51 protein-coding genes and 1 pseudogene (2 of these 52 running past the window's edge) are annotated in these 57671 nt (G+C 47.5%); 31 read left to right on the forward strand and 21 right to left on the reverse strand.

Features of this window, described 5'->3' with window-relative positions:
* Positions 1-980 carry the final stretch of a beta-galactosidase gene (locus MKZ04_RS19325; protein WP_341046749.1) on the forward strand. Its footprint begins 1093 nt before the window's first position, so only the last 980 of its 2073 coding nucleotides appear in the window; the start codon falls outside the window, past its left edge; the stop codon is at positions 978-980.
* Between the two features lie 6 nt (positions 981-986).
* On the opposite strand, the gene MKZ04_RS19330 is transcribed toward MKZ04_RS19325, so the two are convergent.
* From MKZ04_RS19330 to MKZ04_RS19345, 4 genes are all read right to left on the reverse strand, one after another.
* A complete protein-coding gene (locus MKZ04_RS19330) occupies positions 987-1145 on the reverse strand; it encodes a hypothetical protein (protein WP_165389270.1) in 159 nt (52 codons plus the stop codon).
* Between the two features lie 76 nt (positions 1146-1221).
* Positions 1222-2367 carry a phytase gene (locus tag MKZ04_RS19335; RefSeq protein WP_341046753.1) on the reverse strand — a complete coding sequence of 382 codons (1146 nt, stop codon included), beginning with the start codon at positions 2365-2367 and terminating at the stop codon, positions 1222-1224.
* Between the two features lie 171 nt (positions 2368-2538).
* On the reverse strand, positions 2539-2997 hold the full coding sequence (locus MKZ04_RS19340; protein WP_341046755.1) for a GyrI-like domain-containing protein: 459 nt from the start codon (positions 2995-2997) through the stop codon (positions 2539-2541).
* Between the two features lie 92 nt (positions 2998-3089).
* Positions 3090-4580 (reverse strand): peptide MFS transporter, encoded by a 1491-nt coding sequence (locus tag MKZ04_RS19345; protein WP_020450157.1) that lies wholly within the window; start codon positions 4578-4580, stop codon positions 3090-3092.
* A gap of 290 nt (positions 4581-4870) precedes the next feature.
* Here MKZ04_RS19345 and MKZ04_RS19350 point away from each other — a divergent pair, with 290 nt between their 5' ends.
* Positions 4871-6607 (forward strand): right-handed parallel beta-helix repeat-containing protein, encoded by a 1737-nt coding sequence (locus MKZ04_RS19350; RefSeq protein WP_341047189.1) that lies wholly within the window; start codon positions 4871-4873, stop codon positions 6605-6607.
* 23 nt (positions 6608-6630) lie between these two features.
* On the opposite strand, the gene MKZ04_RS19355 is transcribed toward MKZ04_RS19350, so the two are convergent.
* The gene (locus MKZ04_RS19355; RefSeq protein ID WP_026580535.1) at positions 6631-6849 is read right to left on the reverse strand and encodes a hypothetical protein; all 219 of its coding nucleotides are present in this window, start codon (positions 6847-6849) and stop codon (positions 6631-6633) included.
* 124 nt (positions 6850-6973) lie between these two features.
* Between MKZ04_RS19355 and MKZ04_RS19360 the strand changes: the two genes are divergently transcribed.
* The 4 genes from MKZ04_RS19360 to MKZ04_RS19375 are packed head-to-tail and all read left to right on the forward strand — an operon-like array spanning position 6974 to position 11742.
* Positions 6974-8617 (forward strand): spore germination protein, encoded by a 1644-nt coding sequence (locus MKZ04_RS19360; RefSeq protein WP_186438603.1) that lies wholly within the window; start codon positions 6974-6976, stop codon positions 8615-8617.
* Complete coding sequence (locus MKZ04_RS19365; RefSeq protein ID WP_341046757.1) at positions 8601-9824, forward strand: Ger(x)C family spore germination protein; 1224 nt, start codon at positions 8601-8603, stop codon at positions 9822-9824. The genes MKZ04_RS19360 and MKZ04_RS19365 overlap by 17 nt, the downstream gene beginning before the upstream one ends.
* A gap of 24 nt (positions 9825-9848) precedes the next feature.
* Positions 9849-10955 carry a GerAB/ArcD/ProY family transporter gene (locus MKZ04_RS19370; RefSeq protein ID WP_075213080.1) on the forward strand — a complete coding sequence of 369 codons (1107 nt, stop codon included), beginning with the start codon at positions 9849-9851 and terminating at the stop codon, positions 10953-10955.
* Positions 10956-11010: 55 nt separating this feature from the next.
* Positions 11011-11742 carry a MerR family transcriptional regulator gene (locus MKZ04_RS19375; protein WP_341046759.1) on the forward strand — a complete coding sequence of 244 codons (732 nt, stop codon included), beginning with the start codon at positions 11011-11013 and terminating at the stop codon, positions 11740-11742.
* A 29-nt stretch (positions 11743-11771) separates the two neighbouring features.
* Here MKZ04_RS19375 and MKZ04_RS19380 read toward each other — a convergent pair whose 3' ends face one another.
* Together MKZ04_RS19380 and MKZ04_RS19385 are read right to left on the reverse strand one after the other, a co-directional pair.
* On the reverse strand, positions 11772-12455 hold the full coding sequence (locus MKZ04_RS19380) for an ABC transporter ATP-binding protein (protein ID WP_026580540.1): 684 nt from the start codon (positions 12453-12455) through the stop codon (positions 11772-11774).
* Between the two features lie 15 nt (positions 12456-12470).
* Positions 12471-13910, reverse strand: coding sequence for an ABC transporter permease (locus MKZ04_RS19385; RefSeq protein ID WP_023855632.1), 1440 nt, complete (start codon positions 13908-13910; stop codon positions 12471-12473).
* Positions 13911-14127: 217 nt separating this feature from the next.
* On the opposite strand from MKZ04_RS19385, the gene MKZ04_RS19390 reads away from it, so the two are divergent.
* Positions 14128-14814 carry a response regulator transcription factor gene (locus MKZ04_RS19390; RefSeq protein WP_026580542.1) on the forward strand — a complete coding sequence of 229 codons (687 nt, stop codon included), beginning with the start codon at positions 14128-14130 and terminating at the stop codon, positions 14812-14814.
* Positions 14804-16231, forward strand: coding sequence for a sensor histidine kinase (locus tag MKZ04_RS19395; RefSeq protein WP_105980708.1), 1428 nt, complete (start codon positions 14804-14806; stop codon positions 16229-16231). The genes MKZ04_RS19390 and MKZ04_RS19395 overlap by 11 nt, the downstream gene beginning before the upstream one ends.
* Positions 16232-16262: 31 nt before the next feature.
* On the opposite strand, the gene MKZ04_RS21835 is transcribed toward MKZ04_RS19395, so the two are convergent.
* The 3 genes and pseudogenes from MKZ04_RS21835 to MKZ04_RS19405 form a co-directional block, all read right to left on the reverse strand.
* Entirely contained in the window at positions 16263-17216 is a 954-nt protein-coding gene (locus MKZ04_RS21835) for a methyl-accepting chemotaxis protein (RefSeq protein WP_376711839.1), read from the reverse strand.
* Positions 17214-17996, reverse strand: a pseudogene (locus MKZ04_RS21840) (MCP four helix bundle domain-containing protein); the annotation flags it as partial. The gene MKZ04_RS21835 and the pseudogene MKZ04_RS21840, both read right to left, overlap by 3 nt.
* Positions 17997-18116: 120 nt before the next feature.
* Entirely contained in the window at positions 18117-19478 is a 1362-nt protein-coding gene (locus tag MKZ04_RS19405; protein ID WP_026580545.1) for an aspartate kinase, read from the reverse strand.
* A gap of 277 nt (positions 19479-19755) precedes the next feature.
* Between MKZ04_RS19405 and MKZ04_RS19410 the strand changes: the two genes are divergently transcribed.
* From MKZ04_RS19410 to MKZ04_RS19425, 4 genes are read left to right on the forward strand one after another with little or no spacing between them, the layout of a single operon-like run.
* The gene (locus tag MKZ04_RS19410) at positions 19756-20709 is read left to right on the forward strand and encodes an ABC transporter permease (protein ID WP_026580546.1); all 954 of its coding nucleotides are present in this window, start codon (positions 19756-19758) and stop codon (positions 20707-20709) included.
* Positions 20699-21643 (forward strand): iron chelate uptake ABC transporter family permease subunit, encoded by a 945-nt coding sequence (locus MKZ04_RS19415; RefSeq protein ID WP_020450171.1) that lies wholly within the window; start codon positions 20699-20701, stop codon positions 21641-21643. The genes MKZ04_RS19410 and MKZ04_RS19415 overlap by 11 nt, the downstream gene beginning before the upstream one ends.
* The gene (locus tag MKZ04_RS19420) at positions 21643-22401 is read left to right on the forward strand and encodes an iron ABC transporter ATP-binding protein (protein WP_103750272.1); all 759 of its coding nucleotides are present in this window, start codon (positions 21643-21645) and stop codon (positions 22399-22401) included. Before MKZ04_RS19415 ends, MKZ04_RS19420 begins: the two co-directional genes overlap by 1 nt.
* Positions 22402-22415: 14 nt before the next feature.
* Positions 22416-23363, forward strand: coding sequence for a siderophore ABC transporter substrate-binding protein (locus MKZ04_RS19425; protein ID WP_145624602.1), 948 nt, complete (start codon positions 22416-22418; stop codon positions 23361-23363).
* A 181-nt stretch (positions 23364-23544) separates the two neighbouring features.
* Here the strand turns inward: MKZ04_RS19425 and MKZ04_RS19430 are convergent, their stop codons facing one another.
* From MKZ04_RS19430 to MKZ04_RS19450, 5 genes are all read right to left on the reverse strand, one after another.
* A complete protein-coding gene (locus tag MKZ04_RS19430; protein ID WP_026580547.1) occupies positions 23545-24966 on the reverse strand; it encodes an MDR family MFS transporter in 1422 nt (473 codons plus the stop codon).
* Between the two features lie 11 nt (positions 24967-24977).
* A complete protein-coding gene (locus tag MKZ04_RS19435) occupies positions 24978-25865 on the reverse strand; it encodes a TetR/AcrR family transcriptional regulator (protein WP_020450175.1) in 888 nt (295 codons plus the stop codon).
* Between the two features lie 94 nt (positions 25866-25959).
* The gene (locus MKZ04_RS19440) at positions 25960-26802 is read right to left on the reverse strand and encodes an isocitrate lyase/PEP mutase family protein (RefSeq protein ID WP_341046771.1); all 843 of its coding nucleotides are present in this window, start codon (positions 26800-26802) and stop codon (positions 25960-25962) included.
* Between the two features lie 110 nt (positions 26803-26912).
* A complete protein-coding gene (locus tag MKZ04_RS19445; RefSeq protein ID WP_039073207.1) occupies positions 26913-27650 on the reverse strand; it encodes an NADPH-dependent oxidoreductase in 738 nt (245 codons plus the stop codon).
* Between the two features lie 18 nt (positions 27651-27668).
* Positions 27669-27956: a putative quinol monooxygenase gene (locus tag MKZ04_RS19450; protein WP_020450178.1), complete on the reverse strand. Its 288-nt coding sequence runs from the start codon at positions 27954-27956 to the stop codon at positions 27669-27671.
* Positions 27957-28133: 177 nt separating this feature from the next.
* Between MKZ04_RS19450 and MKZ04_RS19455 the strand changes: the two genes are divergently transcribed.
* Positions 28134-28430, forward strand: coding sequence for an ArsR/SmtB family transcription factor (locus tag MKZ04_RS19455; protein WP_020450179.1), 297 nt, complete (start codon positions 28134-28136; stop codon positions 28428-28430).
* A gap of 64 nt (positions 28431-28494) precedes the next feature.
* On the opposite strand, the gene gabR is transcribed toward MKZ04_RS19455, so the two are convergent.
* Complete coding sequence (gene gabR, locus MKZ04_RS19460; RefSeq protein ID WP_283931563.1) at positions 28495-29925, reverse strand: MocR-like transcriptional regulator GabR; 1431 nt, start codon at positions 29923-29925, stop codon at positions 28495-28497.
* 103 nt (positions 29926-30028) lie between these two features.
* Here gabR and gabT point away from each other — a divergent pair, with 103 nt between their 5' ends.
* From gabT to gabD, 3 genes are read left to right on the forward strand one after another with little or no spacing between them, the layout of a single operon-like run.
* Positions 30029-31342 (forward strand): 4-aminobutyrate--2-oxoglutarate transaminase, encoded by a 1314-nt coding sequence (gabT, locus tag MKZ04_RS19465; protein ID WP_283931564.1) that lies wholly within the window; start codon positions 30029-30031, stop codon positions 31340-31342.
* A gap of 33 nt (positions 31343-31375) precedes the next feature.
* Positions 31376-32767 carry an APC family permease gene (locus MKZ04_RS19470; protein ID WP_283931565.1) on the forward strand — a complete coding sequence of 464 codons (1392 nt, stop codon included), beginning with the start codon at positions 31376-31378 and terminating at the stop codon, positions 32765-32767.
* Positions 32742-34136: a succinate-semialdehyde dehydrogenase gene (gabD, locus tag MKZ04_RS19475; RefSeq protein WP_249727090.1), complete on the forward strand. Its 1395-nt coding sequence runs from the start codon at positions 32742-32744 to the stop codon at positions 34134-34136. Before MKZ04_RS19470 ends, gabD begins: the two co-directional genes overlap by 26 nt.
* A gap of 44 nt (positions 34137-34180) precedes the next feature.
* Here the strand turns inward: gabD and MKZ04_RS19480 are convergent, their stop codons facing one another.
* Positions 34181-35065: a DMT family transporter gene (locus MKZ04_RS19480; protein WP_026580556.1), complete on the reverse strand. Its 885-nt coding sequence runs from the start codon at positions 35063-35065 to the stop codon at positions 34181-34183.
* Between the two features lie 162 nt (positions 35066-35227).
* On the opposite strand from MKZ04_RS19480, the gene MKZ04_RS19485 reads away from it, so the two are divergent.
* Positions 35228-35512: a hypothetical protein gene (locus MKZ04_RS19485; RefSeq protein ID WP_341046781.1), complete on the forward strand. Its 285-nt coding sequence runs from the start codon at positions 35228-35230 to the stop codon at positions 35510-35512.
* Positions 35513-35766: 254 nt separating this feature from the next.
* On the opposite strand, the gene MKZ04_RS19490 is transcribed toward MKZ04_RS19485, so the two are convergent.
* The 3 genes from MKZ04_RS19490 to MKZ04_RS19500 are packed head-to-tail and all read right to left on the reverse strand — an operon-like array spanning position 35767 to position 38652.
* Positions 35767-36411 (reverse strand): YcnI family copper-binding membrane protein, encoded by a 645-nt coding sequence (locus MKZ04_RS19490; RefSeq protein WP_341046784.1) that lies wholly within the window; start codon positions 36409-36411, stop codon positions 35767-35769.
* A 2-nt stretch (positions 36412-36413) separates the two neighbouring features.
* The gene (locus MKZ04_RS19495; RefSeq protein ID WP_035400577.1) at positions 36414-38060 is read right to left on the reverse strand and encodes a copper resistance protein CopC; all 1647 of its coding nucleotides are present in this window, start codon (positions 38058-38060) and stop codon (positions 36414-36416) included.
* A gap of 19 nt (positions 38061-38079) precedes the next feature.
* A complete protein-coding gene (locus MKZ04_RS19500) occupies positions 38080-38652 on the reverse strand; it encodes a DeoR family transcriptional regulator (RefSeq protein WP_023857925.1) in 573 nt (190 codons plus the stop codon).
* A 260-nt stretch (positions 38653-38912) separates the two neighbouring features.
* Between MKZ04_RS19500 and nirB (MKZ04_RS19505) the strand changes: the two genes are divergently transcribed.
* The 5 genes from nirB (MKZ04_RS19505) (at position 38913) to cobA (ending at position 47834) form a co-directional block, all read left to right on the forward strand.
* Positions 38913-41216, forward strand: a complete 2304-nt coding sequence (gene nirB / locus MKZ04_RS19505) for a nitrite reductase large subunit NirB (RefSeq protein WP_341046787.1) — start codon at positions 38913-38915, stop codon at positions 41214-41216.
* A gap of 1 nt (position 41217) precedes the next feature.
* Entirely contained in the window at positions 41218-43377 is a 2160-nt protein-coding gene (nasC, locus tag MKZ04_RS19510; RefSeq protein ID WP_144497705.1) for an assimilatory nitrate reductase catalytic subunit NasC, read from the forward strand.
* 113 nt (positions 43378-43490) lie between these two features.
* A complete protein-coding gene (nirB, locus tag MKZ04_RS19515) occupies positions 43491-45911 on the forward strand; it encodes a nitrite reductase large subunit NirB (protein ID WP_023857922.1) in 2421 nt (806 codons plus the stop codon).
* A 30-nt stretch (positions 45912-45941) separates the two neighbouring features.
* Positions 45942-46262 (forward strand): nitrite reductase small subunit NirD, encoded by a 321-nt coding sequence (nirD, locus tag MKZ04_RS19520; RefSeq protein ID WP_020450192.1) that lies wholly within the window; start codon positions 45942-45944, stop codon positions 46260-46262.
* 111 nt (positions 46263-46373) lie between these two features.
* Positions 46374-47834: a uroporphyrinogen-III C-methyltransferase gene (cobA, locus tag MKZ04_RS19525; protein WP_205802193.1), complete on the forward strand. Its 1461-nt coding sequence runs from the start codon at positions 46374-46376 to the stop codon at positions 47832-47834.
* Between the two features lie 25 nt (positions 47835-47859).
* Here cobA and MKZ04_RS19530 read toward each other — a convergent pair whose 3' ends face one another.
* A complete protein-coding gene (locus MKZ04_RS19530; protein ID WP_341046794.1) occupies positions 47860-48540 on the reverse strand; it encodes a GntR family transcriptional regulator in 681 nt (226 codons plus the stop codon).
* 227 nt (positions 48541-48767) lie between these two features.
* Between MKZ04_RS19530 and MKZ04_RS19535 the strand changes: the two genes are divergently transcribed.
* From MKZ04_RS19535 to MKZ04_RS19575, 9 genes are all read left to right on the forward strand, one after another.
* Positions 48768-50408, forward strand: coding sequence for an SLC13 family permease (locus MKZ04_RS19535; RefSeq protein WP_154059281.1), 1641 nt, complete (start codon positions 48768-48770; stop codon positions 50406-50408).
* Positions 50409-50551: 143 nt separating this feature from the next.
* Entirely contained in the window at positions 50552-50947 is a 396-nt protein-coding gene (locus tag MKZ04_RS19540) for a 3-hydroxyacyl-ACP dehydratase FabZ family protein (RefSeq protein ID WP_149169509.1), read from the forward strand.
* A 15-nt stretch (positions 50948-50962) separates the two neighbouring features.
* On the forward strand, positions 50963-51427 hold the full coding sequence (gene tsaA, locus MKZ04_RS19545; RefSeq protein ID WP_023857917.1) for a tRNA (N6-threonylcarbamoyladenosine(37)-N6)-methyltransferase TrmO: 465 nt from the start codon (positions 50963-50965) through the stop codon (positions 51425-51427).
* 170 nt (positions 51428-51597) lie between these two features.
* On the forward strand, positions 51598-53649 hold the full coding sequence (locus MKZ04_RS19550) for a BglG family transcription antiterminator (RefSeq protein ID WP_035339231.1): 2052 nt from the start codon (positions 51598-51600) through the stop codon (positions 53647-53649).
* A 16-nt stretch (positions 53650-53665) separates the two neighbouring features.
* A complete protein-coding gene (locus tag MKZ04_RS19555) occupies positions 53666-53947 on the forward strand; it encodes a PTS sugar transporter subunit IIB (RefSeq protein ID WP_043054063.1) in 282 nt (93 codons plus the stop codon).
* A gap of 23 nt (positions 53948-53970) precedes the next feature.
* Positions 53971-55344 carry a PTS ascorbate transporter subunit IIC gene (locus tag MKZ04_RS19560; RefSeq protein ID WP_146873725.1) on the forward strand — a complete coding sequence of 458 codons (1374 nt, stop codon included), beginning with the start codon at positions 53971-53973 and terminating at the stop codon, positions 55342-55344.
* A 14-nt stretch (positions 55345-55358) separates the two neighbouring features.
* Entirely contained in the window at positions 55359-56201 is an 843-nt protein-coding gene (locus MKZ04_RS19565; RefSeq protein ID WP_144498806.1) for a transketolase, read from the forward strand.
* A complete protein-coding gene (locus tag MKZ04_RS19570) occupies positions 56198-57151 on the forward strand; it encodes a transketolase family protein (RefSeq protein ID WP_146873727.1) in 954 nt (317 codons plus the stop codon). Before MKZ04_RS19565 ends, MKZ04_RS19570 begins: the two co-directional genes overlap by 4 nt.
* Before the next feature lie 73 nt (positions 57152-57224).
* On the forward strand, positions 57225-57671 hold the 5' portion of the coding sequence (locus MKZ04_RS19575; RefSeq protein ID WP_020450202.1) for a Cof-type HAD-IIB family hydrolase. The gene runs 309 nt beyond the window's last position; the window shows 447 of its 756 coding nt (coding positions 1-447); its start codon is at positions 57225-57227; its stop codon lies off the right edge, out of view.

Consider the following 57671-nt stretch of genomic DNA (forward strand, 5'->3'; position numbering starts at 1 on the left):
AGTTTCACGGGGCAGTCGTTGATCATGCGGGATCAGAGCATACGCGCGTTTTCCAGGAAGTGAAAAAACTTGGGGAAAAGCTCGAAAAACTTGAGGATGTCGCAGGAACGACAGTCGAACCCGAGGCCGCGATTATATTTGACTGGGAGAATCGCTGGGCCTTGGAAGACGCCCAAGGTCCGCGCAATATCGGCATGCATTATGAACGGACAGCCAAATCGTTTTATGAACCGTTTTGGCGTGAAGGTGTACCGGTTGATGTGATTCATATGGAGGCCGATTTCTCCCGCTATAAGCTTTTGGTCGCCCCGATACTCTACATGCTGAAAGAAGGCACCGCCGAAAGGATTGAACAGTTCGTTCAAAACGGGGGTACATTTGTCGCCACTTATTGGTCGGGCATTGTCAATGAGAATGATCTTGTGTTCTTGGGAGGGTTTCCTGGAGGCTTAAGAAAAACGCTCGGCATTTGGTCTGAGGAGATCGATGCGCTTCATGACGGACAGAAAAATACGATTGTGATGGATGCAGATAACCGGCTCGGGTTAAGCGGGAGCTATGAAACCAGCGAGCTTTGCGACCTGATTCATTTAGAAGGAGCCGAAGCGCTCGCTCTGTACGGGGAAGATTTTTACGCGGGCCGGCCCGCGCTGACGGTCAATTTGTTCGGAGACGGGAAGGCCTACTATATCGCTTCAAGGAATGAGGCGGCGTTCCAAGAGGCGTTTATATCGAGGCTCATTGAAGAGTGCGGGATTGCCAAAGTGCTCGATACAGAGCTTCCGAAAGGCGTCACCGCCCAGCTCCGCACAGACGGCCGCCACGATTATATTTTCGTGATGAATTTTACAGCGGAAAACCGCACGGTCTCGCTTCCGGAAGAAACATATACGGACGTCTTAAAAGGAACCCGGAAAAAAGGCGCTCTCAAACTGGTTCCATACGGAACGAGCATTTTGCGGAGAAGCCGCAAAGCCTAGGAAGCCTCATTCTTCAGGCCGACGCTTCGTGCAAAATGCAGCAGCGAGCAGGAAGATGACAGCTGAAGTATACGCCAACACACCTTGATCGAAAACGCAGAGAAGCACCACATTTGATAAAACCGCCAACATGATAAACACTACAGCATAAAGATTTAGACGCAATACCATCCCTCCATTAATTGTTATCTTAACATGAAGGGATGTGAAAAATCCGCGGGAAATACCCGCGGATCCGTCCTTATTTGGCTCGGTTTTTCAGTTTTCGGGGATTGACCTGATCATCGATATCAGGTTTGTCGTCCAGCGCGTCGGCGATTTTTTCCCAGGAGACAATTTTGAAGTTCTGATTGGCCGGTTGTCCATTTTCCGTATTTTCGCCGTCTTGGGCGACAAAGATGCCGTATGGATATGTTTTGCCGAGGCCGAAGCCGATGACGTCGATTCCATCGGTATCGCTTGTCCCGTCGGTTTCTTTGCCGTCCTCAATTGAAAAAGCGGTGACGTAGTCGTTTTTTCCGCGCCGGTCATAGATGGCATAGCGGTTATCGCCCTGACTGGACGCGATCAAATACCCTTCTCCGTCTTCTCCGTAGTAAATCGTCAGCCCTTCAATATCAGCGGTTAGATGCGGTCCGTCGGCACGATCGACGATTTTTCCTTTATCTCCGCCGTCCGGCTCGGCGCTGAAAGACCAAATCGCAACGTCTTCTTCGGCGATGTACATTTTGCCGTATTCATCATCTGCCGCAAGCCCTTCTGTTTGAGAGCTCATTTTGAATGAGCGGACCTTTTTGCCTTCGACTTGTCCTTTTCCGTTGTCAAACAGTTCATATTGCTCGAATTCTCCATTCTTTCCGGTCACCAAGGCGTAGAACTTGCCGGTTTTCTGGCTGTGATACAGGCTGAAGCCATATACCTCCTGGATATCGGTTTGAATAGGTTTTTGAGGATTGACGATATTCTTCAGCTTGCTTTTTTCGCCGTCAAAGGCGTAAATTTCAACCGTGTTTTTGCCGTCTGACCGGTTTGAGGCCCCGGCAATATCAATTTTTTTGCCATCGAGCGGAAAATTGTAGCGCAGGTCGACATTGTTTAATTTGCCAAACGGATAGGCCGCAAGCTGTTTTCCCTTCAAATCATAGACGATTAAGCCCGACTTTTTGTTTGTGGTGATGAGCCTGCTTTTTTCAGGCTGCTTCGGATGAACCCAAATCGCCGGGTCATCTGCCGCGTCGTCAGGGGTATCCACCGGCTCTGTCTCTGCATCGGCAGTCACCGTGAATTCTTTGTGAGCCGCAGCTTCGTTATGGGGGAGACTGCTCCATGAGGGAGACCATAAGGATGCTGCGAGTGTTGATAAAGCGAGCGTTTTATAAAAGTTCATATATTAACCTCCTTTTGATAACATTTACCCTAGCAAACCAATGAAAATTATCATTTGAGGGTATGTAAACTTTTGTTAAAAGTGATGGCTAAAAAAGACCGCCGATACTCTAGAGTACGAAACCCAAAGAAAACCCCCGGAATTTTTTCCGGGGGTTAACATCGCTATCTCTCAATGAATCGGAATGTATATCTCAAACGCAAGTTCGTTTAAATCCCCATCCATCGGGTAAAATTCCAATTGTGTAAAAGCGTCACAATTTAAACGAAGACCTTGATCTTTGATCCATTGATATACTTTTTGATAAGTCACTTCAGGCCGCTCATGCTGCGGATGCCTTGTCTGAGCATATGTTAGAGCGGGCGCCTGATAGCTGATCATTCCTTCCGGAAGGGTTTCAGAGAGGTTCTCCGTCTCCATTAATATATAAAAAGTGAATTCCCCTTCGCCGTGATGATCCGATATGGCCCACATGCCGCTGTCTTCTTGAACACCGACTATTTCTCCGCGCCGGTCTTTCAGCTGCTGAATGACGCCGTGGAGCTTTTTCGCCCGGGCTTCTTCGAATGAAACGGTTTGTGAAAAACCAACACCGGCAAATCCGGGCTTTGCTGTCTTTTTGATCTCCAAATTTTATCCTCCCATCCTGCACCGATTGGTTATTCAGTTATTCACCGGACAAGAAGCAAATCCTTCAGAAAAGGAGTATCGCCTGTTGCTTTTTAATTGACACCCTTCATAAATTTCTGAATTTTCGGTGACAGCAACATCAAAATGATTCCGAGCAGGATGGATACACCGCCGATGACTCCGAAGTAGGCGATCTCTGTATCAGCGCTGTAAAATCTGACGATCTGTGCATTGATAGCCTGTGCAGAAGCGTTTGACAAGAACCACAGGCTCATCGTCTGTGCTGAGAATGCCGCAGGAGCCAGCTTTGACGTTGCGGATAGCCCGACTGGAGACAAGCACAATTCCCCTAGAACGACGATCAGGAAGCTGAGCACAAGCCACATTGGATTGGCAAGTGATTCAGTGCCGTTGATATAAGCAGGGAAAATCATGACGACAAATGAAAGTCCGGCTAAAATCAAGCCGAGTGAAAATTTCGTCGGCGTTGACGGCTGACGGTTGCCGAGCCTCATCCAAATCCATGCGAAAACCGGTGCAAGCACAACGATGAACAACGGATTCAGCGACTGGAACCAAGATGAGTGCAATTGGACACCTAAAAATTCTAAATGAGTGCGTTTATCTGCATAGGTGGCTAAAATATTGGCGCCTTGTTCCTGAATCGCCCAAAACATCATCGATGCGACAAACAGCGGAATGTAAGCTGTGAGACGGGAACGTTCATCACTCGTCGTTTTGGAGCTTTTAAACATAACGATGAAATAAATCAGCGGGATCAAAATACCGAGACAGCTGACAATCATCGTAAACAGCTCAATTGTCATCCAGCCCATAAAGACGGAATAGCCAAAGATGGCAGCGATCACCAAAACACCGATTCCAATCCGTCCGAACACCATTTTTCTTTCAGCGGGTGTCAGCGGATTCGGTACCGTTCTTCCGGCAGGTCCGAGGTTTTTCTTCCGTGTCGCCAAATAGGTCAGCAGCCCGAACAGCATGCCGATGGCAGCAAGGCTGAAGCCGAGATGGTAGTTGTATGTCTGGCCGACTGTGCCGACGATAATCGGCGCAAGAAATCCGCCAAGGTTGATCCCCATATAAAAGATGCTGAAACCTGAATCGCGGCGGGTGTCTTCAGGGCTGTATAACTCGCCGACAACGCTTGATACGTTTGGTTTTAAAAGGCCTGTCCCAATGATGATCAAGAACATGCTGATGAAAAACGCGGGGACGCTTCCCGGGAATGACAAAAGAATGTGTCCGAACATAATGAGCACGCCGCCGTAAAACACGGTGTTTGCAGTTCCGAGGAGCCTGTCCGCTATCCAGCCTCCGATGATGCCGGACATATAGACGAGGGAACCGTATACGGCCATAATCGAGTTTGCTGTGGTTTGATCAAACCCGAGGCCGCCTTTTGTCACCTCTGTATACAAATAGTAGATAAGGATGGCTCTCATACCGTAGTATGAAAAACGCTCCCAAAATTCAGTGAAGAATAAAGTGAAGAGTCCGCGGGGATGTCCAAAAAACCCCTTTTGCGGAATGTTTTGAAAAGTTTCTTTTTGATGGTTTGACATTCGCAATACTCCTTCTCTTTCTATGTCTATTATAAAAATCATATTCTTATATAATGTTCGTGTCAATACACCTTCAATCGATTTGAATTTTTGATCGCTAATGCAACAAGTTGTGAAGCGCTTTACAAGCGGATAGTAAAAACTTTTGGAAAAAAAATTAGATGAAAAGATTTTTTAATAAAATTTTACCTATCTTATGTACAAGCGGATTTTACTAGATTGGCATATATATATCGGAAACAGTTTTACAAAAGGAGGCTGAAAACAGCGTGCAGCAGCAACCTGAGGAAATGAGAATGACAGTGGTTGACGCGACAAAGTTCGGTGCTGTCGGCGACGGCAAAACAGACTCCACAAATGCGATCAACGAATGTTTGGTATGGACAAAGTCGATGGGATACAACACGGTATGGATACCGAACGGCACGTACCTGATTGACGGGACGAAAAACAGCGACCCGCGTGCTCCGTTTCGCGGAGCCGGCATCAATGTTCCGGGCAATATTGAAATTTTGATGGACGCAGAGACCGTCATCAAGGTAAAACCGAACAGCTCATGGGGATACGCTGCTTTTTATATAGGCGGAACATCCAATGTGAAAATATCCGGAGGCAGCATCATTGGGGAAAGGGATGAACACACATATACACCGGCGCCGAGACCGACCCATGAATGGGGATTCGGAATTTGTATCGAAGGGGCGTCAAATGTGGTTATTGAACATGTGAGAATAGCCGATTTTACAGGAGACGGAATCATTATCAGCAACGGAGGAGACGGCTATAAGCCGTCAAAGCGTATTAAGGTAACCAATTGTGAAATCAGGCGCTCCAGAAGAAATAATTTGTCGATCACAGGGTGCGACAATGTTCTTGTTGAAGGATGCGAAATTGCAGATGCGGGGACAGGCAACGGCACGGCTCCCCGTTTTGGGATTGATATAGAAGGCTACAGTGAAGGAAACATCGTCTATGAAGAACCCGTTAATGTCATCATCCGAAACAACGTGTTAAAGGGCAATGTCAACAATGCCATTTCCAATTTCAACGGCACTTCTGTCATCATCGAAGGCAATATCGCAGACGGTACCATTTCATACGGATACGGGACGAGTACGACGATTGCAAACAATATCATCAAGAAAAACCCCGAATCCACCGGACAGAGCATCGGAATTAACGGCCTCGGTGTAGGGGCTTTGGAAGCAAGAAGCGATGCCGTTATAAAGGGGAATTTGATTTCGGGTTTTAAGACAGGCATCGATATCCGCGGAAAAAGCGTTTTTGCCACGGGAAATCAAATCCGTGATTTTGTAAATGCCGGAATTCTTGCTTATCAAGCGTCGCAAATCTTCATTGAAGGGAATAATATCGAAAACGACGTGCCTGAGCAAAGGTCCGGCACCGCTCTCAGCATCACGCAATCAGACAATGTAACGTTTTCCGGCAATCAGATCGCAAATGTCGTACTTGCGGTCAGGAGCACAGGCAATGACGTCCAAATAAAGGATAACGTCATCAAGCAATTCTCCAGAGGCATCTGGATATCGCAAGGAAATGCTGTGATAGAAGGAAACTTTATTTCGCCGGCCGGCTTTCAAACGGTGCCGGAGTCATATGCCGTATCCGTCACAAATACGGCTTCTGCAGTCATTCGGAAAAACACCTTCACCCGCTTCAGAAACTTTCCAATATACTGCTCGACAAATGAGCATACAAAAATTATCGGAAACGACATCGAAGATTCACCGCTGATTGTCACGCTGTATCTCACCCGCGGAACCCACGAGATTATTGGCAATACGATCACGCTCGGCAGGCCGACCTTGCCGGCTATCCTCATTTATCTCGACCAATCGTCGAACTCGGCGATCCTCGACAACACGCTCCGCAGCAATACCGCTGCAAGAGTGACGGCAATTCAAACCAATACGTCCAGGCAAACGCTGATCATCGGCAATACGGTTGTAAAAGGTATGATCCATTCCCACGAGACAGATACGGTTCATGGAAATATTGAAGTTTAAGCTCCCTTTTGATAGGGAGCTTTTTATGTCCTTTTTTTCTTCTTGCGGAAGTTCGCCGAGGCTTCGAGAAAAATGATAAACAAAAATAAAAGGATCATGATCCACTCGCCTACCTCTAAGATGGCAAACGTCAGGGAGTTTATTACGGCTCTTTGCAAGGTCATGCCTTGAAATACATCAAGCATGACAGCAAAAGTCTCTAAGGAAACAAATAATAAAAGCCCGATTCCGATCAGTTTCAACTTTTCACCACTCTCCGTTCCCCGTTATTTTTTCTCTTTTCATAAAGCACTATTCCCCCGGGAATAGTATAAATGTGCTTTTGCAAGGAAAAATATGAAAAACGAAAAGGGGATTCTGACAGCCATGCCATTCTTTTTTAAAGGTCGTCATCAAAAGGATAACAAACAAGAATCTCTTATGAGCGGAGATAAAAACCCGGAAACCATAAAAGTATCCGGGTTTGTGCGTCCCTTGCTTGCCGAAAACCTGAGCGTGATTAAAGAAATAACCGGAAACAGCGCAGATGTCGTCATCCGCAAATTAAAAACGGGCGCTGACGAGAAAATCGAATTGGCCGTCGTTTATGTCGGCGGCATTACAGATGAGAAAGCCATCCATGACTTTTTGCTGGAATCGATCATGAGCTCTGAAGAATTAGCGAAAAAGGAGTACGGACAGGATGTTCTTGAGACGATTGCAGGTGATGCCGTTGCGCTGGGCGGTGTCGAAAAAGAAAAGCGATTGGACAAGATGCTTGAATCGTTGATGGCAGGGGATACGATCATTTTGGCCGAGGGGACGGAAACAGCGGTTATTACGACCACGAAAGGCGGGGAAAAGCGTTCGATCAAGGAGCCTGAAAATCAGCAGGCATTCCGCGGTTCACGTGAGGGATTTATCGAATCTCTCGACACGAATATTTCTTTGGTGCGCCGAATCATTAAAAACCCAAATCTTTGGGTTGAAAAAATGACGATGGGAAGCGTCACAAAAACCGATGTGGCGATCATGTATATCAACGGGGTGTGCGACCCGAAAACGGTGAAAGAAGTCAAAAAAAGGATGGCTGGCATTGAGATCGACAGCATCCTTGAATCGGGGTATATTGAACAGTTTATTGAAGACGCTGTGTTTACGACCTTTCCAACGATATATCATACCGAAAGGCCGGACATGGTCGCAGGGAATCTGCTTGAAGGAAGAATCGCCATCTTTGTTGACGGTACACCGTTTGTCCTGCTTGTCCCTGCCGTTTTTATTCAATTTTTTCAATCTGTTGAGGATTACTATTCACGCTTTGACATTGCGACGTTCATCCGCTTTTTACGCGTGTTGATCTTTTTTATTTCGCTTATTGCACCTGCCGTCTACGTCGGTGCGACGACGTTTCACCAGGAAATGATCCCGACAGAGCTTTTGATCGTAATTGCCGCGCAGCGTGAAATCGTGCCATTCCCGGCTGTGGTGGAAGCGCTGATCATGGAAATATCGTTTGAAATTTTGCGAGAGGCGGGCATCCGGCTTCCGAAAGCGATAGGTTCTGCCGTTTCGATTGTGGGAGCCATCGTCATTGGACAGGCGGCTGTTCAGGCGGGGATTGTGTCGCCGGCGATGGTCATCGTCGTAGCGATCACAGCGATTTCAAGTTTTGCCACACCTTCCTTCGCTATGGCGATATCCGCCCGGCTGGTTCGGTTTTTCTTCATATTAGCCGCGGCGACGACGGGTTTTTACGGCATTATTCTTGGACTGATCATCATGTTTGTCCATTTATGCAGCCTCCGTTCGTTCGGTGTTCCATATATGACTCCTTTTGCGCCGTTTATTCTGAAAAACTGGGGCGACTCCATCGTTCGTTTGCCTTGGTGGACACATGAGAAGCGGCCTGAACTGATCGGCAATGACAATAAGGTGCGTCAAGGAGAATACCAGAAACCCAATCCGCCGGAATCAGGCGATATGAAGACAAAACAAGAAGATGGTGATCCAAATGAAACGAAGCCTTAAGATTGTGCTCCTGCTGGCCGCCATTGTTCTTCTTCAAGGATGCTGGGATAAAAGAGAACTGACAGATTTGCTGCTGATCACTGCCATTGGTATTGATAAAGGTAAAAATACAGATTACGAATTGAGCTATCAGATCGTCAATCCGATCAATGTGACAGGAGGCCTTCAAGGCGGACAGGGAGGAGACAGGCCGCCGGTTTCAAGCTATTCTGTGACGGGCAATAATCTGACGGAAATGAGCAGGCACGCGTCGGCGAAAATGTCGAGGGAAATTTATTACTCCCACACGAACCTCGTGGTTGTTGATGAAAAACTCGCCAAGGAAGAAGGCTTGATTAAAATTCTTGATGTTCTTTACCGGGACACCGATTTTCGTTCAACGGCGACGATTATTATTTCCCGCGGCCAAAAAGCGAAAACATTCATCCGGACGCTGACGCCGATCGATAAGATCCCGTCAAATAAAGTAAACAAAACACTGCAATTTACTGAAGAGCATTTGGGAGAACATATGAAGACGAGTGTGCAGGATGTCATCAAGTGCTTGACATCGAAGGCAAAGCACCCGATTATTACTTCTTTTAAAGTATCCGGAAACAAGGAGAAGGGTGAAAAGATGGAAAACGTGCAGTCTACATCTCCTGAGGCAATAGTCGAAGCGGACGGGCTGGCAGTCATTAAAGAGGGCAAGCTCGTCAACTGGCTTGAAGGCAAAACCGCGCGGGGCGTTTTATGGCTGCGCAATAAAATCAGCAGAACGTATTTGACAACTACATTGAATCACGAAAAAGACGCCGTCACATTTGATGTCATCCGCCAAAAAACAAAAATCAGATCACATCTTAAAAACGGCAAACCGGCGATTTCGGTTGAAGTCGACATGGAAGGGGACATCGGCGAAACCACTGTGCCGATTCACCTGGATGATCCAAAAGTGCTAAGCGACATCGAAAGGAAGGTGGCAAAGGGGCTGAAAAATGAATTGCAGAATACCATTGACGTTGTTAAGCGAAACAAGACGGATGTTCTGCAATTCGGTGACGTTGTGTATCGCAACCACCCAAAAGTGTGGAAAAAGATGGAGGGCGAATGGAGCAATCGGTATTTTCCTGATACAGATGTCGACATTACGGTTAACGCATATGTACGGAGAACAGGTTTAAGGAACAACCCGAACATTTTGAATCATCACGAAGGGCGTTCTTGAATGAAAGAGAGAGGAGGGCTTTAAATGGAGAAAGCAAAAATCAGTGCTGCACAGTTGTTCGTGCTGATTGTTCTGTTTGAACTCAGCAGCTCTCTGCTGATTTTTCCTGGACAATCTGCCGAACAGGACGCCTGGATCGCGATCTTGTTCGGAACAGTCGGAGGGCTGGCTTTGTTTATGATGCACCACTTTTTCTACCAGGTGAATCCCGACGCCTCTCCCTATGAAACGCTGATGAGTATTTTTGGAAAACCGGTTGGCTGGGGCCTGTCTTTTATCTACATTGTTTATTATTGTTATATTGCGGCAAGGGTTTTGCGCGATTTTGGCGAAATGCTGCTGACGTCGGCTTATCCGAACACGCCGATTATCTTCGCGAATGGTTTGTTGATTGCAGTTTGTATTTTTACCGTGAGGAAAGGAATCGAAGTCCTGGCCCGTTCAGGCGAGCTGCTGTTTGGCATCATGTTTTGGCTCGCTGTCATAGGCCTCATCTTAATTGTTTCGTCAGGCTTGATTAAACCGAAAGAGCTTTTGCCTATTTTTGGAAATGGACCCGGTCCGATGTTCCATGCCGTGTTCACGCAAACGCTGTATTTTCCGTTTGGAGAAATTATCGTCTTTACATTGATCCTGCCGTATTTAAAAGAAAAGAAACAGGCAAAAAAAGCGGGGCTGTTGGGAATCGCCATCAGCGGCATCATCCTGGCTTTTAATGTGGCATTGAACATCAGCGTGCTTGGCGTCGACCTCAATATGAGGTCGCGCTTCCCATTGCTGAGTACGATCCAGACGATTCAAGTCGCCGAATTTCTGGACAGGCTTGATGTATTTTTCATGCTCGTGTTGGTGATTGGCGGTTTTTTTAAGATGAGCATTTTCATGTATGCCGTAACCGAAGGCGTGACCGTCTTATTCAAGCTTAAAAACCCCTCCAAAATCGTTCATGTCATCGGCATTATCATTTTGATTTTATCTGTCTCCATTGCCAGCAATATTTCGGAGCATGTAAAAGAAGGAATCGAGTTTGTTCCTTTATATGTCCATTTGCCGATGCAGGTGATCCTTCCTGCTTTTATTTGCCTGGTCGCTTATGCGAAAATGAAAAAAAATAAAAAAAAGACCGTGTAATGGATTGACCCCGCCCTTAGGGCACCCTTTAACATGACAGACGAGGTGAAGTTTGATGCTCTATACGGTAAAAGAAGTGGCAGGGTTGGCGAATATCACGATCAAAACGCTATACCACTACCATAAGATCGGCCTTTTATGCCCCGCGGAGGTGACGGATGCCGGCTACCGCCTTTACGGGGTAAAAGAGCTGGAACGGCTGCAGCATATCTTGTTTTATCGGGAGCTCGAATTTCCGCTCAAGGAAATTAAGCAAATACTGGACGGCGAAGCTGATCGACTGACTATTTTATCTGAGCAGAAACGTCTTTTTACTGCCCGTTTGGACAGGATAAAACAGCTTATTTCTACGATCGATCTCTCGATTCAGCAGGCCGGGAAAGGAGAAGCAATGGATCAATCAAGCATGTTTAAAGGGTTTTCAAGCAGCAGGGAATGGGAGGATGCACTCGCTGAACAGAACCGCTATTTGAAGGAGGCGTATGATGTCGATTTGCTGAGAGGAGAACCGGTCATCGCGGAAGAAATGAATGAAAAAGCTGAAGAGGCGGCCCGTTTTATGAATGGAAGGGCCGAAGCGCTCAGAGATGGAGTCAAACACGACCATGACCAAGTAAAAACCGCAATTAAACGGCATCTCAAGTTTTTGGGGATCACGTCCGGCGATTTTCAGACGCAGACACGCTTTTTTATCGAAGATGATTTTCATCGCGAGATGCTTGAAAATCAGCAAACCGGCCTCTCGTATTATTTGACGGCGGCTGCAGAAGCCTTTGCTTCATCATAAAAGAAGGGGAACGGCTCATGCCGTTCCCCTTATCCTGCTGATCTGCGGTTTTTGACGGTAAAGCCGCCTCTTGAAAGCCGGATGTTGACATCGGATACCTTTGCGATCTGTTCGTCATGGGTGACCATGATGACGCATTTGTTTTCTTGGTGGGCAAGGTTTTGGAAGAGCCGGACGATGTCCTTTGATGTATTTTCATCCAAGTTGCCGGTCGGTTCATCGGCGACGATTAAGTCCGTGTCGCAGCAGAACGCTCTGATGATGGAGACACGCTGCTGCTGCCCGCCGCTTAATGTCAATACTTTCTGTCTTGCCTGCTTTTCGCCGATGCCGACTTTTTCGAGCATCTCCAAAGCGTATTGTTCTTTATTTTTGACCTGAGATCCGGTAATTTCCATGGCCGACGTGATATTTTGGAGAGCCGTCATATACGGGAGCAGGTTATAGGACTGAAAGACGATCGATACATATTGATTGCGGAAGCTGGTCAGCCCGATTTTTGAAATGTTTTCTCCTTTATACAGGATGTCTCCCTCTTTTGGTACATCAAGTCCGCCTGCCAGCGATAAAAAGGTGGTTTTGCCGGAGCCGGAAGTCCCGACAATCGTATACAAAAGCCCTTGGCTGAATTGAATGCTGATCTCTTCGAAAAGAGGCTGATCCTGATTTTTATACCAATAGCCGACATTCTGAAATTCTAAAATAGTGCCCATGATCTTCACTTCTTTCTATTCTTGTTTTGTTAAAATCGTTTTCGGATGGAGCCTTAAAACAGATATTGACGGAAGGAGCGTCGCGAACAGCGCGATTAAAAGGCCGATGCCGCCGAGTGTCATCAAGTCCCCGAAGGATACTTGAATGTCAAGCTGATCAATGGCCGAGACTTGGGCGGTCCTTTGTCCGAAGAAGCCTCCGCCGCCAAGGCCCATCATTCCGCCTGCAGACTGGCCAGCTGACGTTTGTTCGATTTGCTGGCTCAAGAGCTGGTTCCCGATTTGCCCGGCAATCAAGCTGCCGGTTAATGCTGAGATGCCGATGGCAAGCACTGCGATCATTAAGATTTCGGTCAAAAACTGTCCGATGAGTTTCCAGCGTTTTTCACCGATCGCCATCAGAACGCCCATTTCGTATTTTCTCTCCCTGATTGACATCATGACGATCAGTCCGAGGATCACCGCTCCGGCGATCGTGACGAGATAGACGACATTTTTCGAGAAGGACGCGACATTTTCAATCGGGCCGACCATCTGCTGGTACAACTGATCATTGGCATCCAATGTGAATGTATCCAAATCAATGCCTGTTTTCTTGGCAGCCGCAATGAAAGTGTCGATGTTGGAGGCGTCGTCCATATTGTAGACCGCTTCATCAATCGCGTTTTTATAATCGTCGCCTTTTAAGGCCGATGCCGCCGTATATGGTGTGTAGATTTTGTTATAAGGGTTTAAAAAGGCGAAGTTTTGCGCTTGATTGTCTCCGGATGAAGTCGTTTGATAGATTCCGACGATTTTCAAATTGATCGTTGTAGCTTCATCGCTGCTCGTTTTGACTTTGATCGTATCGCCGACTTTCAGAGCGTTTTCTTCGGCAAGCGTTTCTTCAATCACGGCGACTTTTTTATTCACATCATCCTTTGTTAAAGCACGGCCTTCCGTGATCTTGGACGTCCCGTTGGAAAATTCGTCGACAAGGGCTGTGCTTGTCACACCTTCGATTGATACGTCAGCCTGCATCATTTGCCGGCCGCCCTGTTCATTGCCGCCCGGTCCGGCCGGCTGTTCGCTGTTTGAGGCCGAAGAATCCTCGTCACCGCTTTCGATCGGATCGAAATTGTCCGCTAAAGCAGACGTAGAGGAGATGTAGTTATAGCTTTTGACATGGTCAAGGCCCGCAAGCTTCTCGGCTGATTTAACAGAAACGGGGGTCGATTCAAACCTTTTCCGTTCTCCTGATTCCTGCTGTTCTTTCATCATTTTTTCCCTGTCAACTTTGAGCGTGACGCTGCCTCCAAGCTGCTCCCTTGCCAGTTCGCTCGATTTCACGGCCGCCGACTGGATCGTAATTCCTGTCAGCACGAGCACGCAAATCATCGTGAAAACAAACAATTGTAAAAGTGTTTTTCCTTTTTTCGCTTTCATGCTCCAAAAGGCTCGTTTGAAAAAATTCATAACGCGTGATTCCTCCGTATCTATTTCATTTATTATGGCTGCGAAGTCAAACGGCAGCAGGACTTTTGCCTTATGCTTGATTTCATCTTAGCCGCTACTTATGAATAAATTATGACCAAACTGTTGCCAGTCCTTTAAATGTTCATAATGGAATTGAGAAATGGCTGAGCCCTGTGTAAAATGAATCTAACGTTTGTCTAGCGGAGGCATATTGACGATGAAAATATTAATGATTGAGGATAATTTAAGCGTATGTACAATGACAGAAATGTTTTTTGCAAAAGAAGGATTTGAAACAGAGTTCGTCCATGACGGACTTGAAGGATATAACCGTTTTAAATCGGATGATTGGGATTTGTTGATCATCGATATCATGCTGCCGTCCATGGACGGGGTCACGATCTGCAAAAAGGTCAGGGAAGAGAGCACGGTTCCGATTATTATGCTGACGGCAAAAGATACGGAATCAGACCAGGTGCTCGGTTTTGAGCTCGGAGCTGATGATTATGTGACAAAGCCGTTCAGCCCTTTGGCGCTTGTGGCGAGAATCAAAGCGGTGAGCCGGAGGTATCAAAGCGCCGGCCGGCAGGATTCCGCTGACAGCGACTCGCTTGAAACGGAACATTTTAAAATCAATAAAAAAACGAGAGAAGTGTTTTTGGACGGCGTTCAAATTCAAAATTTGACGCCTAAGGAGTTCGATTTATTGTATTACCTGGTGCAAAGTCCAAAACAGGTTTTCTCAAGGGAGCAGCTGCTTGAGCAGGTTTGGGGATATCAATTCTACGGAGACGAGCGGACGGTTGATGTTCATATTAAAAGGCTGAGAAAAAAGCTTGGCAGCGACTCGCGGCCGTTTCTTTATACCGTATGGGGAGTAGGGTACAAGTTCGATGAAGATTAAGTATCTCTATCAGCTGCTGGCCAGTCACATCACTATATTAATCATGGCTTTTCTCATTACCGGGGCGCTGTTTTCCCACTTTGTCAAAGACTTTGCATACGAGAGCAAAGTCGATGAGCTGTCTTCATACGGCTATCGCATCATGGGCGAAATGGAGATGCGGCCAAAAGGCGCACCGGCCATTATGAAGCCGTTTGAGGAAATTTTGCGAAGCAGGAAGATCAGCTTCTTTCTTTTTAATGAAAAGAAAGAGGTCTTGATGACGCCGGCCGATTTGCGGCCGCGAAAGCTGCTGCTCAGTGATGAAGAATGGAAAGAGCTTAAAGATGGAAAGGCCGTGGTCGTCAAAACCGATTTTAACCGTTTTAATGAGGAAGTATCGGTTGTGGCGCTGCCCAACATCGTCAACAATGAATTTCAGGGAGGCATTCTGCTGACCGCTCCGATCAGCGGGACCGAGGAAATGATCAGCGACATGAACCGCTTTATGCTCTTTACGGCGGCGGGTGTTATCTTAGTCGCTATTCTTCTAAGCTGGCTGACGTCCAAATTCCATGTCGCCCGCATTCAGAAGCTCCGCGATGCAACGAAAAAAGTCGCCGCCGGAGATTATGACATCCATATCGAAAACCGCAATAAGGATGAGATCGGTGATTTGGGTGACGATTTTAACATTATGGCCCGCAAGTTAAAAAGCTCAAGCGAAGAAATCGACCGGCTTGAAAAGCGGAGAAGGCAGTTTATCACTGACGTCTCACATGAGCTGAAGACGCCGCTGACGACGATCAGCGGTTTAGTGGAAGGGATGAACAGCCAGACGATACCCGAAGATCAGCAGGATAAATGTATGAAGCTGATTACGGAGGAGACAAAAAGGCTGATTCGCCTCGTCAACGAAAACCTTGATTATGAAAAAATCCGTTCCAATCAGATTACACTGCAAAAACTGCATTATCCGCTGATCGAAGTGTTTGAAATCATTAAAGAGCAGCTGGCGCTTCAGGCTGAGGAGAAACAGAATCAGCTGATCCTCGATGTGGAAGATCATGTGATGGTCAATGCCGATTACGACCGGCTCATCCAGATACTCGTCAATATTACGAAAAACAGTATTCAATTCACAACGAACGGAACCGTTTGGCTGAGAGGCCGGGAAGACTATAAGGAGACGGTGATCGAAATAGAGGATACCGGAATCGGCATTGATGAAAAGGATATTGAAAACATTTGGGATCGTTTTTATAAAGCAGATTTATCACGGACGAACACCCCTTACGGAGAATACGGGCTGGGGCTGTCGATCGTCAAACAGCTCGTCGCCCTGCACAACGGTACGGTAGAGATTGAAAGTGAGAAAAACAAAGGAACAAAATTTATCATCCGTCTGCCGCTGACAGCGAGAGATGATGATGAATAGAAACCCGCCAGACAGCGTCTGGCGGGTTTTGTTAATCTTTAATTTTGAATTTCTGGATCAGGTGCTGCAGCTCTTCGGCGTTTTGCGCGAGGATCTGTGATGCGGCGGCAATTTCTTCCATTGAGGCAAGCTGCTCCTGAGTTGCCGCACTAACCGTTTGCGTGCCTCCCGCTGCTGTTTCGGCTACTTCTTTGACGCCGGAAATGGCGGTTTCGATTTCGCTTGCGCCGGCTGTCAGGTTTTTCACCAAGTTTGTCACGTCATTGATCTGTGTGACGACCTCCGTAATCGAGTTTTCGATTTTTTGGAAAGCGCCTCCCGCTTCATGAACGACGACAAGTCCTTCTTTGACTTCGCCGGTTGCCGAAATGACCGAGTTCATCGTCTGCTTCGTATCGTTTTGAATGATCGTAATCAATCTTGTAATCTGTTCTGCTGAGCGGCCCGATTGCTCGGCTAATTTCCTGACTTCATCCGCGACGACGGCAAAGCCTTTTCCTTGTTCTCCCGCCCGGGCCGCTTCAATGGCCGCGTTTAAAGCAAGCAGGTTCGTTTGTTCAGCGATGCTCGTAATCACTTCGGTAATATTTCCGATCTCATTGGAACGCTCTGTTAAATGTTTAAATGCTTCTGAGAGCGAAACGACCGTTTCATTAATAGACTTCATTTGAGTGCTCACTTTATCAATGGCTTTCGTGCCTTCAAGCGACATCTTCGCCGTCTGGTCAGCGGTGGCGGCCGCTTTTTCGGCATTTGAAGAAATTCTTCCGGCAAACTCGGTCATTCCCATAATAACGGTTCTGCTGTTTTCAACGCTTTCCACCTGCTGATCGGAGCCTACTGCAAGCTCCTGGATCGTTGTTGAGATGTATTCGCTCGCCTTTGTGCTTTCATCCGCACTGGCGCTCAGCTCTTGTGATGAAGAAGCAACTTGGTGCGACGTTTCGCCGACCGTTTCAATGATCGAACGGACGCCTGCTACCATTTTGTTAAATGATGATGTCAGCAATCCCAATTCATCTTTCGATTGATATGTTCCTTTGACAGTAAAATCGCCTTGCTCGGTTTCTGCGAACAGCGCCTGAATGTCTTTGATCGGCTTTGTGATCAGCCTTGTCATTAAGAGGCCGATCGAGATGGATAAAACAAGCGCTGCAGCAATGACAATGATGAGAAGCGTGATGATTGAACCGGCTTCTTTAGAATCCTGCTGATAGATTGTTTTGGCGTTATCAGCATTTAAGGTTTGAATGTCTTCAATGAGCTGGTTGACCGTTTCTCTTTGAGGCTCCATCTCTTTTAGATAGACGTCATATGCTTTATCATTTTCGTTCTTCACCGCCAAGCTGAGCATCTCGCTGCTGATATCTTGCAATTTCTTGTATTCGGTTTTGAAATTCTCGTATTTTTTAGAGACGTTATCCATTAATTTCAGCTGATCGATTTTTTCCATTAAGGTGCTGTTTTCTTCGTTTTTTTCCTTAATGTGTTTTTGCAATGTTTCATTTCGATCGTTGTCTTTCGTCACCATCAGCTCGAATTTGTACGTATCAATATCAAGGTTGTTCGCTTTTAATTTTGCAAACAACTGGTTGGGAACCAATTGATCTTGATAGATGATCTCTGAACCTTTGGAAAGCTTGTTCAGCCCGCCTACCCCCTGAATGCCGACAATCGACAAAGCCAGCGCTGAAATGATAATGATGACAAATAGTTTGCTTCTGATTTTTATATTTTTCAACAGATTCATAAGGTGTTCTCCCATCAGTTTATTTACTTTACATATCGGCTTTCAAAACGGTTTTGTGAATGAATTTAAGGCAGGCAATTTTAGGGAAGGGTATATTTTCTGACAGCAAAAAAACCCCATAAAAAAGGGGTTTTTTTAAACGAGAACTTTTGCGAAAAATTCCTGGTATAACGCGCGGACTGCTTGTTTTTCCTGAGCTTCCTTAACGCCGAACATCATGCTGACTTCCGAGGAGCCCTGGTTGATCATTTCGATGTTGACACGCGCATCGGACAATGCTTTTGACGCTCTTGCCGTCGTTCCGACGTTATGGCGCATGGCTTCGCCGACGACCATAATCAGGGCAATATTGTGTTCAATCGTCACTTCATCGGCATCCAGTTCTTCCTTAATCCGTTTGATTATCCGTTTTTCTGCTGCTTGATCCATTTGATCCTGCCTTAAAATGATCGTAATATCATCAATGCCGGATGGAATGTGTTCATACGTCAGTCCGTCATCTTCAAGGATTTGCAGAACGCGGCGTCCGAAGCCGATTTCGCGGTTCATTAAATATTTGCTGATGTAAATGCTGCAAAATCCGCTGTCGCTGGCGATCCCGACGACAGGTCCGTTCGTATTGTCGCGTGTGGTGACAACTCTTGTCCCCTCCGCGTCCGGATTGTTTGTATTTTTGATCTGAACCGGTATGCGCGCCCGGAAAGCAGGGATCAATGCTTCATCATGAAAGACGGAAAAGCCTGCATACGACAACTCCCTCATTTCCCGGTATGTCAGCTCGCGGATTTCTTTCGGGTTGGATACGATCGCCGGGTTGACAGAATAAACGGCGTCAACGTCAGTGAAGTTTTCATACAACTCGGCTTTCAATCCATTCGCTAAAATGGAACCCGTAATGTCAGAGCCGCTCCGCGAAAACGTCATGACTTCGCCTTCCCGGCTGAAACCGAAGAAGCCGGGAAAGATGATGATGCCCTTTTGCTGTCTCAGCTGAAACAGATTGTCATACGACTCGGGCAGGACTTGTGCGTTGCCTGGCTCGCTCGTCACAAACAGCCCGGCGTCTTTTGGACTGACATAGTGCGCTTCAACTCCCTGGTGCCTGAAGTAAGCCGCTACCAATTTGGCATTGTTATCTTCGCCGCTTGCTTTGACCGCATCGATAAACCGTTCCGGATTTGTTTTATCACCTTCGAGCAGCTGAAGCAGGTCGGCCCGGATCCGGTCGATCACGACATCGTCAAGTCCGAGCTCAAGCGCGATATCGGCATATCGTCCGACAATCGCCTCAACCAGATCGGGCGCTTTTTTTGATGATAAGTACTGTTCGGCGCATTCGATTAAAAGGTCCGTTACTTTCGTATCCTCGGGGTGCCGTTTTCCGGGTGCTGATACAACGACGGCCTTCCTTTCCGGATCAGAAGTGACAATTTGAAATACTTTCTCTAGCTGAGCCCCTGAAGCGAGCGAGCTGCCCCCAAATTTAACGACTTTCATTTGTTACATCTCCCAAAGTTTAAATTTTCGAAATAAATTTAATCTTAATTATTGCGCTTTTTACAAGAAGAATCAAGGTTTTTCTTTCAGTAATGAACAAATGTATTTTTGAGGAGGACTAAAGATGGGGAAATCGCATGGTTTCAACCTTTGTATCTATTAATCTTATTGACTATGTCAGAAAAAATGGTAAGATATATGAAGACTCTTATTGATAATGATAATCATTAACGTCGGCGGAGGGGTTTGCTTTGTTGTGCAAGGAGGCTACTGCAGCATGAAATTACGATACTTATTGCTAATGCTCATCATTCTTTCAATCAGCTCGATTTTCATCGGCGTTAAGGAGCTTTCGCCTCTTGATCTTTTCCGCTTTAACGAGGACGAAATTCAAACGCTTTACATAAGTAGAATTCCGCGCTTGATTAGCATCGTGCTTGCGGGAATGAGCTTGAGCATTTGCGGGCTGATCATGCAGCAGCTAACGCGCAATAAATTTGTTTCACCGACCACCGCTGGAACGATGGATTGGGCGAGGCTCGGTGTGATCATTGCGATCGTGCTTTTTTCGTCTGCAGGAATTGTGGTTAAAATACTGTTTGCCTTTGTTTTTGCACTGTTTGGCAGTTTTTTGTTCGTCAAAATTTTGGACAGAATCAAGTTCAAAGATGCGATCTTCATCCCTCTCGTCGGTATGATGCTCGGAAGTGTTGTCAGCGCCATCTCCACTTTCATGGCTTATCAGTACAATATCATTCAAAACGTCAATGCATGGTTTGAAGGGAATTTTTCGCTGGTCATGAAGGGGAGGTATGAGCTCTTATTTCTGAGTATACCGCTCGTTATCATTGCCTATCTGTTCGCCAATAAATTTACGTTGGCCGGGATGGGGGAGTCTTTTTCCATCAATCTTGGATTGAATTATAAGCGGGTGGTCAATATCGGATTGATCATCGTATCTATTATTTCGTCCGTCGTCATCCTGACGGTCGGCACGCTTCCCTTTTTGGGATTGATCATCCCGAACATCGTGTCCATCTACAGGGGAGATCATTTGAAAAACAGCCTGCCTCATACGGCGGTTCTCGGAGCCGTTTTCGTCTTGTTTTGCGATATAGCGGGACGTCTCGTCATTTACCCGTACGAAATTTCGGTTGGTTTGATGGTCGGCATCATCGGGAGCGGCGTTTTTCTTTACTTGCTTTTAAGGAGAAAAGCCTATGCGTCATAAACAGAAAATGCTTATACTCATCGTGATAGCGGCAGCCTGCATCGGCTTGTTTCTGTTCTACGGATTGCCGTCTGTATGGGAATATGCGCTTCCGCGGAGGTTTGCCAAAGTTTTTGCGATCATCGTTGTCGGTACAGCCATTGCGTATTCGTCGATGATTTTCCAAACGATCACAAACAACAGAATTTTGACGCCGAGCATTCTCGGACTCGATTCTCTCTATGTTCTGCTGCAAACCGGGATTATTTACTTTTTCGGTGCAGCCAAACTTGCCGATCTTGGTAAAAACGGCAATTTTTTATTGTCAACCGGTTTGATGGTCTGTTTTTCATTTGTGTTGTTTTTCCTGATGTTTCGCCGCGGGGGAAGGCACATCTTCTTGCTGCTGTTAGTTGGAATCGTATGCGGCACATTGTTCAGAAGCCTGTCATCCTTTATGCAAATGCTGATCGATCCGAACGAGTTTCAAGTTGTTCAAAACAAGATGTTTGCCAGCTTCAACAATTTGAACACGGACATTTTAATGCTTGCTTCGCTCATCATTCTGGCGATTCTCGTTTACGCTTGGCGGTATAATCCGTACTTTGATGTCATTTCGCTCGGCAGGGATCAAGCCGTCAACCTCGGAATCGATTACGACCGGACGGTGAAGAAAATGCTGATCGTCGTCGCCGTTCTCGTCTCCGTATCTACTGCACTTGTAGGGCCGATCACATTTTTGGGGCTGCTCGTCGTCAATGTGGCGCGGGAAGTATTTAAAACGTATAAGCACAGCGTCCTGATTCCCGGAGCGGTTTTGTTCAGCATCATTGCGCTTGTCGGGGGCCAGTTCATTGTTGAAAAGCTGTTTGGTTTAACGGTGACGCTTGTTGTGATCATTGATTTTATCGGCGGGATTTATTTTATTTACCTGTTGCTGAAGGAGCGTAAATGATGATAGAAGTACGAGATATCATGAAACAATTCGGAGAGCAGACCGTTGTTCATCCCACGACTTTAACGATAAAAAAAGGAATGATCACGTCCTTCATCGGACCGAACGGAGCGGGGAAAAGCACGCTTTTGTCCATCATCAGCAGGCTGATCGGCATGGACGCCGGAAAAGTGCTGATTGACGGCAAGGAAATTAGCGCTTACAAAAGCAATGATTTAGCCAAAAAAATCAGCATTTTAAAGCAGTCCAACCAGATCAACATCAGGCTGACTGTCAGGGAGCTCGTCAGTTTCGGCAGATTTCCTTATTCACAGGGAAGGCTCTCGAAAGAGGACTGGGCATATGTCGACGAAGCGATTGATTATATGAAGCTGAGAGACATTGAGCATAAACACCTCGATCAGTTGAGCGGCGGCCAGTGCCAGCGTGCTTTTATCGCAATGGTCATCGCTCAGGATACCGACTATATATTGCTTGATGAACCATTAAATAACCTCGATATGAAACATTCAGTAGAGATAATGAAGCTCTTGAAAGACCTTGTCGAAAATCGCGGTAAAACGATCGTCATTGTCATTCATGACATTAATTTTGCCTCGGTTTATTCAGACAGAATCGCAGCCCTGAAAAACGGGCGGATTGTAAAAGAGGGGCCGGCGGAAGACATTATCCAAACGCCGGTGCTGAAAGACATCTATGATATGGACATTCCGATCCAACAAATCGGAGACCAAAAAATCTGTGTATATTTTAAATGATGAGGTGACTTGAATTGAAAAAACTATCTTTATTGATTATGGCATTGATAACCGTTCTTGTCGTATCCGCCTGCGGAAACAAAGCTGCTGATACAGATGCAAAATCTTCCTCTAAAAAAGAAACCGTCACAATTAAACATAACAGCGGTACAACAGATGTACCGAAAAACCCGAAAAAAGTCGTTGTCTTCAACTTCGGAATGCTTGACACGCTTGACGAGCTTGGCTTGAGCGATCGCGTTGTCGGCCTTCCGAAACAAACCCTCCCGTCTTACTTGAAAAAATACAAAGACAGTAAATACGAAAGCGTCGGCGGACTAAAAGAGCCTGATTTTGAAAAAATTGCAGAGCTTGACCCCGATTTGATCATCATCGAAGGCAGACAGTCTGAGCAGTATGACGAGTTTAAAAGGATCGCACCGACAATCGACATCGAGCTTGACCAGAAGAACTACATGAACAGTTTTAAAGAAAATACCGAAAATATTGGAAAAATCTTCGGTAAAGAAGATGCTGTCAAAGAAGCTCTTGCGAAAATCGATGATAAAGTAGAGAAAGCCAACAAGCTTGCGAAAGAAAAAGGCGGCAAAGGATTGGTCGTCTTAACAAGCGATAAACAAATCAGCGCATATGGAAGCGGCTCAAGATTCGGTTTGATCCATGATGTGCTCGGCGTTGAACCTGTCGACAAAAACATCGAGGCTTCCCTTCACGGTCAAAGCGTCTCTTCCGAGTATATTTCTGAAAAGAACCCTGATTACCTGTTTGTCATCGACCGAAGCGCTGCCATCGGCGAAAAAGGAACAGCAAAAGAAGTCATTGAAAATGAAATTGTAAAATCAACAAAAGCTTATAAAAAGAGCCATATCACATATCTTGATCCAGGTTACTGGTACCTGTCAGGCGGAGGTATTGAGTCCGTATCTGAAATGGTGACAGAAGTTGAAAATGGATTAAAATAAAAGAGCGAGGCTGCCGGTGTATCCGGCAGCCTTTTTGTCTGTTCAGGAGAAGAATTCGAATGATATTCATTTCATATGAAAGGAGACGCAGAGCAGGTCTTCATGCTTCTTACGCTGCAAGGGATCAAATATATCAAACCATAAAAAAACACGCCAGTTTGATTGAACTGGCGAGTCAGGATCAGCGCGCCGGCTGGCCTTGTTTGTCGGCCTGCGGCTTCTTTTTCAATGTGAACGAAAGGATAAATCCGATCAGCGCCAAGACAGCGGCCACGATAAAGGCGGAATTCATGCCGTGAATGAGCGCATTTAACGGGTTAGATGCGGCAGCGTTTTTGGCTGAATTGCTCATGACGGAAATCAAAACGGCCGTGCCGATTGAACCGCCGATCTGGCGCATCGTATTGTTCATCGCTGTTCCGTGCGGGATGAGATGCATCGGAAGTGCATTGATGCCAGCGGTTGTGAGAGGCATCATAATCATGGAAGTGCCCATCATCCGCAGCGTATAAATGACGATAATAAATGTCAGCGAAGTATCCATTTGCAGATCCGCAAACGGGATCGACGTCAGCAGCAAGATGGCAAAACCGATAATCGCAAGACCTTTTCCACCGATCTTGTCAAAAATCCGGCCGATGATCGGCGACATGATGCCCATTGCTATCGCGCCCGGCAGAAGCATCAGACCGGAATCGAAAGCTGTCACGTCTCTGACGTTTTGCGTATACAGCGGCAAAATGGTTTCAGTACCGATCATTAATGCAAAAACGATCATACCGAGGAGCGTTGTTATCGTAAAAGTCCACGATTGGAAAACGCGAAACTCGAGTATCGGCCTTTTGATTCTTAATTGTCTAGAGATAAAGAAGAACAGAGCGACCGCACCGACTGCAAAGGAAATTAAAACGGTATTGCTTCCCCAGCCTTCTGATCCGGCGTTGCTGAAGCCGTACAATAAACCGCCGAAACCCAGGCTGGACAGGATAATAGATAAGATGTCCACTGATGTTTCTCTCAATTTCGTAACGTTTTTCATCAGTAAGATGACAAGCACAAGATCAATCAGGGCAATTGGCAGAATAATATAAAATAAGTATCTCCATGTAAAGCTGTCGACGATCCAGCCTGACAATGTCGGTCCGATGGCCGGTGCAAATGCGATGACCAAACCGACCATACCCATTGCAGCCCCGCGTTTTTCAACCGGGAAAATCGTTAAAAAGATCGTCTGCATGAGCGGCATCATAATTCCCGCACCCGCGGCCTGGATGATTCGCGCCGCAAGGAGAACCGGGAAATTAGGCGCAACTGCGCCGACGACCGTTCCCGCCACAAAGATGCTCATCGCGGCGATGACGAGCGCGCGGCTCGAAAATTTTTCGATTAAAAAGGCGGTAATCGGAATGAGAATCCCGTTTGTCAGCATGAACGCCGTTGTCAGCCATTGAGCTTTTGTAGCGTCTATGTTTAAGTCTGCCATAATATGCGGCAGTGCCGTAACCAGAAGCGTTTGGTTCAAGATCGCGATAAACGCCCCTGCAATGAGCAAACCTACGATGATATTTCTGTTGTATGTCTGTTGTTCAGTTCCTGTGTTCATATCAATCCCTCTTATTCTTTGATACTAATTGTTTGTATTTGTGAAACATCGCATTGGAGCGCCTCGATTTTTCCAAGGTAATCAAGGAGAGCCTTAATTAAATACGTGCGGGGCTCATTGGCGAAAAGCTCCTCGCTCAGCAAATCTGCGGCAGACAGCAATTCTGTCACGGAAACGTCGTCTTGTGGCAGCGAGGAAATCTTGTTTTTCAGTTTTTGCAAAAGGTCTTCAAGCAATTCCTCTTTTTTGGGCGGTGCCCAGCATGATGAGAAATTCGTATAGGAGGCAATAATGTCTTCATTTAATGAACTTTTCTGATCTTCGTTCAGCTTTTTCTCTATGAAGAGATCCAGAACCGACATAATGAATGGCGGAATCGTTTTAACGTCGGGCTGTGCTTTTCCAGTGCCGACTAAAAACAGGAATTCTCTCATCAAACCGTGGAAAATGATGACGATATCCCATATAAACGGTTCCACCTCTTCGCCGTACGCTTGAATGATAGAGTCTTTATGCCAGCTGATGATCAGCGATTTTGTTTCTTTCAGATGCTTTTTAAATACCGCGGTATCCGGAGACGATCCCTCATTGGAGAGGAAATTGATAAATTGGCGGTTTTCCCTGAATTCCGTAATCTCCAAAGCGATTTTTTTAGCGAGTCTTTCTTTTGGCGTCAGCGAGGTTTCCGTATTGATGATGGCGCTTTTGTTCAGCATTTCATGCTTTCTGAACTTGATCAATGCCAGCAGAAGATCTTCTTTAGATTGAAACAGTTTATAAATAGATGCTTTTGACATTTTGCATTCTTCAGCGATCGCTTGCATTGCAACGTTATGATAGCCTTTTTGGGCAAACAGCTTTTTGGCAGCCCTTAAGACTGCTGCTCTTTTTTCGTTCATTCCGGCTCCTTCTTTCGCAATGATAAAACTCATGGGTTACGAAAAAACCCATGAGTTTTCATAAATGAAATATTAACAGACCGAACTGTTTAGGTCAACGATTTTGTTTTGGGTTACGATGAAGGCTGATCCAATCGGCAGCTTCACCGTATGAAAGGACTCCGTCCGTCATATGACTGAAGGAGCCGCGGGTGATGATGTCTTCACCGATCTTTTTCACCAGCGACAGGGCGGCTCTGAACGGGGCGGATCCGCAGCTGATTCTTTCGATCCCCAGTTCGGAAAAAGTCTGTAAAGAGGGAGTGTGTGAGCCGGCCAGTACGTTGAGTGGTCCGGGTATACCTTTTCTCAGCCCGGCAATGGTGCCTGTATCATTGGCTCCGGGGATAAATATGCAGTCCGCACCTGCTTGTCTGTACCGATTTGCCCGCCGGACGGCTGTTTGAAGCCGGGAACCGGGAGCGTCTGCATTGAGCCAGTATACATCTGTGCGGGCATTGATCAAAACAGGAAGGTTCAGTTTTTTGACAGCCGCAATTTTTTCTTCCATTAATGTTGCATCACAAAGCGGCCGGCAGGGGTCTTTCGTTCCGTCTTCAATATTCATACCGACAACGCCGGCCGCTGCGGCTTTTTTTGCGTTTTCAGCAACTGCTTCCGGTGATTGGCCGTAACCCGCTTCAAGATCTGCGCTGACGGGAATATCGACGGCATCCGTGATGGTTTTCAGGACGGAAAGCAATGTTTCAAAAGGGAGATGTTCGCCGTCGGGATAGCCGAGGGACATGGCAATTCCGGCGCTGGTTGTGCCGACTGCTTTAAAACCGCAGTTTTGAAACGCTTTGGCGCTGGCCGCATCCCAGGCATTCGGCAGAACGAACGGGCCTGACTGATGATGGAGGTCTAGAAATGCTTTATATTTTGCAAATGGTTTCATGTGTTCCACTCCTTTTTTACATAGTGTAAAGGTAAAGACCTTCGATGCTCATCGAAATGTGGAATGGAACGCATGAAAAAAGGCTATCGATCACCGATAGCCTAAAGTATCTATTCGAGTTTAAATCCTTGTTTCTCAAGCATCTCACGGATGTGAGGATAATACACTTTATTGTAATAAGCGGATATGCCCTGAGACCAGTTTCTTGTTTCCTGTCCGTTTGTCCGTTTTGTCATGTATTCGGATATTTCTTCATCGTACGCGTCGATCAGCGGTTTTAAGTCAGGTTGATAGGTTTCGCTGTGCCTTACCGCTTGTTCAGGAAGTCGCGGCTTTTTCGCGGAGCGGTCCGCCGGATGGCCGACGACAAGCCCTGCGACAGGGAAGACGTATTCGGGAATATTGAGCAGCTCGATCAGCTCTTCTGCACGGCCGCGGACAGCGCCGATCGGCACAGTGCCAAGCCCCATCGATTCAGCGGCCGCTGTGGCCGTACCGAGAGCGATGCCTGCGTCGACAGCTCCGACAAGCACGGATTCCATTCCGTCTGTGATCGCAAGCGTTTCGCCGTTTTTCTCAAGGGCGATTTTCGCACGGTTGAAGTCCGCGCAGAACAAAAGGAAAACGGGGGCCTGCTCGATCCAGACCTGTCCGCCGGCCAATTCGGCGATTTTCTTTTTCCGTTCTTCATCTTGAACCGTAATCACGGTGACCTGCTGGCCGTTGATTGAAGTCGGTGCGGCTTGAACGGCTTGAATGATCTTGTCCAGCTGTTCAGGGTTCACGGACTCATCTGTATAGCTGCGAATCGATCTATGGTCTGTCAATGATTTCAATACTTCATTCATTTAAACGTCATCCTTTCTTTAATCCGGTGTGTGCGTTTTAACCACATTCAGCGGTTCTGATAAAAGGTCGCCCGCGGCTTGAACGAAAGCTTGAAAGTGCTCTGTCTGATTATGGGCGTCAATTGCGTTTTGATCTTTCCATTGCTCAAGCATGACAAATGTATTGGCATGTTCGGTATCTTCAAACAGCTGGTATTGGGCATTGCCGGCTTCAGCTCTTGAATGTTTAAGCAGCGGTTGTACGCTTTCGAGAAAGGCGTTGCGTTTTTCTGGTTTTACTTTCATATAGGCTTGCAATACGATCATCGGTTCAAACCTCCGTCATGTCATTTAGAATTCCTTTGCGTGTACGTTGTATACACATTGAATTGATTGTTCGAAAATCATCGAACAATTGCATCGTAACATGTCTTTGCTTTGGCGGCAACCTATTTGCCTTCTTGACGAATTGTCTTGAAGTTAGGATTATGATACATTTAACCCATGAAAACAAATGAAATGAAGTTAATATCTGTTCTCCATGCCTTGAGTGATCCATACAGGCTTGAGATTGTCAAAGCCCTGGCTGACACAGCCGAGAAAACGTGCGGTACATGCACAAATCTCAATATCGCAAAGTCTACGCTGTCCCACCATTTCAAGGTGCTGAGAGAAGCGGGGCTACTCAAAGTCCGCATTGAAGGGAAGCATCATTATTACTCCCTCTGCAAACGGGAATTGGAGGAGCAGTTTCCGGGACTGATTGAGGCGGTTCTCCAGGTAGAAAAGGAACGGTGGTAAACGGGCAGACGTTGGCTTTCTAAAGCCAAGTTGATACCGGCAGGAGCGAACCTGCCGGTATTTTTTAAAACTTCTCATCACCGCATACCGCTTCATAAAGCTTGGCAGTCCCTTTGTCGATCTGATCGGCAGCGATTTTAGCAAATCCAAGCACGAGCGATACTGTTCCTTCATGTTTTGTCTGCTCTTTCTTTAACGTAAACCGGTTCATGCCGTAAACCTCGACCCGTCTATCCTTTGCTCTTGATAAAACCTCTTCTTCACTTCTATCTGTTTCAAAATCGGCCACAAAGTGAAGGCCTGCGCTTTCGCCTTTAATTTTCACCCGGCCGTTAAAGGTTTTGACAAGGCTTCCGATCAGCCTTGTCCGCTTTTCTTCGTAAATCTGGTTCATTTTCTTGATGTGCTTTTGGTATTCCCCCGATTCGATCAATTCCTGCAAGGCGAGCTGTGTTAAAACGCTGCTCGATTGAATCGAGAAATGGTGCCTTTTTCTGTATCGCTTCAGCAGCTTTTGCGGCAGTACCATATAGCTGATTCTCAGACCCGGAAGAAGCGATTTTGAAAACGTGCCGATATAGATGACTTTCTCAGAGCGGTCAAGGCTTTGCAGGGCGGGGATCGTATCGCTCCCATATTTGAATTCGCTGTCATAATCGTCTTCCACAATATAGCGGTTTTCCCCGTCGGAAACCCAATTTAAAAGCTGAATCCTTCTCGATACCGGCATAATGATTCCTGTTGGAAACTGGTGTGAAGGCGTGACAAATAAAACATCCGGATTCAGACGGTGAATCTCGCTGATCCGCATTCCTTTATGATCGAGCTGAATCGTGGCCACTTCTTTCCCTTCATTTTTCAGCAGTCGATAAATGCGGCTGTATCCCGGCTCCTCCATCGCATAGACGGCTGAGGCGGGGAGAAGATCCTGAAGCGTATGAATTAAGGACTGCGTGCCTGCGCTGATCACGATTTGTTCGGGGTGACACTTGACGCCTCTCGTTAAAGCGATAAACCGTGCGATCGTTTGGCGCACTTCGTAGACACCTTGCGGATGCGTCATTTCTCCAAGTTCGTTTACATGAGAAGAAACCGCTTTCTGTTCACAGCGAAGCCATGTTTTAAATGGAAAATGCGCCGTATCGACGCTCATATGGGAAAACGATATCCAGCCGTCTTTGCGTGCCGGCTTTTCAACCAGTTCTTTTTCCAATTGAAAAGGGCCGGGATGGCGGCTGGCATGGAACGTTTCGATCTGCTCTACAAAAAAGCCTTTTCTTTCACGTGAATAAAGATAACCTTCTGCCAGAAGCTGCTGGTAGGCAGCGTTGACCGAATTAATGCTGACGTTCAATGCTTCGGCGAGCTCGCGCTTGGAAGGGAGTTTTTTTCCCGGCAAAAGATTGCGGCTGAAAATTTCTTCTTTAATCCGTTGATAGATTTGGTGATAAATATAATCCGCATCCTTGGAGCGGTCAATCGGTATCGTAATCATAGCGCCTTCCCCCTGGTACCATTGAAAATTAATGATTGGTACTTTTCATCATACCAAAAAATATTCAGAATTATAAGAAATAAGAGTGGGGGAGAGATTTTTTATGAGTCTGAACACAAAAGCATTCACAACGGAAGATTGGCAGGCCAAACGGGATCAATTTGTGGCAAGGGGTGTCTCCAACGGAAACCGTCATCTGGCCGCTAAAGGGGAAGGGGCCGTTTTATACGATATTGACGGGCGCCGTTTTATCGATTTTGCCGGGGCGATCGGTACATTAAATGTCGGGCATTCACATCCGAAAGTTGTAGAAGCTGTCAAGCAACAGGCCGAACAGCTCATTCATCCGGGTTTTAACGTCATGATGTATCAGGCCTATATCGAATTGGCGGAAAAACTTTGCCGGCTTGCACCGGGCGCACACGAGAAAAAAGCGATTTTCCTGAACTCGGGGGCGGAAGCCGTAGAAAACGCCGTGAAAATATCCAGAAAATATACGAAGCGTCAAGCAGTCGTTTCTTTTACCCGCGGATTCCACGGGCGCACAAACATGACGATGAGCATGACGAGCAAGGTAAAACCATACAAATTCGGATTCGGCCCTTTTGCACCTGAAGTATATCAGGCGCCGTTTCCTTACTACTATAGAAAACCTGAAGGGATGACTGATGAAAGCTACGATGACATGGTTATTCAGGCATTTGACGATTTCTTCGTCTCGTCTGTTGCTCCGGAGACGGTCGCTTGCGTTGTCATGGAGCCGGTGCAGGGAGAAGGAGGATTTATTATTCCTTCCAAACGGTTTGTGCAGCATGTCGCAGCCTTCTGTCAAAAACACGGCATCGTTTTTGTCGCCGATGAGATCCAAACAGGCTTTTCCAGAACAGGCAAATATTTTGCGATTGAGCATTTTGATGTCGTTCCTGATCTTGTGACGGTGTCAAAATCGCTGGCTGCCGGTGTTCCGCTCAGCGGTGTCATCGGCCGGGCGGAAATGCTTGATGCGGCGGATCCGGGGGAACTCGGGGGCACATACGCCGGAAGTCCGCTTGGATGCGTAGCCGCTTTGGCAGTGCTCGATATTATCGAATCGGAACAGCTCAACAAGCGCTCTGAAGAAATCGGCAAAGCCATTGAAGCGCGGGCGCATGAATGGAAGGTGAAATATCCGCAGATTGGTGAAGTTCGCAGACTTGGCGCGATGGCGGCGGTTGAAATTGTCCGGGACGAAAAGACGCGGGAGCCGGACAAAGCCGCTGCGGCCAAGATTGCCAAGTACGCCAATGAACACGGCCTGCTCTTGTTGACGGCAGGTATCAATGGCAACATTATCCGTTTTCTGTCTCCGCTTGTTATTACTGATGAATTGCTTGAGGAAGGGTTCGGCATCATCGAAGAAGCGCTGAAACAGCTCTAGTTTGACATCTTCTAAAGGAAGGGGCGGATATAGATGGGTAAACAGCAAATGAAAAAAACGATGTCGCAGACGGATGTGCTATTTTTAGCAATCGGGGCTATGCTCGGCTGGGGCTGGGTCGTCCTTTCCGGCGACTGGATTTCGACAGCCGGTTTTTTGGGCAGCACCATCGCATTTATCATCGGCGGCATACTGGTCATCTTAATCGGGTTAACATACGCGGAGCTGTCTTCTGCCATCCCTGAAACGGGGGGCGGCTTGATTTTCGTCTACAGGGCGTTTGGCCGGAAAACGGCTTTTGTCGCCGCTTGGGGTGTGCTTTTCGGCTATGTTTCGGTGATTACATTTGAAGCTGTCGCATTGCCGACCGTCATCGATTACGTCCTGCCTGTCGAACATCAGGGGCTTCTCTGGTCGCTTAGCGGCTGGGACGTGTATGTCACTTGGGTGTTGATCGGTTCAGGGGGTGCGGTCGTCCTGACCGCGCTCAATTACTTCGGCGTCAAGCCGGCCGCGATTTTTCAGTCGGTTTTTACAATCGCGATTATCGCCACGGGCTTTCTCCTTTTGGGAGGCGCTTTGGTAAACGGTAATGTTGAACATATGCAGCCTCTTTTTAAAGACGGATTCTCTGGGATGATGTCCGTCCTCGTCATGATTCCGTTTCTGTTTGTCGGATTTGACGTCATCCCTCAGGTTGCAGCTGAAATTAATGCCCCGAAAAAAATCATCGGCAAAATTTTGATTATTTCGATCGTCAGTGCGGTCGTGTTTTATTTGCTGATTGTTTTCGGCGTGACGATGGGTCTGTCAGAAAGCGAGCTTGCAACGACTTCTTTGGCGACCGCAGATGCCATGGTCAATCTGCTCGGGAACCAGCTGTTCGGCACGGTGCTTGTCCTCGGCGGAGTCGCCGGCATCATTACAAGCTGGAACGCATTTATCATCGGCGCGAGCCGCATTCTGTTTGCCATGTCTGAAAAAGGCATGGTGCCGAAATGGTTCGGTTTCATCCATCCGAAGTATAAAACGCCGACGAACGCGATTTTGTTTCTGGGAGCGCTGGCATTTTTTGCACCGCTGCTCGGGCGCCCTGCCCTTGTTTGGATCGTCAATGCAGGGGGAACAGGTATTATAGTCGGATATTTGATCGTGTCGATTGCATTCATGAAGCTGAGAAAGACAGAGCCGGATTTAAACAGACCGTATAAAATCAATAAGTGGAAAACGACGGGTATATCTGCTATCCTCTTAAGTGTTATCTTTCTTGCCTTTTATTTGCCAGGCATGCCGGCCGCGCTCACATGGCCGTATGAGTGGCTGATCTTGGCAGGATGGACATTGATCGGTTTTCTTTTATACAACAGCAGTTCAAAACGTAAAGGGGAGGAGATTCAACATGACCAGCATGCTAGAAGTATATAATCCTGCGACTGGAGAAAAAATCAAATCGGTTCCCCAGCAATCTGCAAAGGAAGTCGAAGAGGCTGTCGTCCGCTCGCATGAAGCATTTCAAAAATGGTCGAAAACATCGGCTTCAGAACGAGCGGGCTTGCTGAAAAAATGGTTTGATTTGATTGTGGAGCAGAAGGACGAGCTGGCAAAATTAATTACGCTTGAAAACGGCAAGCCGTACGCTGAAGCACAGGGAGAAGTCATATATAGCGCAGGCTATATCGAATGGTATGCGGAGGAAGCGAAACGCATCTACGGAAGAACGGTTCCCGCATCTGTGACGAACAAGCGCATCATCGTCACGCGCCAAGGGGTCGGTCCTGTTGCGGCGATTACCCCGTGGAACTTTCCGGCGGCGATGATCACGAGAAAAGCGGCGCCAGCCTTGGCGGCGGGCTGTACTTTTATCATCAAGCCGGCGCCTGACACGCCTTTAACGGCGCTTGAGCTCGTTCGCCTCGGCCACGAAGCGGGCATTCCGAAAGACGTCCTTCAGTGTGTGATCGGCGACGGAAAAGAGATCGGTTCTATTTTTACAAGCCATCCGCTGATCCGCAAAATTACGTTCACCGGATCTACGCCTGTCGGCAAACAATTAATGAAAAACAGCGCCGAGACGGTGAAACATGTGTCAATGGAGCTCGGCGGCCATGCCCCGCTGATCATTGATGAAGATGCCAACATCGACCTCGCCGTTAAACAGACGATGCTGTCGAAATACAGGAATGCAGGACAAACGTGCGTCTGTGCAAACCGTCTGATCGTTCACGAATCGGTTAAGGATGAATTTGCAGAAAAACTCCGCGCGGAAGTCGCCAAGCTGAAAGTCGGGAACGGGCTTGAAGAGGGTGTATCAATCGGTCCGATCATCAATAAAAACGGCTTCCAAAAAATCGTTGATCAAATCAATGACGCGGTGGATAAAGGGGCGAAAGTTCTCATCGGCGCCGAATATGAAAGCGATGATGAGAAATCATGCTACTTTGTCCACCCGACAGTGCTGACGGATGTTGATCCTTCAATGACGATCATGCATGAGGAAACATTCGGTCCCGTTGCGCCGATTACGACTTTTAAAACGCTGGACGAAGCAGTCAAGCTCGCCAATGATACGCCTTACGGTTTAGCGGCATACTTCTTTACGGAAAATTACCGCCGCGGCATCTATTTATCCGAAAATCTTGATTACGGCATTCTCGGCTGGAATGATGGCGGACCGTCAACCGTTCAGGCGCCTTTCGGCGGCATGAAGGAAAGCGGCATCGGACGCGAAGGCGGACAGGAAGGCATCGAGCCGTATTTGGAAACAAAATATTTGTCTATCGGTTTGGATGAATAACAAGACAACATGAAAACCCGCCCGCATATCCACGGGCGGTTTTTTTACGCTTTCACTTGTTCAGCGTTCATTTTATTCTTTTTGGGCTGATAGGAAATATAAAAAATGCCCAGCAGAAGCAATGCGATTCCGGCCCAGGAAACAAGAGGCAGCGATTCCTTGACAAGCACGGTTCCTAAAAGCGACGCTGTGAGCGGTTCAGCCAGCGACAGGGTCACCGCTGTTGAGGCGGGCACTTTTGCCAATCCTGTCGTAAATAACAGGTACGCGGCACCGGTTGCAATGACGCCGATATAGAGGCTGACAGCCGATCCCTGAACCGATAAGATCCAGCTCAAATCGTACAGAAACAACAACGGGGCAAGCAATACAGCGCTTAAAAAGAACACGGTGCCTGTGACAGCCTCCGGCTTCTGCTGTTGCAGGAGCTTTTTGCTTGTCAGCGTATAGACGGCAAAGGAAAGACCGGCGCCGAGTGCGAGCAATATGCCGAGAAAGCTCCCTCCCGATGAGGCGGAAGGGATGAATAACAAGGATACGCCTGCTATCGCTGCAGCCGTTGCGATCCACCATTTCGCTTGGGGCACTTTTTTGAACACGAGCCATTCGAGGCAGCCGGCGATAATCGGAGCGCTGCCGATGGCGACGACCGTTCCGACGGCGATTCCTGAGAGACTGACAGCTGAAAAAAAGAAAGGCTGATAAAATGCCATGCTCAATGCTGCGATAATCAGCGTTTTAACGGGCCAGCCGCTGCGTTTTAATTGACCGCGCAAAGCCGCGAACAAGAGCAGGGTGATGCCGCCGACCGCCATTCTGACAGCGCCGAACACAAGAGGCGCCGCTTCTTCAGGCGCGAACGCCTGGGTTGTTCCCGTCGTTCCCCATAAAATGGCCGCAAGCAAGACAAACAGAATCGATACTTTCATACTCCGATCTCTCCCTACTCAATCATTCAGAACTTTTTCTATTGTAAGATAAGTTTGTCAATTTTTGAATCGCCGTATTGGAAATTTTCCTGCAAAGAGGATATTTTCAATGCTGGCCGAATTCATATAATGCCCTAAAACAATTAAAGTCGGAGGAAGCGGATGAAAAAACGAACAGTTTTATTATTTTTGGCGATCTTGGTTGCGGGTTGTGCGAGCGCCCAAGAAAATGATGAACAAACCAAATGGGTGAACAGCGAACAGGAAGCGATTGAGGACGGTATTCGTTACGAGAACATCACAAAAGACGATATTATAGACAAAATCGATTTAAACGGCGAACAAGTCGTCGTTTTTCGATTCGGCGATTCGGAGGGAGAGGGAATTTGCCTCGCTCACATCAAACGGGAAAACGGCAAATATCAATGGTACCGCGACTTAAATTAGGCAATTGTAAAATCGGATCACCCGAAAACGGAGAGTGCGGAAGCTTCTTCACCGTTCACAACGCCTAAGGGAAGCAAGTACACGTTATATACAGGGGATGCCGCTCGCCTGAATGGAACATTTGAGACTGATGACGGGCTTCATTTAGAGGCGGTGGTCGATCAAAAAACGGGCATGTATTATCAGATCGTGCGGGATTCGAACTGAAATGGGCACAAAAAGGCTGTCGGGATATTCCCGACAGCTTTTCATTTTTACGATTTCTTTTTGCGCACTGTCAAGAGCAACGCAGCACCCCCAAGAAGCACGGCGAGGATCGACAGGATGAGGGAAGCGGTTTGAATCCCTTGTCCGGCTTGACCGTCTTCGTTTTCTGCGGCTGTGTTTTGTTTCGTTGAAGCGCCGTGTGCGTTAACCGTTTCGTGCCCGAGCTTTGCAGCATCGACAATGCTTGTGATCGCATGCGGGGTATCGGCGTTTTCATCGCCGGTCCACTCGACAATCGTGCCGTCTTTATAATATTGGTAAGCGTTCCAGGCGGCCTTTTGTTCTTTGTCAGGGTTTTTGGCGGTGAAAGTAAACTGTTGGAATTCACCAGGCTGAATGCCGCCGTTTTCGGCTTCCCACGTCACCCTTGTCACTTTCTCGTTTTTACCGGTTTCAGTGCTTGTTTTCCAGCCTGGCACCGGTTCATACTGCTGAAATTCAACACCGTCCGGCATGCTGAGAACGACCTTGGTTGTGGCGTTGTCTTTTTCAACCGGTACTTTGACGGTGTATGTTTCCCATGAGCCTGCTGCTGATTCTGCCGGTTTTACCGTGACATGTGCGCTGACAGGCACGGAGAAAAGCAAAAATGATGCTAGGATTGCACCCAGCCATAATGTTTTTTTAAACATAATCAAAACTCCTTTTTATTAATTTTTGCATTGAAAACCGTTCTGATCTCCTCAAATGACGCCGTTAACCCGTGAACGCGGATTTTCCAGATGCCGTCTTCGCTTAAATTTAAATTCTTCGTTTGAAAAACGCCGTCTTTATTTTTGCTGAGGCTGAACGTGCTCTCTTTGTCATCCCCGAAAAGCCCGGTTTTCTCAACGGTTAATTCGATTTTTTGAATATCTTTGACGACGTCTCCTTTTCTGTTTCTGACTGTGACTTCAAACGCATTTGAGCCCGGCATGTTCGGGCTGATTCGGAGCGACAGCGTGTTTCCTTCCGTCAATTGCTTCGTCTCACTGAAAGGCTGCGGCAGCGGCGCGGGCGGACTTGGAATATTGGTGAAAACCGCCGTGGTCACCAGAATGAGAAGTCCGACCGCCCATTCAGCCTTCAGCGAACGGGCGCCCTGCTGTTTCGGCGCTTTTCTAAAACGGAAATAGTGTAATGCCCCGAGTCCGATCATGAGAAGAACGAGGGCCGCTTTTACAAGGAGCGCTTTTCCGTAAGCCGTCCCTAGCAGGTTATCCAGTGTGTGAACAATGAAGAAGCTGTTGAAAAGGCCCGAGAATATAAGAAGCCCTGCAGAAGCGAGCGCCCATGGCGAGAAGCGCCGAATGGTTTCCCATATTAAACTTTTGTCAGGCTTCAGCCAGTCTTTTCCGAAAAACAGCACAAACATCGCGAGTCCGCCCGTCCAAATGGAAGCGGTATTCAGATGGATGAAGTTCATCACGATTGTCATATAGCCGGCGCTCGTCGAAGCGGCATGGCCGTCGAGCGATTTGACGAACAAAAGCCCGGCAAAAAGGAACAGGCTCAAGATCGCGCTCTTCAGACCTTTTCTGTTCGAACAAAAAACAAGCAAGGCGATGATGGCGATGTTGATCAGCCACAGCATTCCGCCCGTCGTATTCAGAAGCGTTTCTTGCAAAAGCGAAGGCTGGAAAGCCCCGATCCAGGAAACGCCCGCGTTTACTTTGGTTTGCAGGGGCAGCTGAATGATGATGGCGGCCCCTGTCAATAAGAGCGCCGCATTCTTGATCCGCTTCAGACGGCGCCGTTTGCCACCCGGCCAGCCGTTTTCAGGGCGGTACCATACGAGCTGAAAGAGAGCGGCCCCCATGAACAGGGAGAAACCGGTATACAAAAGGACGCGTTCCATGACGGTATCGGCTGCCGGCAGGCCTGATGCTTGTTTTTGCTGATCTTTCGGCAGCCCGCCTTGAATGTTTCCGATGCTGAAAGGGATCGTGCCTGATACGGGATGCCCGTCTGCGGATACAGCTCTCCATTCGGCCGAGTAGATATCATCCTTCAATTTCGGTTTCAGCATGACGGTCATGATTTTGGCGTTTTGCGGATCGATTTCCGTTTTGCCGGAATCAACGCGCTCACCCGACGAATTTCTGACCGTTATCGAATGAAACCCGTTCTGAATCGCTTCATTGAATTCGATCTTGATTTCTGCAGGCGCTTTTTTCAGCTCCTGATTTTCAGCGGGAGTTGATTTTACGATATATGCGTGAGCAAAAGCGGCTTTTGGCAGCAGAATGATACAAAGAACAGCGAGAACTGTCCAGAGTGTTGCTCTTTTCATCACATTCATCCAATCTTTTAACAAAATTTCACGTCTTCAGGCTGCAGCAGCTGTTCTTCATCGTTTTCTGGACGAGAATCGCGGCATCGTCAAACGATAACAGCTGCCCGCCAAAGCCTTTTTTGAATTTCCGTGCATCCGCTTCAGAAGCGAAAGGGATCGCCTGCGGCTCGCAGCAGTTCAAATGAAGATTCGTATCCAGCAAAAAGACGGCGGCTTTGGCGCTGATCGTCGTATCTAGCAAAAAATCCCTGCAGATTATCTGTGAGACGTCATCTTTCACTTTCTCATAGCGGAGCATTGCGCAATGGGCACAGCAAAATTGTTCAATTTGACTGTCGTTTTTTACAATTTGCACGGAAAGCCTCGAGCCTGCCCCTTTTCCGCACACGACGCAAAGCTGCCCAAGCTGCTGCTTCGGCTTGTTTAGCGTGATTCCGCCTGCCGTCTTGATGACCTGTCCGTTTTCAACAAGCGGTTTAATGTCGCGGTAAACGGTCATTTCAGAGACGTTCAGCCTTTTCGAAATTTCTGAAATGCGCAGAGATTCTTCTTCTTTGACCCACGCCAATATCTGCTGTCTTCTTTTAATCGGTAGCATTCTCCTCCTCCATTCCTTATGTTCTTTACTTATAAGCCTAGTAGATTGCAGGAAAAGAAACAAGCAGAACGTGATAAAAAATGTGATAAAATGTTGAACTTTAACATCGGCGGCCAAAGCCGTTAAATTGTCATCAATGAGTACTGGTCAAACCGTCCTGTTTCTAAAATTTTTTGTCAGGAAATGTAACAGGTTTGAACGCTTTAGCGATGCAATGTGAAATAATAATCCAGAGCAAAGCTGCAGAGGGAGGGGAGAAAATGGGGAAACAAAGGCTGGTTTTAATAGGAAACGGCATGGCCGGAGTTCGCACGGCCGAAGAAATTTTACAACACGGCGGGAACCGGTTTGAGATCGTCATCATCGGCAGCGAACCACACCTCAGCTATAATCGGATTCTGCTGTCTTCGGTCCTGCAGGGGGAAAAGGATTGGAACGATGTGATGACAAAAAGCCTGAGCTGGTATGAAGAAAACGGGATTACCCTTTATACAGGGGAAACGGCTGTCGCAATCCATACGGTTAAACAGACGGTGGCAACAGATCAAAACCGTGAAATCGCTTATGACAAACTGATCATTGCGACGGGCTCTTCCCCGTTTATCCTCCCGGTTCATGGTGCAGACAAAGAAGGGGTATATGGTTTTAGAACAATAGACGATTGCCGGGCATTGATAAAGGCATCAAAGCGGTTTGAAAAAGCGGCCGTTATCGGCGGGGGGATTTTGGGACTTGAGGCGGCGCGAGGATTGGCAAACCTCGGAATGAAGGTTGATGTGATTCACCACTCTTCCTGCGTCATGCAGAATCAGCTCGATCCGCCGGCATCTGCCATGCTCCAGAAAGAGCTGGAGCGTCAAGGGATCCATTTTCTTTTGGAGAAAGATACAGAGGCGATTTTAGGGACTTCCCGCGCCGAGGGTGTGCGGTTTAAAGACGGGACGAAGATCAGCGCCGATCTCATCGTCATGGCTGCCGGTGTCAGACCGAATATCGAACTGGCCAAGGCAAGCGGTATTGCAACAAACCGGGCGATCATCGTCAGCGACTATATGGAGACAAATGTGCCAAATGTCTACGCCGTCGGTGAATGCGCGGAGCATAACGGAACGGTCTATGGTCTAGTCAAGCCATTGTTTGAACAGGGGAAAGTGCTGGCCAGACATATTTGCGGGCTCGAATGTGCCGGTTATCAGGGCTCCGTCCAGTCCGCAGCGCTAAAAATTTCCGGCATCGACGTCTTTTCCGCAGGGAAAATCACAGAGGACGACTCGACAACGGCGATTAAACTTTTAGATGAAGCGTCAGGAATCTATAAAAAAGCCGTCTTTCAAGGGGATAAAATGGCCGGCGTGATTTTATACGGAGACACGAGCGGCAGCCAACGGCTGTTGGAAAGCATCATCAAACAAAGAGATATTACCGTTGTCAAAAAAGAGCTGTTTCAATCTGAAGAAGACAGTGCAGTCGTTTCTATGGCGCTTAGTGAAACGATCTGCCAATGCAACGCGGTTTCAAAAGGCGCGATCATGGAAGCCATACAGACGCACGGTTTAAAGACGGCCGAGGAGGTCAAAGGCTGTACAAATGCTTCCGGATCATGCGGCGGCTGCAGGCCGTTAGTCGAAGAACTGCTGCTCCATACCGCTGAACAGGATGATTATGTATCTGCGGCGGAACAGCCGATGTGCGCCTGCACTTCATTCACGGAAGATGAAGTCGTGAACGAAATACAGATAAGAAATCTTTCTTCCGTTCACGAAGTCATCTCGGCGCTCGGCTGGAAAAACAGCAGCGGCTGCCGGATTTGCCTGCCCGCGATTCACTACTATTTAAAAATGATCCGTCCGGACATCATCTATGAGGAGCGCGACAAGGAGACGGATATAATGATTCCGCAAATGTACGGAGGCCGAACGAATGCCGAAGAGCTGAAGCGCATTGCAGAAGTGATTGAAAAGTATCAAATACAAGAGGTGTACATGACACACCATCAGAGATTAAAGCTTGCTGGTATCAAGCCGGAGCATATAGAGCGCGTGAAAGAAGAACTCGGCATGCCGCATTGCCCGCCGCCTCAGCATGGGATTGCCGCGGTTAAAACGTGCACATGCGGTTCACGAGGCGAACCACAGATACAAACATTGGCGGCAGACTTGGAAAAAGCAGCAGAATCCCTCCTCATTCCGGCCAAGGTCTCGATCGGGGTGTCGGGCTGTTTGGATGATTGCGTGTACGCTTCAGTTCATGACATCGGACTTCTCAAAGTAAACGGGGGCTGGGAGATTTATGCGGGCGGCCAAGGAGGCCAGCATGCTTCTCCGGGAGAGCTGCTTTCAGTAGCCGACTCGGCGGAGGAAGCGGGGGAATTCATGAAAGGCCTTCTTCAATATTACCGTGAAACAGCAAATTATCTCGAGAAGGTCGGGCATTGGATTGAACGCGCCGGCATCATTCATATCCGGGAAGTTTTATTTGACAACGGACTTCGCGGCCAGCTGATCGAACGGCTTGAAAAAGAGAAGCGGCTGGCTCAGCAAGAAACGATAAAAGGGCTGATGTGAATTGACAGAACGATTGCTAAAGTACTTTCGCACGAAGCAAAAAGAAGTGCAATCCGAAAAAACGTATGACACCCAATGTCCATTTTGCAGCATGCAGTGCAAAATGCAGCTCATTGAACAGACAATTGTGACAAGAAAAAAATACACGGCGGTCGGAAAAGACAATCCGACGACAAAAGGACGGCTGTGCATGAAAGGGATGAACGCCCACCAGCATGCCTTTCATTCGGAGAGGATCACCCATCCGCTGATCAAAAAAAACGGCGACTTCGTCCGTGTGACATGGGATGAAGCGCTTCAGTACATCAAACAGCAAGTAACAGCGATCCAGCATGAAGATGGCCGCGATGCTTTGGGTGTATACGGCAGCGCGTCCATTACAAACGAAGAAGCGTATTTGCTGGGGAAGTTCGCCCGCGTCGCCTTGAAGACGAAGCATATTGACTACAACGGCAGGCTTTGCATGTCGGCGGCCGCTACAGCTGCAAATCAAACCTTTGGAATGGACCGGGGGCTGACAAATGCCCTTTCCGAGATCCCCCATGCAAGGGTCATCATCCTCGCAGGTACGAATATCGCAGAGTGCCAGCCGACGATCATGCCGTATTTTGAAGAAGCGAAGCAAAACGGGGCCTACATCATTGTCATCGATCCCCGCGAAACGGCAACGGCCAAGATCGCCGATCTGCATTTGAAAATCAAGCCGGGGACAGACGCCGCGCTCGCAAACGGTATGCTGAAAGTCATCATTGAAGGACAGCTGACAGACGGAGCTTTTCTCAGAGAGAGAGCTGAAGGTTTTGAAGAGGTCAAGCGCCATGTGGCGTCTTTATCACTTGAAGACATTTCGGCCAAAACCGGGATACAAATCGAGCAGATTAAAAAAGCTGCAGTAAAATTTGCCCGTGAGGAGACGGGAATGCTGTTCACGGCAAGAGGGGTTGAACAGCAAACGGACGGAACGGCTGCCGTCAGAAATTTACTGAATATTCTAATATCAACTGGGAAAATCGGCAAATTTGCTTGCGGCTACGGCGCCGTCACCGGACAAGGAAATGGGCAGGGGGCGCGGGAGCACGGCCAGAAAGCAGATCAGCTGCCAGGGTACCGGTCGATTGAAAACGAAGCTGACCGCGCTTATATTGCGGATGTTTGGGGCATAAAAGCTGAAGACCTTCCAGGAAAGGGTGTATCCGCCTATGAAATGATGGAGAAAGTTCATGAAGGCGAAATTACCGGGATGTTTTTAATGTGTTCAAACCCTGTTGTATCCAGTCCGAACGCAGGCTTTGTCAAATCCGCTTTGGGAAAATTAAAGTTTTTTGCCGCCGTTGATTTGTTTCTTTCTGAAACGGCTAGACTCGCGGACGTCATTCTCCCCGCATCATCCTATCTCGAGGACGAAGGAACGATGACCAATCTGGAAGGCAGAGTGACATTAAGGGAAGCCTCAAAACCGTGCCCCGGTGAAGCGAGGCATGACTGGCAAATGATTTGCGATATTGCTGCTGCGCTTGGAAAAGGCCGTTATTTTTCATATCGATCGGCAGAGGATGTTTTTAATGAATTAAGAAAAGCGAGCCGCGGCGGAATTGCCGACTATTCGGGCATCACTTATGAACGTCTGAGAAAGGAAGGCGGCATTTTATGGCCTTGTCCCGAACAGGGACACCCCGGGACACAGCGCCTGTTTGAATCATCCTTTGCCCACCCGGACAAAAAAGCGAAAATGTGCGTCGTCCCGAACGAACCAATGATCAAAAAAGATGAACCGACTGAAGAGTATCCCCTTTATCTGACGACCGGAAGGGTGATGTCTCATTATTTAACCGGAGTACAGACGAGAAGGAGTGCTGCACTCAAGGCCAGACACTTTGAATCATTTATGGAAATTCATCCGAAAACGGCGGAAAAATACAACATTAGCGACAGGGTGCTGGTCAGGGTGGAGTCAAAAAGAGGCAGCATCATTGTCAGGAGCAAATTATCGGAAGCCATCAGGCCGGATACCATTTTTGTGCCGATGCATTGGGCAGATTCGCAAAATGTGAACGATTTGATAGCGGAAACGCTCGATCCGTCTTGCAGAATGCCGGGATTTAAGGTTTGCTCCGTAAAAATTCGTCCGTCAGTTGACAATTATGTGAATAAATTGTCATAAAAAGTCATAAAAAGTTTACAAAATTAACTATAATTTGTGATAATTTTAAAGATGTAAACAGAATACTTGTTTAGGGCGTATAGTGAATTGTTTTGAAAAAGGGGAGGATCATAGTGAAAAAAAAGCAGCTAGTCCTGGTAGGGAACGGTATGGCCGGGGTCAGGGCCGTTGAAGAAATTCTTAAAATTTCAAGCGAAGAGTTTCAGATCACGATTTTTGGAAACGAACCGCACCCAAACTATAACCGGATTCTTCTTTCCAAAGTGCTTCAAGGAGATACGGATGTTAAGGACATTACACTGAATGATTGGGATTGGTATGAAGAAAACGGGATTCAGCTGTATACGGGGGAAGAAGTCGTTAAAGTTGATCCGGAGTCCAAAACCGTCATCACGGATGCGGGAAGAGTCCAGCCGTATGATGAACTGATTTTGGCGACAGGTTCTCTCCCTTTTATTCTGCCATTGCCCGGAGCGGATAAAGAAGGTGTAACAGCATTCCGTGATATCAAGGATACGGATATCATGCTCGAAGCTTCCAAAACGTACAAAAAAGCAGCCGTTATCGGCGGCGGATTGCTGGGACTGGAAGCAGCGCGCGGACTTCTTAACCTTGGCATGGACGTTACCGTTATCCACCTCGCGCCATATTTGATGGAGCGTCAGCTTGATGCAACCGCAGGACGGCTTTTGCAAAAAGAGCTGGAGAAGCAGGGCATGAAATTTTTGCTGGAAAAGCAGACAGAAGAAATTTACGGAGAAACACGTGTCGAAGGCTTAAAATTCAAAGACGGCTCAATGCTTGAAGCCGATTTGGTCGTCATGGCGGTCGGAATCAAGCCGAACGTTCAGCTCGGCAAAGACTGCGGCCTTCCGGTAAACAGAGGAATCGTCGTCAATGATTACATGGAAACCGAAGTTCCCAACATTTATGCTGTCGGAGAATGTGCGGAACATAGAGGCATTGCCTACGGACTTGTCGCGCCTCTTTATGAACAGGCGAAAGTGCTTGCCAAAAAAATCTGCGGCGTTGAAACAGCTCCGTATGAAGGGTCTGTTTTATCAACCCAGCTGAAGGTTTCCGGTGTTGAGGTCTTTTCTGCCGGTGATTTTAATGAGGATGACGGAGAAGACAAAAAAGCGCTTAAAGTGTTTGACGAACAGGACGGAATCTACAAGAAAATCGTTCTGCGCGGCAATCAGGTGATCGGCGCCGTACTGTTCGGAGACAGCAGCGAAGGTAACAGGCTGTTTTCCATGATTCAAAAAGGAGCAGATATTTCAGATACTTCTAAAATTTCAATCTTGCAGCCTTTGAATCAGGAAGAAGGCATGAGCTTGACCGCTGCGATGAGCGACGATGAGATCGTATGCGGCTGTAACGGCGTTTCGAAAGGAATGATCATTCAGGCGATCAAAGAGCAGGGCTGCACATCGACGGATGAAATTAAAGCCTGCACAGGCGCATCACGTTCTTGCGGAGGATGTAAGCCGCTTGTCGCTGAGATTCTTCAGCATACGCTCGGCTCAGAGTTTGATGCTTCAGCACAAAAAGAAGCGATTTGCGGATGTACGGACCTGTCAAGAGACGAAATCGTGGCCGAAATCAGAGAAAAAGGGCTGACCCATACGAAAGAAGTCATGAACGTGCTCGGCTGGAAAACGGCGGAAGGCTGTTCCAAATGCCGCCCTGCGCTTAACTACTACCTCGGCATGATCAATCCGAAGGAATATGAAGATGAAAGAGAATCCCGCTTCGTCAATGAACGGATGCACGCCAACATTCAAAAAGACGGCACATATTCAGTTGTACCGCGGATGTACGGCGGGGTTACCAATTCGAATGATTTGCGGCGCATCGCTGATGTCGTCGACAAATATGAAATTCCGCTAGTGAAAATGACCGGCGGCCAGCGGATTGACCTGATCGGCGTCAAAAAAGAAGATCTTCCGAAAGTATGGGCTGATCTTGACATGCCTTCAGGATTTGCTTACGGAAAAACGCTCAGAACCGTAAAAACGTGTGTCGGCGAACAGTTCTGCCGCTTCGGCACGCAAGACTCAATGGCCCTCGGAATTGACCTTGAGAAAAAATTTGAAGGGCTCTACACGCCTCACAAAATTAAAATGGCGGTTTCCGCTTGTCCGAGAAACTGCGCTGAATCCGGCATTAAAGATATCGGCGTCGTCGGCATCGACGGTGGCTGGGAAATTTACGTCGGCGGAAACGGAGGCACGCATTTGCGCGCAGGCGATCTGTTAATGAAAGTCAAAACGGCTGAAGAAGTCATCGAAATCACAGGCGCGTATCTCCAATACTATCGTGAAACAGCCAACTATTTAGAACGGACATCTGCTTGGATCGAACGTGTCGGCTTGTCCCACGTCCAATCCGTATTGAATGATAAAGAAAAACGCAAAGAGCTGAATGACCGCATCAATCAAGCGCTGTCTGTCCATAAAGACCCGTGGAAAGACTTTTTGGAAGACGAAAAGACAACAAAACAGCTATTCGAAAATGTTGTCACTTCTTAAAATGAGAAATCAACTTGAGGAGGAATTCATATGGTGAACAAGAACTTAACAAAGGTGTTTGTTTCGAAGATCGGGGATTTGCCGAATCAGCTTGGGAAGACAGTGCTTATCGAGGACAAGGAAATCGCGGTATTCAAGCTTTCAAACGGCAATGTCCGCGCGATTGAAAACCGCTGCCCCCACAAAGGGGGCGTGCTTGCCGAAGGAATGGTAAGCGGCAAATTCGTCTTCTGTCCGATGCACGACTGGAAGATCAGCCTTGAAGACGGCAAAGTCCAAGAGCCTGATACAGGGTGTGTTCAGACATACGAAACGGTCGTTGAAGGCGAAGATTTGTATATCGTTTATTAAAAACGGCTCAAAGACATGTATTGTCAAAAGCCTCAAGGGTCGCTGAATGTGCTCCCTCTTTATTAAAAAAACACGCGTTCACAGAATCGGCAGATGGAAGGATGACAGTTGATGGGGAATGGGAAAGTATATTTTGTCGGGGCCGGACCGGGCGATTCAGGATTGATCACATTAAAAGGAAGAAAGCTGATCGAGGCGGCGGATGTCATATTGTACGACAGGCTCGTCAATTCTCGGCTGCTTGAGCATGCAAAAGCATCATGTGAATTTGTCTACTGCGGCAAGCTCCCGGACCGCCATTATATGAAACAAAGTGAAATCAATGCACTGCTCATTGAAAAGGGGCTGAAAGGCCTCAAAGTGGTCCGGCTGAAAGGAGGAGACCCGAGCGTGTTCGGCAGAGTCGGAGAAGAAGCGGCAGCCGTCAGCGAACACGGCATCCCGTACGAAATGGTGCCTGGCATTACATCGGGAATCGCCGCGCCTCTTTATGCCGGACTGCCTGTGACCCACCGCGATTTCGCTTCATCCTTTGCCGTTGTCACCGCCCATGATAAATCGGGCAAACCGGAAATGAATTGGGAAGGGCTGGCCAAAGGCGTCCAAACCCTCGTCTTTTACATGGGGATCAAAAACCTTGGTTATATATGCGAGCAGCTGATGAAACACGGCAAGTCTCCCCTTGTTCCCGCGATGGTCATCCAATGGGGCACATGGGGCCGGCAGCGGAGCGTTAAAGGGACATTGCAGAATATCAGGGAAAAAATAACCGAGCATCAAATTAAAAATCCCGCGATCATCGTCATCGGCGACATCGTATCATTCAGGCAGAACAGCTGGTTTGAAGAAAAGCCTTTGATCGGGCTGAACATGATGGCGGTCAAAAGCTGTGAAGAAGAACGAGTCCCGGTGGAGACGCTTCGTGAACAAGGCGCTGAAGTTGTTGAATGGCCGAAATGGAAATCAGCCGAAACGGTGCCTGACGATACAGTTTTAGATCGAATTGCTTCTTTTGACAGCCTGCTGTTCACCTCAAGTGCGTCACTGCGCAGATTTTTCAGCCGGCTTGCCACTTTGAAGATCGATGTCAGGGAAATGCGCGGCCGGCTCTACGCTTCAGATCTGCATGTAAAAGCAGCTCTTGAAGAACGGGGATTTTCCGCTTTTCTGCAGGCGGAAATGCCGGTTTCGGACAGCTGTTTGCTGATCGGCAGCCGGGAAGCCGTGCAAAATCAACCGCACTCCGGTTGTGAGGTATTGATTACACATGACAGGATGATCGACAGCCGCTTTACATCGATCATTAAACGGGAGATCGAGGAGTTTCCTGTTGATATCGTGATCTTTGCGAATCGAACATGCGTCGAGCTGTTCGTAAACGAGGCTGAGACAATCGGCCTCCATCCGGAAAAAACGGCTGCCCGTCTGCAGGCGGTCTGCCTCACGGAAGAAGCGGGGAAGAAGGCTGCAGCCGCCGGGTTTCAGCGCGTTCATATTGTGAATGAACGCGACCGCCTTCCTGATATCATCAAAGGGATCAACCGCACAGCCGAATTTGTCTGCCAGAGCTGAAAAAAGCAGGGGTAACCCTGCTTTTTTAGCGTGCGGAACTGCTTCCGAACAACACCTCTTTTAAATAGCAAAGGTCTGCCTCTATATGCTTCCTCATTGATTCGGCAGCCTTGGCGTCATTTCTGACCTGCATGTGACGCAGAATCTCCTCGTGCTGATTGATGATGTCAAGGGTGCGCACCGGTTTTTCAAGGTTTTTGCTCCGGTAGAAAAAGGTCAGCGACCGCAAATCAAGCAGCTGTTTTTGCAGGCGTTCGTTTTCGCTCGTTTCGATGATGACATCATGAAATTGCGTATTTAGGCGAAGAAGTGCATTGGCCGACTCCGGACTTTGGGTTTCCTGGTGCTTACGCGCTTCAGAGAGCGTTTCGGAAATGAGCTCCAGTGTTGCATTTGAAGCAAGGCGGGTTGCCAATGAAACGGCCAGGGATTCGAGCGCCTGGCGGCATTGGTATATTTCTTCAAGGTCTTTGATTGTCGGTTCATAAACTGTAATTTTTGATTTATCATCTATCGATAATAATCCTTCTTGTTCAAGTGTCCGAATCGCCTCCCTGACGGGGCTGCGGCTCACTTGCAGCTCCTTGGCGATTTTGGATTCGTAGATCCGTTCGCCGGGTCGATATCCTCCTTTAATAATCATATCTTTTAAATAATGATGGACTTGATCATGATAAGAGACTGCACGTTGTATGGAAAACTTCACGCTGTTCACCTCGTTTATTTTTCACTGCGGAAATCACTAATAGTCTAGCAAAAAGAGAGAAATACCATCAACCTAAAATTACCATAATATTGAGTATTTTGTGACAAAAAAGTGTTGACTGCCATTAGCTGTCCGTTATAATTAAGTTATAACTGTCGACAGTCGGCAGCTTACTTTTTATTTACTATTGTAAGCGCTTTATCGATAGAGGGGAAGGGGGATTTTTGATGAAATCAAGCGTTGTGTCAGCATGGGATATGCTTTGGAGATCACACCGGGAAGCAAAGAGGCTGCTTTTGTTCGCCATGCCTGTCAGGGCGGGAAAAGATGCTGATTTAAAGATCAAGTCGGAGCAAACCATGAAGGAAGAAAAGCCGCCGAGCTATAAAACGCCTCAGAAAATCGGACTGCTGCTAGGTCCTGCATTGTTTTTCGCCGTCCTTTTGTTCTTTTTTCCCGAGGGTCTGAGCCATGAAGGAAGAATGGTATTGGCGACCACGTTGTGGGTTGCGGTATGGTGGATTACGGAAGCTGTTCCGATTCCGGCTGCATCATTGCTGCCGATCGTGCTGCTTCCACTGACCGGGGCGCTGGAAGGGGCAGCTGTCACGTCAAGCTACGGCGATCCGATCGTTTTTTTATTTTTAGGAGGCTTTTTGATTGCACTTGCGATGGAGCGCTGGAATCTTCATAAACGGATCGCGCTTAATATCATTTCTGTAGTAGGTACGAGCACGTCAAGGATCGTCCTCGGGTTTATGGCGGCCACAGGGTTTTTGTCCATGTGGGTCTCAAATACGGCTGCGGTGATGATGATGCTTCCGATTGGAACCGCTATCATTCATCAGGTATCAGCCGTCATGAAATCTGAAAGAAAAGATTTAGCCGGAGAAGAAGCGAAATTTTCAAAAGCGCTGATCTTCAGCATCGGGTATGCGGGGACGATCGGCGGACTCGGTACGCTGATCGGCACACCGCCGAACATTATTTTGGCGGCCAATATTAAGAAGCTGTACGGAGTTGAAGTGTCTTTCGGTGGTTGGATGGCTTTTGCCGTTCCGGTCGTTGTCATTTTGCTTGTAGCGGTATGGCTGTACTTGACGAAAGTGGCGCATCCGATCAAGATGAAGGAGCTTCCGGGCGGAAAAGAATTGATTCTCAAAGAAAAAAGAAAGCTCGGAAAGATGAGCTTTGAAGAAACAATGGTTCTGCTCGTCTTCGGGTTTGCCGCGTTTATGTGGGTGACGAGGACGTTTTTATGGGATGACAAAATACCCGGTATTGACGATACAATGATTGCGATATTCGCAGCTTCATTGCTCTTCATGATCCCTTCGCTCAATAAAGGGGGCAGGGTATTGGACTGGTCGGTTTCGAAGGACTTGCCGTGGGGGATTCTCCTTTTATTCGGAGGAGGCTTGGCGCTCGCGACCGGTTTTAAAGAAACGGGTCTCGCCGAGTGGATCGGCGGAAGGCTCACGGTATTGGATGGATTTAACTTTGTGGTCATTGTCGTCATCTCAACGGCATTGGTGCTGTTTTTGACGGAGATTACGTCGAATACGGCTACGGCGACTATGATTCTGCCTGTACTGGCCTCGCTCGCTTTAGCGCTGAATGTCCACCCGTACGCATTAATGGTGCCTGCTGCAATGGCAGCAAACTGCGCCTTCATGCTGCCGGTCGGCACGCCGCCGAATGCAATTATTTTCGCATCGGGCAAATTGAAGATCAGCGAGATGGTTCGAACCGGCTTTGTCATTAATATTTTCACACTGATTTTAATCGTCGGAGCTGTGTTCTACATTCTGCCGAATTTATGGGGAGTGGATCTAACCGTCTTCCCGGGCAATCTGAAATCGAATTGATGAAGCAAAGCCAGGGGCTTAGACCCCGGCTTTTTGTCATGGTGGAATGTTTGAGCGATCAGCAGCTTCATTCTGTGTCATCGCGTTAAATAAAGAGAAAAAAATGAAACTGCGGTATAATCATGTAAAAAAGGATGATCAGCGTGAACAATTCTCTACTGCCGCATCGATACCCGTTTCTATTCATTGACCGTGTTGTCGAGAGCGAGTCGGGAAAATGGGTGAAAGGATATAAATTCATAACGGAAAACGACTGGTTTATCACGGAAAACCAAAAGGAAATGCCATTTTCCATTATCATTGAAGCGCTGGCTCAAACCGCTGCATTTACTGCGCTCAAAGACCCGGCTGAGATCGGCTTTCTGTCTTCGGTGAAAAAAGCTGAATACACCGGCAAGGTCTTTGTGGGAGACAAACTTGATCTTTATTTTGAAGTTTCCCGCTTTAAAAGAGGGTTTTTATTCGGCAACGGAACCGCCTCAGTAAACGGAAAACCGGCAGCGAAAGCGGAGATCGGGATTTTTATGGAAGCGAAGTGAAAGCGGGGGATAAAATTGATAGAATTAAAGCCTGTCGCGTTTGTGAAAAACTTGCGGACTGTGCCGCAGGATGATCATTGGGGCGATGTGATTTCTGAAATTAATTTGGCTGAAGATATTCATCCGGACGCTTTAAAAGGGATCGAAGCATTTTCTCATTTGGACATTATCTTTTACTTTCATCAAGTAAAAGAGGATCAAATACAATATCAGGCGAGGCGCCCGAGAAACAATCAAAACTATCCTGAGACAGGCATTTTCGCCCAACGGGGAAAAAACAGGCCCAACAGGCTCGGCGCAACCGTTGTGACACTCCTTGAAAAATCCGGGAGCAAGCTTGTAGTGAAAGGGTTGGATGCGATTGACGGAACACCTGTAATCGATATCAAACCGGTAATGAAAGAGTTTCTTCCGAAAGGGCAAATCATACAGCCGAAGTGGTCGGAAGATTTGATGAAAGTATATTGGCATGACAGCTGATTGATAGAAAAAAACCTCTCAACACCTTTTGAGAGGTTTTTTCATGCTTGTACGATAAAAAAGAAGGATATCAGACCAATCTTGAAGATCGGAAGTCCCATGAATTGTACCCAATCGGCAAACAAAATGAAAACGCTTTATTATATGATGGCAATAAAGGGGGCGCAAAAATGATCAACGAGAAACGTCCGGCTCAATTGCTTCAATATTTGCTGCGTGTCAGAGAAGCAACCATGCATCAGCTGATTGATCATTTTCAATTATCAAAACGGCAAATCTGCTATGACCTGGACAAAATCAATCATTGGCTGACCGGCAAGCAGCTGCCTGAAATCGAATATAAAAGAAAAAACCGGCTGGCCGTTCCGGAAAAATTGCTTGAATTGCGGTTCTCCGAAGCCTGTTCAGACATCGGCCGCTCGTTTATTTTTACACAGGAAGAGCGGATCAAAGCCTTGTACATGTTCCTGTTTGTCCGCAGGGAGCCGATTTCATCCGCTCATCTCACACAGTTATTGCAGGTCAGCAAAAATACGGTCATGAATGATGTGAAAAAAGCGAATGAGACGCTGGCTCCGTTTTTGGTGGCGATCAGATATACAAGACAGCGCGGCTATCATTTAATAGGAAGCGAGTTTGATAAAAGAGTTCCTGTCATGCACCACCTTTCTTATTTTCTGCAAAAGCCTTACGGCAAAGAAATCCTTCATTATATTTTAAAAGTTTCCGGCTCGTGCGATCACACACAACAAGAAACGAAAAGAGCGGTTGAACTTGTCTCGAAAGAATACAGGATTCAACTCGTTGAAGAAAGGCTCAATGAATTTGTTTACTTTCTGATGATGTATTCGATCAGAGTGGCCGAAGGAAAAATTGTTCGTTTTCACCAGGAGGAGGGGGAGCTTTTAAAGCAAAGTCCGCTGAAAAACGCAGCCGTAAGGCTTGTGAATGAACTTCGGATTCCCGTCTATGAAACCGAACTTTGCTACATTTTGATCCAGCTGCTCGGGCTTTCATTTGGACAACAGCCGGCGCATGATCCGCTTTATCAGCTGTGTGAAAAGCTTGTGTTTGAATTTGAATCAAGAGCATGCATCACATTTCCGAGGAGGCGCGAGGTGGCGGAATCTCTTTATCGGCACTTGAAGCCGGCATATTTCAGAATGAAATACCGCATTCCGATTCACAATCCCCTGCTCAGCAAGATTAAGAAAGAGCACAAAGAACTGTTTACCATCGTTCAAAAGCTGATGCGGCACCTTGAAGCGCTGCTGAACAAACCGGTTCCAGAAGAAGAAATAGGCTTTATCACGATTCACTTTGGTGCATTGCTTGAGCAGCCGGTACAGTCCGGATCATCGAAAAAGACAGCTGTCGTCATTTGCCCGAGCGGTGTCAGCTCATCCTTGATGGTCAGGCGCCAGCTTGAATCGCTATTTTCAGAGATTGTCGTTGAGAAGGCGATGTCTTTGCAGGCATTCACACCTGACGTCTTTGACCGTTATGATGCCGTGTTTTCCACCGTTGAGCTTAAAACCAAAAAACGATACTACATGGTCGGGCCGCTGATGACGCCCGCTGAAAAAAGCAGGCTTGTCAATGAAGTGTATCAGGAACTGTTCGGCGTGAAGCAAAAGGAGCTTTTGACAGACGAATTTCTTCACATCCTCAAGAAGCACGCCAAAATCATAGACGAAAAAGGCCTAAGAGAAGCATTGAAAAATATTATATTTATTCAAAAAGTGACGGAAACAAGGGGGAAACGACCAGTGCTGAAAGATCTGTTGACAGATGAAACCATTCAAATGGCTGACCAAATCAAAAGCTGGGAAGAAGCGATTCAAACAGCGGCAAAACCTTTGCTTGATAAGGAGGTGATCTTGAAAGAATACACAGATGCCATGATCGACAATGTCAAAAAGATGGGACCTTATATGATCATCGGCCCCGAGATTGCCGTTCCTCATGCAAGACCTGAAAAAGGCGTCCGAAAGGTGGGAATGAGTCTCCTGAAACTGAAGGAGCCGGTCTATTTTTTGGATGATGAACAGTATCCGGTAAGGCTTTTGTTTTGCATTGCGGCGGTTGACCATACGACACATCTGAAGGCGCTTTCCCAACTGACCCGGCTTCTCAGCAATAAAGAAAATCAAGACTCCTTAAAGGAAACCGAGTCGTTGGATCATATCAAACGTTTAATCGAAGCCTATTCATCCAATTAAAAACAGGAGGGATAACATGAAGATATTGGCAGTTTGCGGATCAGGACTTGGAAGCAGTTTTATGCTGGAAATGAATATTAAAGATATTTTGCAGGAAATGGGGTTAATGGAGATCGAGGTGGATCATTCGGATTTGAGCTCAGCGTCTCCTGATCAAGCGGATTTGTTTGTCGTTGCCAAAGATATCGCGGAAGGAGCAGCCCACCTGCGGGATATCGTCGTGCTTGAAAGCATTATAGACTTGGATGAACTGAAAACAAAACTGGTTAAAACATTGCAGGAAAAAGGAGTGCTTTAATCACAGAAAAGGAGGAACTGCAAATGGGTGAAAGAGCGCTAAAGCTGATGATGGATGTGTTAAGCCAGCCGGCTGTATTAATTGCAGCCATTTCTCTTATCGGTCTTCTTCTTCAAAAAAAGCCGGCCAATGAAATCGTGAAAGGGACGACGAAATCGTTTTTAGGTTTTATCGTGATTTCTGCCGGGGCGGGTATTCTTGTTGGTTCGCTTGAGCCGTTCGGAAAGATGTTTCAAGCCGCCTTTCATGTGAACGGCGTCGTTCCGAACAATGAAGCGATTGTCGCAATGGCGCTCAACGAATACGGGACGGCGACAGCGCTGATTATGTTTTTCGGGATGCTGTCCAACATCTTAATCGCCCGTTTTACCAGATTAAAATACATTTTTTTGACGGGCCATCACACATTGTATATGGCTTGTTTAATCGCCGTCATACTGGCGGTGGCGGGTTTGAAGGGTCCATTTTTGATCGGCGTCGGAGCGGTTTCGCTCGGCTTGACAATGAGTGTGTTTCCGGCGATAGTTCAGCCTTTTATGAAAAAGATAACCGGCAATGATAAGGTCGCGTTCGGCCACTTTTCTTCAATCGGTTACGCTGTGTCCGGGTTAATCGGCAAAGCAGCAGGCAAGGGCTCGCGCTCGACTGAAAAAATCGGGTTTCCGAAGGGCCTCGGATTTTTAAGGGACAGTTCTGTCAGCATTGCGCTCACCATGACCATCTTGTACGTTTTGATTGCCTTATTTGCAGGGGCGGGATATGTGGAGCGCGAGTTGAGCGGCGGTACACATTACCTTGTCTTCTCCGTTATTCAAGCGGTCACATTTGCGGCAGGGGTGTTTATTATTCTTTCGGGAGTCAGACTCGTGCTCGCAGAGATCGTTCCGGCTTTTAAAGGCATATCTGACAAACTTGTGCCGGATTCCAAGCCGGCACTGGATTGTCCGATCATTTTTCCGTACGCACCAAACGCCGTACTAATCGGCTTTTTTTGCAGCTTCATTGGCGGCATCACCGGCATGTTGATTCTCGGAGCAGCCGGAGCCGTCATCGTTCTTCCCGGAGTGGTTCCCCACTTTTTCACAGGGGCCTCGGCCGGCGTCTTCGGAAACGCTGCAGGGGGGATACGGGGAGCGGTCTTGGGGTCTTTTGTCAACGGTCTGATCATTACGTTTTTCCCTGTGTTTCTGCTGCCGGTCATGGGTGATTTAGGCTTTGCCAATACGACATTTTCCGATACCGACTTTGCCGCGACAGGAATCGTGCTTGGGCATGCGTTGAAACTGCTGGGGGCAGGAGGAGTTGTAATTGGAATTGCAGCGGTAGTGGCCGGTGCGGTCTTACTGGGCTTTAAACGCGGAAAGGCGGGGAAGTCCGATCATAAAGCTGAAGCATAAAGGAGTGGGCAATGATGTCAGTGAAGGAAATCAATATGGAACGTTTTCGTGACCAAATCAGGCTGCTGACACTGAAACAGCTTCATCACCTCGGTTTTGGGCATTATGGAGGCAGCTTGTCAATCGCCGATGTGTTGGCCGTTTTATATGGAAAGGTGATGAAAATAGATCCCGCCAATCCGTCGTGGGAAGATCGGGACTTTTTTATCCTTTCAAAAGGGCACGGCGGCCCCGCCTTGTATGCAGCGCTTCATCTTACCGGCTATTTTGAAGAAGATGTGCTCTATACGCTAAACCAAAACGGCACGGCTCTTCCGTCGCATCCTGACCGGAATTTAACACCGGGAGTCGATATGACGACCGGGTCGCTTGGCCAGGGGATCTCGGCTGCGGCAGGAGTCGCACTGTCGCACAAGCTTTCAGGACGCACTAACCGGACCTTTGTTATTGTCGGCGACGGGGAGCTGAATGAAGGTCAATGTTGGGAAGCGATCCAATTCGCGGCACACCATAAGCTCCACAATTTTTATGTGTTTGTGGATGATAATAAACAACAGCTGGACGGTCCGACTAAAGATATTATTGATCCGCTGGATTTTGTCAGCAAATTTTCAGCCTTCGGTTTTTATTCCGAAAGGGTAAACGGACATGAACCGGATGCGATTTATCAAGCGGTCAAAAGAGGAGAAGCCCAGCGGGAAAGGCCGGTTGCCGTCATCCTTGATACGGTGAAGGGAAAGGGCATCCCTTATTTTGAAAATATGGAGAACAGCCACCACATTAGAGCGAATGATGAACAAAATCGCATAATCGAAAAGATCATGATAACGCTTGAAGAAAAGGAAGTGAGGGCATGAATGAGGCGGCAGCAAATATCAAGCTGGATGCTGTCGAAATGAGGCAGGCATACAGCTCGGCCGTTTATGAACTGGCTCAGGAAAACGCGGACATCGTGGCGTTGGAAGCGGATTTGATGAGCTCGATTTCCATGGACAAAATTAAACGGCGCATTCCCGAGCGAGTGATCAATTGCGGGGTTATGGAAGCCAATATGATAGGGATTGCGGCCGGGCTTTCGTTAACCAGAAGAATCCCGTTTGTTCACACGTTCGCCCAGTTTGCGACAAGACGCTGCTTTGATCAGCTGTTTGTTTCAGGTGCCTATGCCAAAACAAACATCAAGATTCTCGGTTCAGATTCGGGAATTACGGCTGAACATAACGGCGGAACACACATGGCCTTTGAAGATTTGGGACTCGCCCGGCTAATCCCGAATGCCTTTGTTTATGAAGCGAGCGATGCAGCAATGCTCCAATTTTTGATCAAAAAGGCTGCGGCGGAGTACGGCATTCACTATATCAGGACGATCAGAAAAAAGGCGGTCAGACTTTATGATGAACATGAAACATTTGCGGACGGAAAAGCAAAAGTTCTCAAAGACGGCAGCGATGCGGCGCTGTTTGCCAGCGGCATCATGGTCGCAGAAGCTTTGCGGGCGGCAGAACTGCTAAAAGAAAAAGGGATCGATGCAGCGGTCATCGATATGTATTGCATCAAGCCGATCGATCAAGAAACCGTGATTCGCTATGCACAAAAAACGAATGCGATTGTCACGGCAGAAAACCATAATGTCATAGGCGGATTGGGAAGCGCAGTCGCGGAAGTGCTGAGTGAACATCATCCCGCTCCGCTCAAGAGAATCGGGGTTCATGAAGCCTTCGGACAGGTCGGGACGATCGATTATTTGAAAAAATATTACCGTTTGACCGCAGAGCATATCGCACGGGCGGCGGAACAGCTCGTTTAAGATTTCTTTGTCCTGGCCGATTTTTATATTAGAATAGATAAAAGCCTAAAAAAAGTGAGGTATCTTAAATATCGTGTCAGTCAGTCAAAGAGATCGAATCGATGTGAAGCTAGTAGCTCTGGATATGGATGGAACACTATTAAATGATGAACAGACCATTTCTGATGAAAACAGAAATGCGATTAAAGAAGCAGAGGAAAAAGGGATTTATGTCGTGCTCAGCACCGGCCGCACGCTGATGACGTGCCGGGAGTTGGCGGAGTCGCTCGAACTGTCTTCTTTTTTGATCACGGCAAACGGCAGTGAAATTTGGGATTCGTCTTTCAACCTGGTCGAGCGTCAGCTGCTTCATCCCGATCATGTCCAAATGATGTGGGATTTGCGCAATCTGCACAACACCGATTTCTGGGCCGCCAGCGTCGATAAAGTGTGGAGAGGCGAGTTTCCTGAGGATATTCAGGCGTATGAATGGCTGAAATTCGGCTTTGATATTCCGGATGACGACGTCAGAAACCGGGTC

Source organism: Bacillus sp. FSL W7-1354 (genome assembly GCF_038002405.1).
Taxonomy (GTDB): domain Bacteria; phylum Bacillota; class Bacilli; order Bacillales; family Bacillaceae; genus Bacillus; species Bacillus paralicheniformis.

Excerpts from the sequence above, each read along its gene's own strand:
- MKZ04_RS19335 (WP_341046753.1), bottom strand. The coding sequence starts at position 2,367 with ATGAACTTTTATAAAACGCTCGCTTTATCAACACTCGCAGCATCCTTA.
- MKZ04_RS19345 (WP_020450157.1), bottom strand. The coding sequence starts at position 4,580 with ATGTCAAACCATCAAAAAGAAACTTTTCAAAACATTCCGCAAAAGGGG.
- MKZ04_RS19350 (WP_341047189.1), top strand. The coding sequence starts at position 4,871 with ATGAGAATGACAGTGGTTGACGCGACAAAGTTCGGTGCTGTCGGCGAC.
- MKZ04_RS19360 (WP_186438603.1), top strand. The coding sequence starts at position 6,974 with ATGCCATTCTTTTTTAAAGGTCGTCATCAAAAGGATAACAAACAAGAA.
- MKZ04_RS19365 (WP_341046757.1), top strand. The coding sequence starts at position 8,601 with ATGAAACGAAGCCTTAAGATTGTGCTCCTGCTGGCCGCCATTGTTCTT.
- MKZ04_RS19370 (WP_075213080.1), top strand. The coding sequence starts at position 9,849 with ATGGAGAAAGCAAAAATCAGTGCTGCACAGTTGTTCGTGCTGATTGTT.
- MKZ04_RS19375 (WP_341046759.1), top strand. The coding sequence starts at position 11,011 with ATGCTCTATACGGTAAAAGAAGTGGCAGGGTTGGCGAATATCACGATC.
- MKZ04_RS19380 (WP_026580540.1), bottom strand. The coding sequence starts at position 12,455 with ATGGGCACTATTTTAGAATTTCAGAATGTCGGCTATTGGTATAAAAAT.
- MKZ04_RS19385 (WP_023855632.1), bottom strand. The coding sequence starts at position 13,910 with ATGAATTTTTTCAAACGAGCCTTTTGGAGCATGAAAGCGAAAAAAGGA.
- MKZ04_RS19390 (WP_026580542.1), top strand. The coding sequence starts at position 14,128 with ATGAAAATATTAATGATTGAGGATAATTTAAGCGTATGTACAATGACA.
- MKZ04_RS19395 (WP_105980708.1), top strand. The coding sequence starts at position 14,804 with ATGAAGATTAAGTATCTCTATCAGCTGCTGGCCAGTCACATCACTATA.
- MKZ04_RS21835 (WP_376711839.1), bottom strand. The coding sequence starts at position 17,216 with ATGGTAGCAGGCGTCCGTTCGATCATTGAAACGGTCGGCGAAACGTCG.
- MKZ04_RS19405 (WP_026580545.1), bottom strand. The coding sequence starts at position 19,478 with ATGAAAGTCGTTAAATTTGGGGGCAGCTCGCTCGCTTCAGGGGCTCAG.
- MKZ04_RS19410 (WP_026580546.1), top strand. The coding sequence starts at position 19,756 with ATGAAATTACGATACTTATTGCTAATGCTCATCATTCTTTCAATCAGC.
- MKZ04_RS19415 (WP_020450171.1), top strand. The coding sequence starts at position 20,699 with ATGCGTCATAAACAGAAAATGCTTATACTCATCGTGATAGCGGCAGCC.
- MKZ04_RS19420 (WP_103750272.1), top strand. The coding sequence starts at position 21,643 with ATGATAGAAGTACGAGATATCATGAAACAATTCGGAGAGCAGACCGTT.
- MKZ04_RS19430 (WP_026580547.1), bottom strand. The coding sequence starts at position 24,966 with ATGAACACAGGAACTGAACAACAGACATACAACAGAAATATCATCGTA.
- MKZ04_RS19435 (WP_020450175.1), bottom strand. The coding sequence starts at position 25,865 with ATGAACGAAAAAAGAGCAGCAGTCTTAAGGGCTGCCAAAAAGCTGTTT.
- MKZ04_RS19440 (WP_341046771.1), bottom strand. The coding sequence starts at position 26,802 with ATGAAACCATTTGCAAAATATAAAGCATTTCTAGACCTCCATCATCAG.
- MKZ04_RS19445 (WP_039073207.1), bottom strand. The coding sequence starts at position 27,650 with ATGAATGAAGTATTGAAATCATTGACAGACCATAGATCGATTCGCAGC.
- MKZ04_RS19450 (WP_020450178.1), bottom strand. The coding sequence starts at position 27,956 with ATGATCGTATTGCAAGCCTATATGAAAGTAAAACCAGAAAAACGCAAC.
- MKZ04_RS19455 (WP_020450179.1), top strand. The coding sequence starts at position 28,134 with ATGAAAACAAATGAAATGAAGTTAATATCTGTTCTCCATGCCTTGAGT.
- gabR (WP_283931563.1), bottom strand. The coding sequence starts at position 29,925 with ATGATTACGATACCGATTGACCGCTCCAAGGATGCGGATTATATTTAT.
- gabT (WP_283931564.1), top strand. The coding sequence starts at position 30,029 with ATGAGTCTGAACACAAAAGCATTCACAACGGAAGATTGGCAGGCCAAA.
- MKZ04_RS19470 (WP_283931565.1), top strand. The coding sequence starts at position 31,376 with ATGGGTAAACAGCAAATGAAAAAAACGATGTCGCAGACGGATGTGCTA.
- gabD (WP_249727090.1), top strand. The coding sequence starts at position 32,742 with ATGACCAGCATGCTAGAAGTATATAATCCTGCGACTGGAGAAAAAATC.
- MKZ04_RS19480 (WP_026580556.1), bottom strand. The coding sequence starts at position 35,065 with ATGAAAGTATCGATTCTGTTTGTCTTGCTTGCGGCCATTTTATGGGGA.
- MKZ04_RS19485 (WP_341046781.1), top strand. The coding sequence starts at position 35,228 with ATGAAAAAACGAACAGTTTTATTATTTTTGGCGATCTTGGTTGCGGGT.
- MKZ04_RS19490 (WP_341046784.1), bottom strand. The coding sequence starts at position 36,411 with ATGTTTAAAAAAACATTATGGCTGGGTGCAATCCTAGCATCATTTTTG.
- MKZ04_RS19495 (WP_035400577.1), bottom strand. The coding sequence starts at position 38,060 with ATGAATGTGATGAAAAGAGCAACACTCTGGACAGTTCTCGCTGTTCTT.
- MKZ04_RS19500 (WP_023857925.1), bottom strand. The coding sequence starts at position 38,652 with ATGCTACCGATTAAAAGAAGACAGCAGATATTGGCGTGGGTCAAAGAA.
- nirB (WP_341046787.1), top strand. The coding sequence starts at position 38,913 with ATGGGGAAACAAAGGCTGGTTTTAATAGGAAACGGCATGGCCGGAGTT.
- nirD (WP_020450192.1), top strand. The coding sequence starts at position 45,942 with ATGGTGAACAAGAACTTAACAAAGGTGTTTGTTTCGAAGATCGGGGAT.
- cobA (WP_205802193.1), top strand. The coding sequence starts at position 46,374 with ATGGGGAATGGGAAAGTATATTTTGTCGGGGCCGGACCGGGCGATTCA.
- MKZ04_RS19535 (WP_154059281.1), top strand. The coding sequence starts at position 48,768 with ATGAAATCAAGCGTTGTGTCAGCATGGGATATGCTTTGGAGATCACAC.
- MKZ04_RS19550 (WP_035339231.1), top strand. The coding sequence starts at position 51,598 with ATGATCAACGAGAAACGTCCGGCTCAATTGCTTCAATATTTGCTGCGT.
- MKZ04_RS19555 (WP_043054063.1), top strand. The coding sequence starts at position 53,666 with ATGAAGATATTGGCAGTTTGCGGATCAGGACTTGGAAGCAGTTTTATG.
- MKZ04_RS19560 (WP_146873725.1), top strand. The coding sequence starts at position 53,971 with ATGGGTGAAAGAGCGCTAAAGCTGATGATGGATGTGTTAAGCCAGCCG.
- MKZ04_RS19565 (WP_144498806.1), top strand. The coding sequence starts at position 55,359 with ATGTCAGTGAAGGAAATCAATATGGAACGTTTTCGTGACCAAATCAGG.
- MKZ04_RS19570 (WP_146873727.1), top strand. The coding sequence starts at position 56,198 with ATGAATGAGGCGGCAGCAAATATCAAGCTGGATGCTGTCGAAATGAGG.